This window comes from Marinobacter shengliensis (genome assembly GCF_030297115.1).
Classification (GTDB): domain Bacteria; phylum Pseudomonadota; class Gammaproteobacteria; order Pseudomonadales; family Oleiphilaceae; genus Marinobacter; species Marinobacter shengliensis.
In genome coordinates this window covers 3,900,255-3,956,909 of the sequence record NZ_AP028062.1, presented here as the reverse complement: position 1 = coordinate 3,956,909, position 56,655 = coordinate 3,900,255, and the positions used below count along the sequence as shown (strand labels likewise).

Genomic DNA, 56,655 nt, shown 5'->3' with positions numbered 1-56,655 from the left:
TGATGCCGGTGAAAACGATAACCTGATTGTTCAGCGTCTGTCCCGGGATACTGGCACTTATGGAATTTTTGGGTACAGCTTCCTTGCAGAGAATCGCAACGTTATTCAGGCCGTTACCGTTGACGGTGTAGAGCCGACCCAGGAAACCATCGGCAGCGATCAGTACCCGGTAGCGCGGTCACTGTTCTTTTACGTCAAGAAGGCGCACGTGGGTGTTGTTCCTGGTATCCAAGAATACATCGCCGAGTTTACCAGTGAAGGCGCTTGGGGCGACAACGGTTACATGGTGGACGTTGGTCTGATCCCGATGCCTCGCGCTGACCGGATGGAAGTAGCAAAGCGAGCCAAGGAACTGACTCCGATGACTGCGGCTGATTTCTAAGCAAGATAAGTTGCAGAGATGTAAAAGAAACGCGAGCCTAGGCGCTCGCGTTTCGCATGTCAGACTGAAACAGACATTATTCACGCCACGACGCAGAGAACGTTATGCAAACTGCTAATTTGTTGCCCTTGGTGTTGGTGCTGGCCGTGGTGGCCTATTTGCTCGCCTACTCGCGTTCCCGGGCTGTTGCGGAGCCTATCGGCGGCATTCGCAACCTGAAATCGCTTCCCTTTTATTACGCGGCAAGAGCCTCCTTATGGTGTGCCATTCCGGCACTACTGGTGCTTGCGGCATGGGCTGGCTTCGAAGCTAAGGTTATTCAGGCGATTGTTATTAGTTCTCTGCCTTCCGAGCTTGCACCTGATTCCGCCGGAAGAGCAAGTCTTCTGTTATCGCAAATCAGTAATATTGCATCCGGAAGGCTGTCACCCGAGTTTGCTCCGGATGGTGTTGTTGCGGCGGCCGAACTTCTGGAGTCGCTGCGCGCCCAAAGCAAAACATTCATGACGATACTCGTGTTGCTGATTGCGGTGCTCGGCGCCAGTTTCGCCTGGACTCGGGTAGCCCCTCATGTCAATGCGCGGGAAAAGGTTGAGAAGACCTTGCTGCGGATTTTCTTTGTATGTGCCGCAATTGCCATTCTGACCACGTTGGGCATTGTTTTTTCCGTAATCATGGAGACCTTCAGGTTCTTCCAGCATATACCGTTCTGGGACTTCATCACTGGAACCAGCTGGAGCCCGCAAATGGCATTGAGGGCAGACCAGGTGGGCGCTGAAGGCGCCTTTGGCGTTGTTCCCCTATTCACCGGTACATTATTGATTTCAGCTATAGCGCTTCTGGTGGCTGTACCAACCGGCCTGCTTTCAGCAATCTACCTGTCAGAGTATGCCAGCAAGCGGGTTCGTTCGGTGGCGAAGCCGTTACTTGAAATGCTGGCGGGTGTCCCAACCGTTGTTTACGGTTTTTTTGCCGCGCTGACTGTAGCTCCTTTCATTCGGGAGTTTGCCGAAATGATTGGTTTGACGGCCTCCTCCCAAAGTGCCCTGGCTGCTGGACTGGTCATGGGCATTATGATTATTCCGTTTATCTCATCGTTGTCTGACGATGTGATCAATGCCGTCCCGCAAACTATGCGCGACGGTTCACTCGCACTGGGTGCGACTCAGTCTGAAACCATGAAAAAGGTCATCTTTCCGGCAGCTCTGCCGGGTATTATGGGCGGCATACTGTTGGCGGCTTCCCGTGCGATCGGAGAAACCATGATTGTGGTCATGGCGGCGGGCCTGGCTGCAAACCTCACCTTTAATCCGCTCGATACCGTGACAACCGTAACCGTTCAGATCGTCACGTTGCTGGTAGGCGATCAGGAGTTTGACAGTCCGAAAACACTGTCCGCCTTCGCGCTGGGTATGCTGCTGTTTGTAGTGACCCTGTTGCTGAACGTGATCGCCCTGAAAATCGTGCGCAAGTATAGGGAACAATATGACTGACCAACGCTCTCAGGCGGACATTGTTCGTCGCTCGCTTAAAAAACGCTACCGAAGAGAAAAGCGATTCCGGGCATATGGAGTGCTCGCGATTTCGATTGCGCTGGGCGCTCTGGTTATCCTGTTCGCCGACATCATCGGCAAGGGGTGGACCGGTTTTATCAAGACCACCATCACTCTGGAGGTGATGCTGGACGGTGATTCCATGTACCTGGACGATCCTACCGATGCGAATCAGCGGGCAATGGCTGATTTTTCGGCTCCGATTATCGCCGCCTTACGGAAACAGCTGCCTGAGATTACGGAATCTGGGGATCTTCGCCAACTGCACCGGCTCGTGGGTACATACGGGAGAAATGACATCAGCGACCTGTTGCGAGCGCAGCCAGAGTTGCTCAACACCAGCCAGACCCTGACCTTTCTGGCCAGTGATGCAGTGTCGGTCTACGTGAAGCACAGAGACAACGCCAGATACAGTATCCGGTTGTCGGAGCAACAGCAGCAGTGGGTAGATCAGTTGGTAGCGGAAGGCGTCATTGAAACCAAATTCAATAACGTATTCTTCACCAGCGGGGATTCCCGAGAGCCGTCCAATGCAGGTATTTTGGGTGCGCTAGTGGGTTCTTTGCTGACACTGATTGTGACCTTGGCGATTGCCTTCCCGGTTGGTGTAGCGGCGGCAATCTATCTTGAGGAATTTGCCCCACAAAACAAATTCACCGACTTTATTGAGGTAAACATCAATAACCTTGCCGCCGTGCCGTCAATTATTTTCGGCCTGCTCGGTTTGGCGGTCATTATCAATGCCTTCGGGATGCCCAGGTCGGTTCCCGTGGTTGGTGGCCTGGTGTTGGCGCTGATGACCTTGCCGACCATTATCATATCCAGCCGCGCTGCAATTAAGAGCGTTCCCCCGTCAATTCGCGAAGCGGCAGAGGGGATCGGTGCGTCTAAAATGCAAGTTGTTTTGCATCACGTGTTGCCACTCGCGATGCCCGGCATGCTCACAGGGTCTATCATTGGTATGGCTCAGGCTCTGGGTGAAACCGCTCCATTGCTATTGATTGGTATGGTGGCGTTTATTGTGGATGTGCCGGATGGTTTTTTCAGCGCTGCGACCGTATTGCCGGTACAGATCTATCTCTGGGCGAGCAGTGCCGAGCAGGGATTCATTGAACTGGCATCTGCAGGCATTATGGTCCTTTTGACCTTTCTGATCAGCATGAATGCATTGGCTATCTGGCTGCGCAAGCGCCTTGAGCGCCGGTGGTAAGGAGAGTACTAATGAATACCATGAATCCGACAATCACGAGTGGGGCGGATATGCCGGAAGACACTATTATCCCGGTAAAAGACGAGCGGCCAGCGGAAACCGTCATTGAAGAAGGTACGACCGTTGGGGGTCCTCTGTCTGATGATCCCAAGTTCAAGCTGCGTAATGTAGAAGTGTTCTATGGTCAGGATCGGGCTATAAAGAACGTCAGCCTGGACATTGGCCGTAACGAAGTCATTGCCTTTATCGGGCCTTCCGGCTGCGGCAAATCGACCTTTCTGCGGTGCCTGAACCGGATGAACGACAGCATTGATATCTGCCGGGTCAAAGGTCAGTTGATGATCGACGAGCACGATATCTATGACCCGAAACGGGACGTCGTTGAGCTGAGAGCCCGGGTGGGCATGGTGTTCCAGAAGCCGAACCCGTTCCCCAAGTCGATCTACGACAACGTGGCCTACGGCCCACGAATTCATGGCCTTGCCAACCGTAAATCCGATCTTGATGAGATTGTTGAAAACAGCCTGCGCAAAGCCGGTCTTTGGGATGAGGTGAAAGATCGCCTGGATGCTACGGCCACCGGTATGTCCGGCGGCCAGCAGCAGCGTCTGTGTATCGCCCGTGCCATTGCTGTTAGTCCGGAAGTGATCCTGATGGACGAGCCATGCTCGGCCCTGGACCCGATCGCCACCGCGAAAGTGGAAGAACTGATTGCCGAGATGTCGGAGAGTTACACCATCGTGATCGTGACGCACTCCATGCAGCAAGCGGCACGAGTCTCCAACCGCACCGCGTATTTCCACCTGGGGCATCTGGTGGAGGTGAACGAGACTGACAAGGTATTCACCTCGCCGGAGCACGAGCTGACGGAATCCTACATTACTGGCCGCTTTGGTTAAGGGCACCGGGGAACACTGGAGATATCAGATATGCCGAATAAAAAGGACGAAGTATACGGGGATCACATTTCCCACAAGTTCAATGACGAGCTGACCGAGCTGAAAACCCAGTTTCTTAACATGGGTGGTCTGGTGGAAAGCCAGGTTGAGCGTGCGGTTCAGGCGCTGGTAGATGGCGACGGCCACCAGGCCGAAGACGTGCGTGCCGGTGACAAGAGGGTCGACCAAATGGAAGTGGACCTGGACGAGGAGGCAACGTTGATCATCGCCCGTCGCCAGCCCACGGCTCGGGATTTGCGGTTGGTGATTGCGGTGATCAAGATGGTGGCGGACCTGGAGCGGGTTGGCGATGAGGCCAAGAAGATCGCCAAGATGGCTATCAAACTGTCCGAAGAAGGCCAGGCGCCCCGCGGCTATGTCGAGATCCGCCATATTGCCAGCCATGTGTTGAGCATGCTGCACGATGCGCTGGATGCGTTTGCTCGGTTGGATTCGGAGCAGGCGCTGCGGGTGATGAAGGAAGACAAGCGGGTGGATGAGGAGTATCAGGCTGCTGCCCGTACGCTCTTGACCTTTATGATGGAAGATACCCGCAATATTTCACGGTGTATGTCGGTGATGTGGGTGCTTCGTGCGTTGGAGCGGGTGGGTGATCACGCCTGTAACATTGCCGAGAACGTCATTTTCATGGTCAAAGGCGAGGATGTTCGCCATACGCCCGTGGAAGAGGCTGAGAAGGTGGTTGGCCGGTAAATCTGCACAATCCCGTTCCCATGCGGGGGCGGGCTTTGGTGGAGGGCTGGCATGCGGGTTGGCTTTACGGGACACGCTCAAGCCGTCCGTGGGCGCTTAGCTTTCGCCATCCCTGGCGAAAGATAGTCCCGTAAAGCCAACCCGCACACCAGCCAGCCGGACCAAGGCATTGGTTTCCCCAAACCCAGACTCAATGCTCTGGAAGGCTTGGCACCAGGCCGGGTGCAGCCGGGCCGGTAGTGCTGTTCGGGAGTATCTTTGGCCATGGATGGCCAAAGCTAAGCGCGCATGGATGCCTTGAGCGTCTCCCGAACAGCACTACCGGCTCGGCTGCCCACTCCTAAGCCGCGTGCCGGAGAAAGAAGGTAGAGAATCAGGCCTGTTTCATTTTGTCAGTATAAGGCGGCCAGCCAAGTGGTTTGCCGGCAAGAACGTGCAGGTGGATATGGAACACTGTCTGCCCCGAATTTTCGCCGCAGTTCATGACAACCCGATAGCCATCGTCGGCAAATCCCTTCTCTTTGGCAATCTTCGCTGCCACCACATACAGATGCCCCACCAGTTCTCGATCATCTTCGGTAATGTCGTTGATCGTGGCGATGGCCTTCTTCGGAATAACCAGGAAATGCACCGGCGCCTGAGGGTTGATGTCGCTGAACGCCAGGGCAAGGTCATCCTCGTAGAGAATGTCGGCGGGGATTTCCCGGTTGATGATCTTGGTGAAAATCGTCTCTGACATGGTGGCTCCTTTTCGATTGTCTTTGGGATTGTTGTTCGGTGTTAAAGCTGATTCAGACCCGGAATCCGGGAAGTGATCTGCCTGACCACGGCCGGCAGCTCTTCATCCAGGCCCATGGCGTAGCGGGCTACACCGTTGCGGGCGAAGGGCAAAGCGCGGGCAGCGCCAAGCCCCAGGTTGCGGGCCAGGTGTACCGGCGGGATGGCGTTGCTGAACAGATGGTAGAACAGGTCCATGGCCAGCATCATGCGGCGGTTGGCGGGCCGGCGTTGCTGTTCGTATAGCGCCAGCCAGTGCTGGCTGGCCAGGTCATCGCTGCTGCGTCGGGCTTCTTTCAGCAGGCCCTGCAGGCATTGGGCGTCCTGAAAGCCCAGGTTCACCCCCTGGCCGGCCAGGGGGTTGATGGTGTGGGCGGAGTCGCCGGCCAGCACCACGCGGTTCTGGACATAGTGCTTGGCGTGCTGGCGGGCGATGGGGAAACTGGCTTTGGCGTCGATGTGGGTCAGCGGCGGCAGGCGTGCCGGGAAAGCCCTGTGAATTTCCGCCATGAGGGCGCCGTTGTCCATGGCCTTTAGCTCAGCGAGCCTTGCCGGGCTGTCGTACCACACCAGTGATCCCCAGGTTTCGCCGGGGTGTTGCTTACCTGCACTGTGTAACGGCAGGAAGGCTCTGGGGCCGCTGGGGTAAAAGCCCTGCCAGGTAATGTCCTCGGGCTGGCCCAGGTAGCGGACCGAAATCACCATGGCTTGTTGTTCGTACTGGTCGCGGGTCACGCCAATGCCGGCCAGTTCCCGCACTCTGGACATGGCGCCGTCCGCCCCGACAATCAGTTGGGCGCTCAGTTCTGTACCATCGTCCAGGGTTATCGTTGCACGCTCGGCATTCTGTGTCAGTGCCTTGAGCCCCTGGCCGGTAATCAGCGTGACGTCGGGTTCGTCCTGTAAGGTTTGCCACAGGGCGTTCTGGGTGATGCTGTTTTCGACGATATGGCCCAGATGGCCTGCGCCGAGATCGGTTGCGTTGAATTCCACTTCGGTCAACGAGCCGGGCAGCAGGCGGCTGAGTGGGTGCGGGGTCTCGTCCCACACGGCCAGGCGGCGATAGGGCGTGGCGCGCATGGCCTGAATGCGGGGCCAGGCGCCCAGGCTTTGCAGATAGCGCTCGCTGCCGGCACTGAGCGCTGATACCCGGATATCGGGGCTGGCATCCGCGTCAAAGTCCGAGGGCTCGGCCTTGTCAATCAGGCCGACCTTGATGCCCTGCTGGCCAAGGCCATTGGCAAGGGCGGCGCCGACCATGCCGGCGCCAACGATGATGATGTCAAATGCTTGGTTCATATCCGGTTCCTGTCTGATGGCATCAGTTTACGCGATGCCACGGGCCAGACAAGCGACCGGGATCAATCCGCCGGGTTTCAGTACCCCGCGAGTCTGGAGACGGTCTTTTCCTCAGTGGTTTCCGGCCGTTGACGGCCTTTCGTCAGCCAGGCCGGTTTCTGGGCGCCTGGTCGGGTGAAGCCCTGGTTGATCACCATGGGGTGAACCAGTTGCAGGAAGTCTGCGGTTTTCATGTGAATGGATTCGGTGTGGGTGCCGGCGGCGAAGGCCAGTTCCGGCTGCTCCGTCAGCACTTCGGCGCAATAGACCGTCATGCCGAACAGGTTGCCGAACGGTGGCATGGCGCCCACCTCGCACTCGGGAAACCGGTCCTGGAATTCCTGTTCGTCGGCAAGATCCACGAAATCGGTGTCCAGCACCCGGGAGAGCCGATCCCAGCGCACCCGCCAGGTAGCAGGCATCACCAGCATGGCCATTTTGCCATCGAGTTCGATGATGACGGTTTTAACAACCCGGTCGCCGGCGATCTTGACGTGGTGGGCCAGCTGCTGGGCCGTGAAGGCAGGGGGATGGGAGAGGCACATGTATTCCACACCTGCCTCGTCCAGGAACTCTGTTAACTGCTTCACCGGCATAGTCACAACCTCCTGACAGCATGGTCGGTGTTGTGGAGCCATCCGCCTTCCCGGGCCTGGCCCCGATGGCAAGAGGGGCGGGCGCCCCTTCTTACCGTCAGCTTAGCCCAGGTTGAGCTGTTTGCGAGTATCCATCTGTATTTGTGTGTAACCGTTCGCGTCATTCGGCCTTGTACATGTGTACATCGCGCTGAGGGAACGGAATGGTGATACCTTCTGCGTCAAAGGCCTTTTTCACTTTCTCCTGCATGTCCCAGTAGTATGGCCAGAGGTCGTCAGTGGCAACCCAGGCACGGAACATGAGGTCGACAGAGCTGTCACCGAGGGCGCCAACACAGATTCGCGGTGCCGGGTCTTTCAGTGAGCGCTCATCTTCGTCAAACAGGCGTTGAAGAATGGCTTTGGCCTTGTCGATGTCGTCGTCATAGTGAATGCCGAAGGTCATGTCGCAGCGGCGTTTGTTATAGATGCTGACGTTAACCAGCGTTGCGTTGGACAGGCTGCCATTAGGGATGACGATACGGCGGTTGTCGAAGGTGTTTACCACGGTGTAGAGAATCTGGATTTCCGCCACGGCGCCAAGGTAGCCTTGGGCTTCAATGGTGTCGCCCACCTTGAAGGGCTTGAAGATCAGGATCAGTACACCACCGGCAAAGTTGGCGAGACTGCCTTGCAGCGCCAGGCCGATGGCCAGGCCGGCGGCACCGATAACCGCGATGAACGACGTGGTGGCAATGCCGATCATGGAGGCGACCGAAATCAGCAGCATGATCTTGAGCACGGCGCCAATCAGGCCGCACAGGAATTTGTTCAGGGTGGGGTCTTTTTGGCCCAGTTTCTTGTCAAGAACCGAAACAAAACGGTTGATCAGCCACATACCCACGATCAGGGTTATGATGGCCAGCAACACCTTGGGGGCATAGGCCATGGTCAGGGCGACTGCCTGATCCATCCATTGGGTAGCCTGCCCGTCGGCACTGAAGAGGTCTTCCATAGGGGAGCTCCTTGTTCGTTAGTGTTTTTTGAGGTGTAACTGCCTGGACAATCGATTGCCGCAAGGGAATCTGACTCTACGCAGTATAGAGCACAAATGGATTAAACCTGCATTGCGCGGAGATGTTGTAATCGCTTTATTTCAGGAGCTTGTGGTGGTTTCTGGCGTAGTCGCGAATGGTTTCCGGATTGCCGCGTACAAGAATCCGCCCCTGTTTCTGGCTGAGCTGGTAGTCGTACATCGGGTCGTAGTAGTCGTTGAGCAGGGTTTCGATCCAGGCATGGTGGCGGTCCAGGGTGCCGGTCGCCTGTTGCTGGTCGAGGGCCTGGGTCATCAGGTCTCGGAGCTGCTGGTAGCGTTCACCACCCAGGCGCCTGCGTATCCGGTCCAGGGCGCTGAGCAGGTAATCCCGGAAGTTGAGCCAACCGGCCTCTTCACCGTCTCTTGAAATGTAGTCCTGCAGCATGGCCTCTACGTAGTCGGCGCGAATGATCGCAACCCGCTCTTCCATGGGTTGTTCCAGAATCATCAACGGCGATTCCGCCATTCGTGCCCGCAGGGACTCAGGCAGGGCGCAGCGGCCAATCAGTCGGCTTTCATCTTCCAGGTAGATCAAGCCGCCGGTCAGGTGATGCGCCTTCAGCATGGCAACCGCCACACGGTTCTCGAAGTCTATCTGGGAAGGTTGCGGCGTAACCTGTCGGCCAAAACTGGAGCCTCTGTGGTTGGCCAGTCCTTCAAGGTCGACCGGATTGGGCAGGTCAAGCAGGACGCGGGTTTTGCCAGTGCCGGTGCGGCCGCTGAGAATCCGGTAATCACCGTTGGCAATCAGTTGGTCCAGGCTGTCGATCAGGAAACGCCGAAGCGCCTTGTAGCCACCCTTCACCAGGGGGTAGTCAATGCCTGAGTCTTTGATCCATTGCTGGGTAAGCCGTGAGCGTAGCCCGCCACGAAAGCAGAAAAGGTATCCCTCGGGGTGTCTGGCGATGAAGCGGTTCCAGGCTTCTATACGCTGCGCCTTGATGTCGCCTGAGACCAGTTGATGGCCCAGTTTGATGGCTTCGTCCTGACCTTTCTCCTTGTAGCAGATACCCACCCGGTGCCGTTCTTCATCGTTCATTAGCGGTGCATTTTCAGCACAGGGAAAACTGCCTTTGGCAAACTCCACCGGTGCCCGCACATCCATTAACGGGATGTCGTTCAGGAACAGGTTGAGGTAGTCATCGGTGTCGGGTCTGCTGGCCATTTCCATGAATCGCTGTTACTCAGAGTGAGGCGGCAGTATACCGGACTGTTGATATCCCGGCCAAAGGGTACAATGCCGCCTCGGAAACGGCCTGAAAGGACCAGTGATGAATCCGGAAACACTCAATCTGCACCTGCGCAAAACCCTTAGTCGCGGCCGGGTGGCCCAATCGGCGCCGGCCGGCTGCCCGGAGATACCGCTCTACCTGTTTGACCCGTCTGTGCTTGAGGGGCCACTAAGTCATGACGAGGCCCAGGCCGTGGTGGCGGAGCCGGCCTATTGGTCGTTTTGCTGGGCCAGTGGCCAGGTGTTGGCCCAGTGGATTCTGGACCACCCGACGCTGGTGGCAGGCAAAACCGTGCTGGATTTTGGCTCCGGCTCCGGCGTGGTAGCGTTGGCTGCTGCACGGGCGGGTGCGGCCAGAGCCATTGCCTGCGATATTGATCCGGCAGCGCTGGATGCTGCTGCAGCCAACGCTGAGTTGAACGGCGTGCAGGTGGAGCTGTGTGCGGACTGGGCGCAGCGGCCCGGGCACTTGGACCTGATCACCGCGGCTGATGTGCTGTACGACCCGGAAAACCGGCCGCTGCTGGAGGCCTTTCGCGCGTCCGCTGAACAGGTGTTGCTGGCAGACTCCAGAATCAGGAATCTGGCCAATCCGGCCTATGACAAGCAGGCAGTGATTGAGGCTAGAACCTGGCCGGATCTGAATGAATTCGAGGAGTTCAACAAGGTGCGCATTTATCTTGCGCGGGGCAGGCTGTAGCAGCAAGCAGTGGGGCGTGATGGAAAAAATAAAGGGCAACCCTCGGGCTGCCCTTCGCAGGTACTGAACCGCCATCCTGAGCAGTTCAGATTCGGAACAGGTTGGCGCCTCCGTGCGCGGTGGGCAACTGCCTTGTTGCCAGTCCTTGCGTCCGTTCCCTGGTGCCGGCGTCCGAGCCAGCCATCCAATTCGTTATCCCTTAAGCGAGGCGTCCCTGTGTCCTTGCCTCTCCCCACAATCCATGCAGGGGTGCGTCCGGTGCGTCGTCCTTTTCCCTGTCATCCTTGACGTTGAACATCATACCAATCCCACCTTTACAGACGTGTGAACTGTGCACGATTTGTTGAACACGAAACTGCGGTCATCAATATTTTTTGTTAAAAATCATTAAGATATATTGAATTCCTGGGTGAGCGCTCGCGTCTGCGCACGCTACGCGGCTACATGTTCTTACATGCTTGTAGGAAATGTCTCACACAGAGTCGGGCGAATTTCTCAAATCCACTTCACCGGCATTGCGGATGCCCGGCCACGGCAGCATGCCGATCGCGATGCCCAGGGCATCCGCCAGAACATCGGCCATGGAAAAATCCCGATAGGGGAGGTTGGCCTGGACCGCTTCGAGCGCCAGGCCGAAGCCCAGCAGGGCAGGGGCGTACCAGAACGCACTCAAGCGAGGCCAGGCCAGCCGGGTGACAATGGTCAATTCGATAAACGCAATAATGTGGTTGACCTTGTCGTTGGCGGCTGCAGGGATGGGGTAGCTGGAGCTGGTTGTGGCCAGGTACAGGATGGCGGCCACCGAGATCAGCAAGACTGCCTGCCAGAGCCGGCGCATGCGCAGAAGGGTAGAGACGGTTTGCTGAAATGGGAGCATCAAGTCATCCGGGTGTGGTTGCAGGCTGTGGGAACGATCCTGACATGATATGCTTTGCGCCCCGTTTTTGTCATGGCAGCGGAGGATCATCAGCGATGCTCAAGGGTAACTTTTTCAGAGGACTGGGTTATCTGGGTGAAGGTTTCAGGCTGATCCGCCTGCCGGGCCTGCGCCTGTTTGTCATCATTCCCCTTGTGATCAACATCCTCCTGTTTGGTTTGATGTTCTATTTCATGGCGGAGCTGTTTTCGGTCTTGATCGCCGGGGCCATGGCCTGGCTGCCGGATTGGGCCTGGTTGCAGGCACTGGACTGGCTGTTCTGGTTACTTTACGGCGTGGTGATTCTGCTGATGCTGGCCTACGGTTTCGTGATTGTTGCCAATCTTATCGGCTCGCCGTTCTACGGTTATCTGGCCGAACTTACCGAAAAGCATCTGACCGGCCAGGAAGTCAATCCGGACGAAGGCTGGGCGGCGCTGCTGAAGGATACCCCACGAATTCTCTGGCGCGAGGTCCAAAAGATCGCCTATTACCTTCCCCGCGCCCTGGGCCTGTTCATCATAGGCCTGATTCCGGTCGTCAACCTGGTGGCGGCCTTACTCTGGTTCCTGTTCAACAGCTGGATGATGGCGTTGCAGTACGTGGATTATCCGGCGGACAACCATAAAGTCAGTTTTGCCCGTCTGCGCCGGGATCTTGCGGCCCAGCGGCTGTCAGCACTGGGTTTCGGCTTGCCGGTGGCCCTGGCGGCCATGGTGCCGGTGCTTAATCTGGTGGTGGTGCCGGCTGCGGTGTGCGGAGCAACCGCCTACTGGGTGCGGGAAAATACATCGAATCAACAGTAATTTGCTTGCGGAGGTTTCTTGGAAACATCGGAATTTGTCATCGGTCAGCGTTGGGTGAGCCACAGCGATACCGCTTTGGGTTTGGGTATCGTTACCGACATCTCGGGGCGCAGAGTTACCCTGGGGTTTCCGGCGGCCGATGAAGAGCGCACCTACGCCATCGATAATGCGCCTTTGTCGCGCATTGTCTATCAGCTGGGTGAGGAGATAGAGACCTACGACGGCGAGCGTTACATTGTTCGCGCCGTTGAGGATCTCCACGGTGTTCTGATGTACCACGCCGATGATGGCGAAAATATCCAGCAGATCTCCGAGGTAAAGCTGGCCGGTTCGGTCAATTTTTCGGCACCGCACCAGCGCCTGTTCGCCGGTCAGTTTGACCGTAACGGTGCCTTCCGGTTACGGGTCTCCACGCTCCAGCATCTCGATCGGCTCAGAGCTTCGCCGGCCCAGGGGTTGATTGGCGCCCGTACCCAGCATTTGCCTCACCAGCTATACATTGCCCACGAAGTGGCGCGCCGCCATGCCCCCAGAGTGTTACTGGCCGATGAGGTGGGTTTGGGCAAAACCATTGAGGCTGGCCTGATCCTGCACTATCAGCTGCACACCGGCCGGGCCCGAAGGGCACTGATTGTGGTGCCGGATTCACTGATTCACCAGTGGCTGGTGGAGATGCTGCGCCGCTTCAATCTGCGCTTCTCGATAGTGGACCAGAGCCGCTACGACGACATCAAAGCCCAGGAAGACGATGTAGACGCCCTGGTAAACCACATCTTCGGCGACGACGACAGCGTCAACCCGTTCGAGGCGGACCAGCTGGTGTTGTGCAGTCTCGATTTTCTGGTGCAGAGCGAACAGGCCCGTGACCATGCCCTGGCGGCGGGTTGGGACCTGATGGTGGTGGACGAAGCCCACCACCTGGCCTGGTCGCCGGAACAGGCCAGCCCGGAATATCAGCTGGTTGAAAGCCTGTCTGAGGCCAGCAAAGGCCTGTTGCTGCTGACCGCTACGCCGGAACAGGTGGGTGTGGCCAGTCATTTCGCCCGTTTGCGCTTGCTGGACCCGGCACGGTTCCACTCCCTGGACGCGTTCCGGGAGGAGGAACAGCAATACGAGGTCATCAACAAAGTGGTGCGCCGGCTGCTTGAAACTCCGGACCGAATTGATCCGGAAGATAAAATCGCCCTTGCTGGCTGGTTGGGTGATGAGCTGGAGGAACTTCTGGCCCGAGATGGCGCCCACCAGGCGGTGATTGATGCGTTGCTGGACCGCCATGGCACCGGCCGGGTGCTGTTCCGCAACACCCGGGCAGCGATTCAGGGCTTCCCGGAGCGCCAGCCGCTGCCGGAACCCCTGCCGTGTCCTGCTCTTTACGATGATTGTCGCTACGGTGATGTTGGCCTGGCGCCTGAACAGACGGCGCCGGAAGAGCAATGGCTGGCGGACGATCCGCGAGTGGCCTGGCTGGAGAAAAAACTTGCCAGCCTGCGCCCGGCCAAAGTGGTGGTGATCTGCGCCCGGGCTGATACGGCCATGGCGCTTGAGCATTACCTGCAGTTGCGGGCCGGCATTCGCAGTGCCGCCTTCCATGAGCACCTGAGCCTGCTGGAGCGGGATCGTGCCGCCGCCTATTTTGCCGACAGCGAGCAGGGCGCCCAGGCGCTGATCTGTTCGGAAATCGGCAGTGAGGGCCGTAACTTCCAGTTTGCCCACCACCTGGTGCTGTTTGATTTGCCCGCCAACGCGGACCTGCTGGAACAGCGGATTGGCCGGCTGGACCGCATCGGCCAGACCGAGGCCATCCGGATTCACATACCCTACCTGCAGGGCACCAGCCAGGAAGTACAGTACCGCTGGTTCCAGGAAGGGCTGAACGCCTTTGCCGAGAGTTGTGCCGTCGGTGTGGCGGTTCACGACCAGGTGGGTGACGAGTGGCAGAAGGCCCTGGACGGCGATGACGCCGCCCTTGAACCCATGCTGGCAAGCAGTGCCGAGGAAACTGCGCGGCTGAAAACCCTGCTGCACAACGGCCGGGATGCCCTGATTGAGCTCAACTCCTGCCGCCGGGATGAAGCCGAAGCCTTGATTGCCAGTATCGAGCAGGAGGAAAGCTCGGCCCAGGTCCGTGATTACATGGTGCAGGCGTTCGATATTCTGGGTGTGGATATAGAAGATCACAGCGAGCATGCCGATGTGCTCAAGCCTGGCGAACAATACCAGGCTGGCCATGTTGCCGAGCTGCCGGAGGACGGCCTGACCGTCACCTGGGAGCGTGAACAGGCCCTGCAGCGGGAAGATATGGCGTTCATGAGCTGGGAGCACCCGATGGTGACCGGCGTGATGGATTCTGTCACCAGCTCGGGCCTGGGCAAAGCGGCGCTGGCCAATCTGTCCGTGAAGGCACTGCCGCCCGGCACCCTGCTGCTGGAGGCCCTGTTTGCCGTACACTGCCCGGCGCCGGAGTCCTTACAGTTGACCCGCTATCTGCCGGTTTCGCCGCTGCGCCTGGTGGTGGATGTGAATGGCCGGGACCTGTCCAACGCGTTACCTCATGATCGCCTGAATGAGCTGTGCTCCAACATTCGCCGGCGCACGGCACAGGCCATCGTGCCAAAGATCCGGGCCGAGGTGGAAACCATGGTGGACCACGTTGAGCGACTGGCAGAGCCGCATCTGGCACGGCTGCAGGCGCAAGCCCTGGCGCAGGTTGAGGCGGGCTTTGTTCCCGAGGTGCGCCGGCTGGAAGCATTACAGCGGGTAAACCCGGCCATTCGCAGTGAAGAAATCGATTATCTGCGCGACCAGCTGGATGCTGCCCGGGAAGCGGTGGGCCACGCCAGTCTTGCGCTGGAAGGTATTCGGGTGATTGTTACCTCCTGAAGTGGACTAACTGGCTGAGTTGCGGGCGTTATCTGGCAACATGGCATCTGATAGAGTAAGTTGAACGTAACGAAGTGTTATAAGGCTTTGGTTATTGTCCAAAGACTCCAATCCACGGAAGACAGAGAGAACCTGTGATGACGTTGATACTGTTTCTGATCGCACTGGGCGGCCTGCTGTTTGTATTGCGCCGCGAATCCGGTGCAAAGCCTGCTATTGGTGTTATGGCGGTGGTGGGTGTGATCGCCCTTTTCTCGGGCTCTGGCTGGCTCGCGCTGGTGTTATTTGTCGGTGCGGCCATTACCGCGATGGCGGGGCTGCCGCAGTTCCGGATCAACTGGCTTACCCCGCGGGTGTTCGCCATGTTCAAGAAGGTGGCGCCCAAGGTCTCGGAAACAGAAAAGGTGGCGCTGGAAGCCGGCACCGTCGGCTGGGACGGCGAGCTGTTTACCGGCCGCCCGGACTGGCACAACCTGCTGATCAACCGTCATACCGGGTTGAGCGACGAAGAACAGGCATTCGTTGATAATCAATGTACCCAGGCGATTTCCATGTGCAACGCCTGGGATCTGGCGGTGGAACGGGCTGACCTGCCGAAAGAGTTGTGGGACTTCCTCAAGAAAGAGAAGTTCTTCGGCATGATCATTCCGAAGGAATACGGTGGCCTGGAGTTTTCGGCGAAAGCCCAAACCGCCGTGCTGCAGAAGCTGGCTGCCAACGAAATGCTGATGGTGACCGTAGGTGTTCCCAATTCCCTCGGCCCCGGCGAGTTGCTGGTCAAATACGGCACCGAAGAACAGAAAAACTACTATTTGCCGCGCCTTGCCGATGGCCGTGAAGTGCCTTGCTTTGGCCTCACCGGCCCGCGGGCAGGCTCGGATGCAACGTCGCTGCCGGATACCGGCATCGTCTGCAAACAGAAAGTGGATGGCAAGGAAGTGCTGGGCATCCGCCTGAACTTCGAGAAACGCTGGATTACCCTGGCGCCGGTGGCCACCGTGGTGGGTCTGGCGTTCCGAATGTTTGACCCGGACGGTCTGCTGGGTGACACCAAAGACTATGGCATTACCTGTGCGCTGATTCCCCGGGACACCGACGGCATGGAAATCGGTCGTCGCCACTGCCCCATTGGTACTCCGTTCATGAACGGACCGATCAAGGGCAAAGACGTGTTTATCCCGCTGGATTACATCATCGGTGGCCAGGAAATGGCCGGCCAGGGCTGGCGTATGCTGGTTGAGTGTCTGTCTGTCGGCCGTTGTATCACCCTGCCGTCTGGTGCGGCTGGTGCGGCCGCGTACTCCGTGGGCACGGCTGGCGGTTTCAGCCGCATTCGCCGTCAGTTCAATACGCCGGTGGCGGATATGGAAGGTGTGCAGGCGCCCCTGGCCCGTATCGCTGCGAAAACCTACATTGCCCAGTCGGCGGTGAACCACACCGCCAACATGATCGACCGGGGCGAAAAACCGGCGGTGCCGTCGGCGATCCTCAAGTACCACCTGACCGAGTTCCAGCGTGAAATCCTGACCGACGCCATGGATGTTCACGGTGGTAAAACGGTTACCCTCGGCCCCCGTAACTATCTGGGGATTGGTTTCAGCGGTGCGGCGGTATCAATCACCGTTGAGGGTGCCAACATTATGACCCGCAGCCTGATGATCTTCGGGCAGGGTGCGATCCGTTGCCATCCGTACGTTCTGAAAGAGCTGGCAGCCAAGGATAATGACGACATCAAGGCGTTCGATGAGGCGTTCTTTGGCCATGCCGGCCTGATCTTTGGTAACGCCGCCCGTGCGTTCACCCAGGCCCTGGGCGTCGGCAAGGCCGATGTGCCGTTTGACAGCGCTTCGCGCAAGTATGCTCAGGCCCTGGCACGGTTCAGCTCCGCCTTCGGGCTGTGTGCCGATGCCGCCATGACCACCCTGGGTGGTGAGCTGAAAATGCGTGAGTTGATCTCCGCCCGTCTCGGCGACATGCTGTCTAATCTCTACCTGGCATCCATGGTGCTGAAAAACTGGCATGAGACCCAGCCAGTGGAAGGCGAGAAAGAACTGATGCAGTACAGCCTGGCATTTTTGCTACACCGTACTGAACAGGCCCTGGATGAGTTCCTGCAGAACCTGCCGAATCGTCCGGTGGCCCTGGCCCTGCGGGCGGTAACCTTGCCGCTGGGATGTCGTTGGGATGCGCCTCATGATGATCTGGCACGCAAGCTGGCGCGGGCGATCTCTACCGATACGCCCATCCGCAACAAGCTGATGGCGGGTGCCTGGACCACCGACGGCGAAGGCACCGTGGAAAATCCGGTAGCCCGCTACAACGGTCTGCTCAAGGATTACGACAAGGCCGAGCAGCTGTACCGCAAAGCCACCAAGGCCTATGCCAAGGGTGAACTGCCGATGACGGCATTGCACCCGGAAGAGCGCTTTGAAGCGGCTCTGGAAGCGGGCATCTACACCAAGGAAGAAGCAGATTTCATGCGCCAGTATGAGCAGGTGGTGCTGGAGATGCTCACCGTGGACGATTTCCCGTTTGATGAGTTTGCCCGCAACAAGGACACCCTGATTGACCACAACCCGGCCTGACGGAGCAGGATGAGATGTGGCTCTCAGTGGTTGCAGTCAGCGTTGGCGCCGTGATCGGCGCCAACCTGCGTTGGGCACTCGGCTTATGGCTGAATGCCAGTTACCACGCGGTACCCTGGGGCACTCTGGTGGCCAATCTCAGTGGCGGCTGGCTGGTTGGCTTGTTGATTGGCTTTTTTACCCAGAGTAACGCCCTGGCGCCGGAATGGCGTTTGTTTGCCATCACCGGGTTGTGTGGTGCGCTGACCACCTTCTCGACCTTCTCGCTGGAAATGTTCGGTGCGCTGCAGGAAGGCAAGTGGGCCATGGCACTCACCGGCATTATCGCCCATGTGGTGGGGTCTATTCTTATGACTGCCCTGGGCTTTTATACCTTCAGTCTGATCAAGGGCTGAACGGTACGTGGGCGCCACCGGAACTGGGTATGACTACCTACATAAATTATTGAAAAGCCCCTTGGCAAGCCGGGAATTCCAGAGTAGAGTGGTTCGTGTAGGAAAGATTAGCCAAGCAGTTCATGAATAAGACGTACCTCCGCAGTTAGTAGTGACCGTCCTGTTTTTGATTCCGCGAGTTCAGTTTTTCCGTCAAACGCTGACCAATACCATGAAGGTGTGTGGCAGCAGATAATATGATTGATTTCAGGAAGTTTAAGTATGTCTACTACTACCGGTACTGTTAAGTTCTTCAACGAAGCAAAAGGCTTTGGCTTTATCACTCGTGAAGGCGGCCCGGACGTATTTGTTCACTACAGCGCCATTCAGGGCTCTGGTTTCAAGACCCTGGCCGAAGGCCAGCAGGTCGAGTTCACCGTAACTCAGGGCCAGAAAGGTCCTCAGGCGGAGAACGTTGTTGCTCTGTAATCCCCACGGGATTCAGCAATAACCAAGAAAAAGGCAGCCTCGGCTGCCTTTTTTGTTGGCATTTCGGGCCGTTAACCCGGCCCGACCGGGTCAGCGAGCGAAAATCTCACTGTAGAATTGCATGGTGCCGTTCCAGGACCGGGCAGCGGCCGTTTCATCGTAAGCGATGGGCATCCCGAACTGTTCGGCAACCTTGTCTGCGCCAGGGTTGGTGAAAGAGTGGGTAACCCCGGGGAAACTCACCAGCGTCAGGTCCACTTCGGCGTTCTGCATCTCCCGAACCAATCCTGCCACCTGCTCTGAAGGCACCATCGGGTCGGCGCCACCGGTGTAAACCTGCACTTTGGCTTTTACCTTGCCGGCCTCTGCCTGAATCGGGCTGGCCAGTGCCCCGTGGTAGCTGACCACCCCCGCCAGATCAACGCCAAGCCGAGCCATGTTCAATACTACGGCTCCGCCGAAACAGTAACCCTGGGCGGCGATACGGCCGGCATCCACGCTTTCGTGGTTCTGCAGCAGCTCTTTGGCCTTCATGAAACGGGCTTTCACCTGATCCATGTTTTTGGTGGCTTCCTGCATGAACTCCTGGGCGGTATCCGGGTGCTCAGCCAGCTTGCCGTCACCGTACATGTCCAGGGCAAAGGCTGTGTAGCCTGCCGCGGCCAGTTTTTCTGCCTGCTCACGGGCGAAGGCATTATGGCCCCACCATTCGTGAACCACCAGAACGCCGGGCCGTTTGCCCTCGTCCTCATCATCCCAGGCCATGTAGCCGCTAAAGGTCTGGCCATCCACTTCATAGGTGACCGTTTCGGTGCGAAGTTCCGCGTTGGCACTGGCGCCGGCAATGGCCAGGGCGAGCGCAGTGAGGTGTGTTGTTTTTCTGATTCCAGGCATCTGAGTCATCTCCTTGTGTGATTTCGGATTCCTTGTCATACGAGTGTTCAGACATACCCGATGAATACTGCTTACAGAACCAAATGATCTGAGAGCACCGGATTCGCGAACAAAATGGCATCAGGTGCTGCTTTCAACCTGACCGTTCTTGACTATAGTTAAGAACAGGAACGGTGATAAGTCTGAACTCGTTCAGGCACCGTATCCACCCATACCAATAACATCAATAACGAGGGGGTGGTCTATGCTCCTGTCACACGCGTTTGGTCTGTTTACCCACCCGGACCAAGAGTGGGCATCCATAAAGAAAGAACACGAACATCCAACCCGGCTGTATGTTGCCTATGTGGTTATTCTGGCAGCCATCGCGCCGATCTGTGCTTACATCTCAACCGCGCATTTTGGCTGGTCCGTCGGCAACGAGCGATTGATCAAGCTAACGGAAATCAGTGCGTTGCAGCTGAGCGTCCTGACATACATTGCGATGCTGGTGGGCGTCTTTGCCCTGGGCTACGCCATTAACTGGATGGCAAAAACCTACGGTGCCAAAGAGGAACACGTACCTTCCAACGGTATTGCCCTTGCGGCTTATTCCTGCACTCCGCTGTTCCTGGCTGGCTTTGCGTTGTTGTACCCGGTGCCATGGTTCAACGCGGCCGTGTTTCTGGCGGCAGCCTGTTACGGTGCCTGGCTGATGTATGACGGCCTGCCCATCGTGATGGGGATCGAGAAAGAGCGTGCGGTCATGTACGGCGGGGCCCTGCTGACCGTTGCCCTGGTGATTCTCGTTTCTACTCGTGTCGGCTCGGTCATTCTCTGGAACTTCGGTGTCGGCCCGGTGTTTGTCAGCGGGTAGCCACAACCTGCCAATCATCAGCTATCAAAGGGGAGTCTCGGCTCCCTTTTTTTGTGACCTGGTGCCTGCCTTTCCCCAGTTGTCGGCATTTGCCACAGGGATGTCGCAATCCGGCAACGCGGTTTTCATCTGAGCAGTCTAGCGTTTGATCTGCGGTCGCAAGTCGTGCGGCTGCCAACAACAGGACAAGCTCAGAATGAATAATAAGGGGAACAGAATGGCACGGTTAACACGCAGGGATTTTCTGAAAGCCTCGGCCTTGGGGATGGGGGCAGTAGCTGTCTCAACCGGATTGGCGGGTTGTGTGTTCGACAGCAGCGATAAGCGCAGTGTTGAATTTACCCATGGTGTCGCCAGTGGCGACCCGTTGCAGGATAGCGTCATACTCTGGACGCGTGCGGTGCCGGATCGGGGTACCTCCGTAGACGTGGGCTGGGAAATTGCCCGGGATGCCGAGTTTGATGAGATCGTACACTCCGGCACTGCCGAGGCCAGCGCGGAGCATGATTACACGGTGAAGGTGGATGCCCGGGGCTTATCCGATGGCCAGCGCTACTTCTACCGTTTCCGCTCCGCCAACAGCACATCGCCTGTTGGTACTACCCGAACCCTCCCCGAGGGCAGCATTGATCAAGTGAAGCTGGCTGTTGTCTCGTGCTCCAACTATCCGGCGGGCTATTTCAATGTGTATCGGGAGATTGCCACCCGACAGGATCTGGATGCCCTGGTTCATTTGGGAGACTATATCTACGAATACAGCAGTGAGGCCGACAGCTACGCAGCAGCTGACGCCGAGGCATTGGGGCGCACCTTCCCGGAGGCCAATAATCGGGAGTTGATTACTCTGCAGGATTACCGCCAACGCTACGGCATTTATCGTAAGGACGATGACCTTCAGGAACTGCACCGCGTTATGCCGTTCATCGTGGTATGGGATGACCATGAGGTCACCAACGACACCTGGCGCGAGGGTGCAGAGAATCACAATCCGGAGCTCGGCGAAGGTGATTTCGGGGAACGCAAAATGGCGGCCTTGCGGGCCTTCTTTGAGTGGATGCCGATCCGCCCGGTGATTCAGGGCAGTAACGAAACCATCTATCGGAGTTTCCGGTTTGGCGACCTGGTTGATCTGCATATGCTGGATACCCGCATTATTGGCCGTGACCAGCAGCTGGATTACATGAACTACCTCGGGGAGGGTGGCCTGGATGTGGATGCTTTCCGGTTGGCCGTGGGAGATCCGAACCGCACCCTTCTGGGCGCCGAACAGCTTTTGTGGTTGCAGTCGGCACTCGCGCAGGGGACGGGTACCTGGCAAGTCCTTGGCCAGCAGGTGCTGATGGGGCGCATGAACCTGCCCGCCGAGCTGCTGATGGCCATTGCGACACAGAATCTGGAAAACCTGCCGGCATCACTGGCCGAACTGGCGACGCTGAAAGCCCGGGCGCTGCAGGGTGATCCCACGCTTACCGAGCAGGAACTGGCACGGCTTGAACTGGCAGCACCCTATAACCTGGATGCCTGGGACGGCTACCAGTACGAACGGGAAGTGGTTCTCGCCACCGCCCGGCAGCTGGACAGGAACCTGGTGGTGCTGGCCGGTGACACCCACAACGCGTGGGCCAACAACCTCCGGGATATTGAAGGGCGACAGATTGGCGTGGAGTTCGCCACGGCCTCGGTGACCTCGCCTGGGCTTGAGGGGTATCTGGGGCTGCCGGCAGAGATGATTCCGCAAGCTGAGCAGGGCATCGCGTTACTGGTTGATGATCTGGAGAGCCTCAATATCAGCCAAAGAGGCTATATGTTGGTGACGTTTACCCCGACCGAGGCGCGTTCAGAATGGCGTTTTCTGGATACCGTGAAAAGCCGGAGCTATGAGAGCCTCAGTCAGGCCACGATTTCTCTGCGCACACTGCCTGGTTCCGAGGGGCGCCGCCTGGAGCAATCTGCAGGGTGATATCACGATGGGCCCGGGCATTGCCCGGGTCAGTTCAATCACGGTTGTCGCTCGCGCCCGTGGAAAGGCGGGCGATAATCCACTTCTCCAGCTCTACCACCAAGAGCAGAAAAAACCCGAACGTCAGGCTCAGTAACAGGTTCGTTGCACCGGGCCCCGTGGTGCCAAACAGCAACTGTAAGGGCGGCGCATAGGCAAAGGCGGCTTGCAAAATCACCAGAATGCCAATGGCGATCCAGATAGGAGGACTGCCAAACAGGCCGCGCCAGTTGAGCACCGAGGAATACAGGTGGCGCACATTGAAGAGGTAGAAAATCTGCCCGGCTACAAGTGTCATGATGGCTGCCGTGCGGGCCAGTTCAAGATCCGCTCCCTGGCTGGTGAGCCAGTAGAAATGACCGAAAGTGCCCGCCCACAGCAGTAGCCCGACAAACGGTATGCGCCATAGAAACCCACCGGACATCAGGGCCTGGCGAGAACTGCGGGGAGGGCGCGCCATGGTGCCTGGTTCGGTGGGTTCAAAGGCCAGAGCCATGGCCAGCGTGACAGCCGTCACCATATTGACCCAGAGTACCTGAACCGGTGTCAGTGGTAATGGCATCGCCAGCAGGACCGCCATGAAAATGGTCAGACCCTGGCCCGCGTTGGTCGGCAACAGGTAAAGAATGGCTTTGCGAATATTGTCGTAAACCGTTCTGCCTTGTTCCACGGCGCGGGCGATGGTGGCGAAGTTGTCATCGGCAAGCACCATCTCGGAGGCCTCTTTGGCAGCTTCGGTGCCTTTCTTGCCCATCGCTACACCGACATCGGCCTGTTTCAGCGCTGGTGCGTCGTTTACGCCATCACCGGTCATGGCCACGACGTCTCCATGGGCCTGGAGCGCACGGACCAGCCGCAGTTTGTGTTCCGGGCTGGTGCGGGCAAAAATGGTTACCCGGGAAACGGCTTCGACCAGTTCTTGCTCCGATAGGGCCTCAAGCTGCTGCCCCGTCATTGCCGGTTCCTCCCCGGCAATTCCGAGTTGGCGGCCGATAGCCTGAGCGGTGCCGCTGTGGTCGCCGGTGATCATCACGACCCGGATTCCCGCTGCCTGACACTGTGACACCGCCTCAATGGCCTCCTGCCTTGGGGGATCCATGATGCCGTACAAGCCCAACAGTACAAGGTCAGACTCGACTTCGTGCCATTCCAGATGAGTCAGGTCGCCTGGCACTTTTCGGCAGGCCACCGCCAGAACTCGCTGGCCTTCGTCGGTGATAGCCTGCATCCGATCATGCCAATAATCATTGTCCAGTGGCTCCGGTTCAGTTGTGCCCATTTGTGTGGAGCATCTTTCCAGAACTCGTTCGGGTGCGCCCTTGAGAAAGATCCAGTTTCCGGTTCCATGTTCGTCGTCCCTGTTCAGGGTGGCCATGAACTTATGTTCGGAGGCAAACGGTATGCGATCCAGTTGGTGCCAACGATGGTTCAGGTCGTCAGGGTTCAGCCCCGCCTTGCGCGCGACTGCCACCAGAGCGCCTTCTGTCGGCTCTCCATTGAGTATCCAATCGCCGGCCTTTTCTGCAATTTCGGCATCATTACAAAGAAGTCCTGCCCGTAACATCTGGATCACGGCCGGGTCGTCGTTTGGATCGAACGGCTTGCCGGATTCCTCAAACTCCCCGACGGGTTCGTAACCGACACCGCTGACGGTCAGGCTCCGGTGAGCCATTTCTACCGTCTCGACTTTCATCTCATTTCGGGTCAGGGTGCCGGTTTTGTCCGAGCAGATTGTGGTTACGGCACCTAGGGTTTCGACCGCGGGCAATCGTCGGATGATCGCGTTTCGGCGCGCCATTTCCTGCACGCCAATGGCAAGCGTGATGGTGAGGATAGCTGGCATCCCCTCGGGAATGGCCGCAACGGCCAGGCTGGCCGCCGCAAGAAACATCTCTGCGAGCTCGGTTTGGCGAACCCAGTAGCCGATAGCAAACGTCAGGGCTGATACCATCACGATCACAGCACTCAACCATCGTCCGAAGATGGCGACCTGGCGCAGTAAGGGTGTTGTGACAGCTTCTACCGACTCCATCAGCTCACTTATGCGGCCAATCTCTGTTTGCTGGCCGGTGCCCACCACAACGCCGTAGCCATTGCCAAAGGTGACCAGTGTGCTGGAGTAAGCCATATTCGCCCGATCCCCGAGGGGCAGTTTTTCCTCCAGTTCAGCTTCCTCTTTATCTGACGCTTCGGATTCACCGGTCAGGGCTGCTTCTTCGATTCTCAGGTCGGCACTTTCGATCAGTCGAATGTCCGCCGGTACACGATCGCCGGCCTTGAGTCTGACAATGTCGCCAGGCACAAGCATTTCGGCGGCAACCTCCTGGCGCTTGCCGTCACGAATGACCTGGGCGGTCGGTGATAACATGTTGCGAATGGCGCCGAGGGCGCGCTCGGCTTTGCCTTCCTGGAAGAAGCCGACCAGGGCATTGATTAGAACGACACCGAGAATGACACCGGTATCCACCCAGTGCCCAAGCAAGGCTGTGCCGAGCGCAGCCAGAACCAGGATGTAGATCAGAATGTTGTGAAACTGACGCAAGAAGCGAATGAGTGGGCCAGGGCCATCGACCGCAGGCAGCCGGTTATAGCCATAACTGGCAAGGCGTTGGCTGGCCTCGGACTCCGCAAGGCCGCGATGATCGGTTTCAAGGGCGATCAGGGCCTCTTCAGACCCGATGCTATGCCAGGGACGATTCAAGTCAGTGGTGTGGCCTGGTGCTCCTGCCGATGATGGCTGAGTCGGAACTTCGCTCATGTGGGGTCCCTCCGGCGAGATTTTCTTGATTATGCCAAACTCTGCACTGCATCAAATGGGAAATCAGCGCCTCTTGTGGGATTTTGCGCCAGGGATCTCGCCCCCCGGGGTGCTCAGGGCAAGCCCCGGGTTATCACCGAAGGATCTCCGCGACCTTCCACGGCTGCCAGTTCTGCGCTGGACAGCCACTCGCCCGGTGGTTTGTCCATAACGTCGGCACAGGCCGCCAGAGCGTGGCCCCAGGAACACTGGTTGGCGAACAGCATGCCGGCTTCGTTCAGGGTGCCGCCGCGGTTGATGTATCCCAATACCCGTGAATGGGCGGGCTGGGGGAACAGAGTGTGCAGGTGTCCCCGGAATACTTCCGGGCGCATGTGGGTTAGCGCCACTCGCCGCTGCATCCGGTGCGGGAACAGTCGTTCCCGCTCGAACTCGGTCAGGCAGGCTGCCGCTTCGAGGGGATCCCGGGGCTGGCGGAACCGGCCCGGTTCCTGTAAGTAGACCAGACGGAACGGCGTTCCGGTTTCCCGCAAACGTTCGCAGGCGCGAATGGCCTCTGATAGTTGATAGGCACCATTGGCAATCAGCAGCAGGGGCTCCTCACCGGCGGAGGTGTCTTCGTCGACCACCAGGGCGCCGTGCCTGGCCAGGCGTTCAGCCTCGTTAGCATTGAACACACAGGGCCGGTCGCGCTTCGGGATAACCATGCAGCTGATTCTTCCGCGCTCGGTGAATACCGACGGCAGAACCGCCAGGGCGCTGTTGTAGTCAGCAGGGAAAAGCACCCGGGATACATCGCTCATTTCACCCAGCATGGCCTCGCAGAACGTGGTGTCCTGATGGGACTGCTCGTTCTTGCCGTTTTCCCAGGTGTGGGAGGTGGCTATGATCGGGAAGCCAAGCCAGCGGGCGGGCCTGCCCACCTCTTTCTGGTGCCTGGCAAAGATCAGCTCCTGCCGCACCGCACCGAGCATTTTTACGCAGAAGGCCTCATAACTGGCGACCAGATTCAGGCCTGCCTTGTTCCCCAGACAGGCAGAGACCACCGCTTCCTCGTTGAGGGCAGTGATGATATGGCCGTGAATGGATTCGTCATCGCTTTCCGGATCGTTTACCCGATGCCTGAGGTCCTTGAGAACACCCGTCAGCCGATTGCTTGCCAGTTCATCCGGATTGCCTACTCTGGGCCGAAGATCCGGATTGCTCTTGGTCAGTGCCCGGAAGAAGGCGTCCACTGCCGTCATCGGTGATGACTTGTCCTGGCTGTAAGGCAATACCGGAACCTGGGGTTCACGTGGGTTGCGCAGTGCCAGGGAGTGATCCCGCTCAAGGGGGCGCTGTTGCTGACGGTGCTCATTAAGCGCAGCGACGGCCCATTCAAGTTCTTCCGGACGTACCCACAGGGGCTGGATGTGCTCGTTGAACAGGTCCCGGGCCCGGGTATCCAGCCGTGGGTTGCCCGGCAGGGGCAGGTTGTGGGCGGAATTCTGGCCGGCACCGTAGAACCCGAAACCCTTTGTGGTTTCGGCGATACCGTAGGGGATACGGACAGGGTAGCTGGCTTCACCCCGGCTGGCGGCGTCGCCGTGGGCCGCCAGTGTCCGTTCCATATCAAGCAGGGTGCAGACAAACGCCGCCGGGTCTTTGCCATCGAAACGTACCGGCTCAAATCCATGTGCCTCAAGCAGCTCGGCGAAGCGTTCCAGCCCTTCCCTGGTGCCCAGCTCGGTGCGCTGTTCAATTCTTCGGCCATTGGCAATCATGATCGGCAGAACTTGCCCGCAATCGTCTGCCCGCCACCAGCGCGGAATCCAGTCGCTGCCTCTCTGTTCCTCGGCGGCGCCGTCCGAGAGGAAGGCCACCAGCGATTCGCCCGGCAGCGGCATGTGGGCGTACTGCAGTTCGGCAAAGCCCAGGTAGCCGCCCTCCAGGATGCCCCCGGCGGTATGCGGATTGACGTGGCTGCCGAGGGGAGAGGCCATGGCACCGTCGGGCTTCTGGCGGTAGCTGTAGAAGTCAGCGGCGAGCCGCGACAAACCTTCAGGTGCCAGGTAGCGCGCCCGCTGTTCCGGATGCAGGTTGCCCGTCAACACGTTGAGGGCGTCGACGGCGGCAACGCAATGGCCCTGGCCCATCAGCCAGCTCCGGGTTTGCCCGGTCAGGTTGTTCAAGGCCAGATAAGCTGCGTAGGCAGGCACCATATTGAGGGCGCCACCGGTATGGCCTTCAGGTGATGCCTTGAAATCCTGGGCAGCCAGAGGCGCCCCGGAAATGTCCACCCGGTTGCAGTAGGTCATGTGCACCACCAGCCAGAGCCCTGCGCTGGTTAGCCGGTCGAGGTACGCCAGTTTCTGGTAGACGGTATCGGTATCGGGCTGCAGGCCATCCGCCACCAGTTTTCGGGCCAGGGCCTGAACCCTGGCTTCGGTGTCTTCCGAGTGGCGGATAACACCATAGCCCTGCTGCCAGCGTTGGTAGGCTGCACTGTTGTATGCAGCAGCCGGCGATGGAGCTTGTACGTTGGGCGATGGCATGGTGCGGCCTCCATGGCTTTCGAGCTTGAGAGTGTGAAAGAAGTGTAAAACGCCCGGCCCGGGGAGCCCTTGATTCAGGTCAGTCGTAATTGCATCTTTTCGGAAGCGTCACAAAGCCACGAGCGATGGGTTGGGTTATCGGTAGAAACGTTATAGGATGTTTCTTTCAAACTTGTCCTGAAAGGAATCAGACAATGAGCAAAGCTATCGTGCTGTTGGGAGATCTTGGTTCAGACCATCAGGGTTTCCCGCCCACCCCGGTTCTCGCCGGTTCTCCCGATGTACTCGTGGATGGCAAGCCGGTTGCCCGTCTGGGCGACCCCCTGGCACCCCATTCCAAGCCCAAGCACTCCAGCCACCCCAGAGTGATCGCAGAAGGGTCATCTTCGGTAATGATCAATGGCAAGCCGGCTGCCATCACTGGTAGCGCTGTATCCTGCGGCGGGGTGACGATCGGCAGCGGCTCAGTGATTATCGGGGGCTGACCAGCGCTGCTCTGACCCTTTCAGGGCGTGCCCAGTAGTAACCCTGGCCGTGCAGGCCGGGGAACTGCTGCAGCCACAGGGCGATGGCTTCATCCTCTACCCCTTCAACAACCACATCAAGGTCCAACGCCTCGCCTAACTCCAGGGCTGCTCGCAGAATTTTCTGGCGGACCGGGTAAAGCAGTACGTCTTGCAGGAAACTGCGGTCAATCTTCAGTTCATCCAGCGGGAAGCTGGCCAGGTTGCCCAGGGATGAGTGCCCGGAACCGAAGTCGTCAAGGGCAATGCGGAACCCCATGCTGCTCAGGGTGCGGATGGCGCGCCGGGCCACTTCCGGGTCGGCCATGGCGGCGGTTTCGGTAATCTCAAGAATGACTTGGTCGGGGCTGACCCCGTGCCGGCGGGTGATGGCGCCGGCTTCCTCATGGAACAATGGATGGGCAACGTCTTTGGCAGAGATGTTAACCGCAACACCGATGCTATCTCCGTAACGCTGTTGCAAGGCTGTAAAATCCTGGCAGGCCTGGTCCAGTACCCACAAGGTCACGGAATGAATGATACCCACCTGTTCGGCCAGGGGAATCCAGTGATCCGGGGGAATCCGGCCAAATTCCGGATGTTGCCAGCGAATCAGCGCCTCGGTTGAGCGCACCTTGCCATCCCGAATGCTCACCTTGGGCTGGTATTCCAGCCACATGTCGCCGCAGCGCAGGGCATCTTCAACATCCAGCATCAGGATTTGCTGTTGGTACTGCCAGTCGGCAATGGCCGGGTCGTAGATCGCCATCGGGCGGGTTTCATCCAGTGATGCAAAACCGGCGGAGGAGAGCACACTGGCGGCATCGGTACCGTGCTCAGGCGCATAGGCGACCCCCATCGATGCCGCCCAGGAGAACGAAAACCGCCCCTCACGGAAGTTCTCTGACAGCCAGTGACTGATGGTTTCCAGTAATTCGCGATCCTGTGCCGGATCACTGCCGCGATCCATGGCGAAGGCGTGGTTGACGGTGTCGAGTGTGGCAATGCCGTAGCCATTGATCATGATGAGCCGATCACCGAGAGTGCGTTTGAGGTAGCGGTTCAATAGACGCAGGTATTGTTTGAGCAGGTCTTCGGCTGTCCGGTAGCCCAGGGCCTGCTCCAGTTCGTTGAACCGCGCCAGGCGGATCAGGCACAACGTGTAGGGGGTTTGCTGACAGTCGATGTTGCCCAGGGCTTCTTCCAGCATCGGCCGGTTCGGTTTGCCGGTAACCCGATGGGTTTTCAGTACCCGGTCATAATCCCGCTCGATGCGGGCTCGCAGTTTCTGTTCCTCCTGCACCCGAATGTCTGAGCTCAGGCGACGCTTACGCTCTTCCAGCAGCAGACGGCCAACACCGCTGGTCAGTATCAGCGATCCGGCGGCTGCCCCCAGAAAGAAGGCGGAGTCGGTCAGCGGTGTGACCGGGAACCAGCCGATGGTCCTCAGGGAACTAATGACGGCACCCAGGACAATGGCAAGCACCGACAGTGCGTAATAGCGGGCGTAAACGTGTTTGCGAAGCTGGCTGAGGACCAGGGCCAGGATGAAGGCGCCACCGGCGGCGCTGATGATCAGAAAAACGTCTTGTCCGAGTAATGGCAGTGGTAACGGGGCGGCCAGCAAATGCAGCCCGGCAGCCATGCTGAAGCCCCGGAGAATTCTGCGGCCCGTGCGGTGGATGACCATGAAATGGGGGGTGAATTCGCACAGCGCGATCAGGCACAGCGACAGGCTGACCGAGAGCAGTGAGTTGAGCTCTGGCATGCCCGGCCAGAATAACCATAGCCCGAGGCCATCCATAACCAGCTGGCTGTAAATGACGCCGATCATCAGCACACTGAGCCAGGCAAGCCCGGGGCGTTTCAGCTTGGCGACGATGCTCAGGTTGAGCAAAAGGGCGAACACCAGCAATCCGGTAACAAACGATTTCCACGCGGTGCTGAAGGTACCTTCGCTGACGACCTCATTGCCTCCTGCAACAGACAGCGGCAACATCACCGGGCCGCTGTTCCTCACCTCCATCAGCAACACGGTTTCGCCGGGCTGAAGAGTGACGGGCCAGATCCACTGGGGCAGGGCCACATAGCGGTTATCAAACGGGTATTGGTCACCCATCACCGGGAGCGTCTCGATGGTACCGTCCGGATGAATCAGAGCCGGCTGGAGGTGATCCAGATAGGGGGCCGGTACAACCAGTTGGCTGTCGACCGGTTCCTGTCCCTCGGTTGTCAGAGTCATCCGGAAAGTGGCGGGCATTCTCGGATAGCCGATGCCGGCACGGTCCTTTGACAGTGGTTCCCAGTTCCCGGAATGCCAGCGTTGCTGCTCAAGTACCTCGGCCAGTGGCGCGAGCAGGTAGTGGGACTGCGGGTGCAACCTGACTGGAGAAGCGCTGCCTATGGTTGCCGTCAGGGTCTGGTCGGGGGCGGCGGAAGGCGCACTGAGGAGCGCAGTGGTTAGGCCGTAGCCGGCGGCCAAAAACAGGATGAGGAAGGGGAGCCAGCGATTCAGTGATTGCAAAAAAGGCAGCCTGGTCAGCGGGGGGCGGCTGGTCTGGTTTGCGGGTTCGGAATCCATTCGGTGAACATCCTGGCAACGTGGTCGGCTGAAGATTACCTAAAATTACAACCGTTAACGCGTTGTAACAATATGAATTTCAACAAATTTTAATGTATTTGATCGTATTTTGCATTTGCTGTTTAAAACGCATGATTAAAATGAGACCTGCGCAACAGATGGTTGGCGCTGGTATAGTAGGCGTTTCGGCGAGGCGACAGGATAAGGTTCGGGAGTGCAACGCAGTATGATTTTCATCAAGCGGTTATTCATCATGCCGGTGCTGCTGGCGGTCACGTTGTTGTCGGCAAACCCGGTACTGGCGGGGAGTCAGGGAATGCCGGCACTGGCATCGGTCAATGCCGCCGCCGCGGTTGCCGGAGAAGGCGCGCTGCTGTTTGGCAAGAATGCCGATCGGCCGGTTCCGATTGCGTCAATCACCAAGCTGATGACCGCCCTGGTGGTTGTGGAATCCGGCCAGGACATGAATGAATGGCTGACCTTCGAAGAGCGCCACGTGCCCGCAGCGGCAAACGCCTGGACCCGTATTCGCGTGGGCTCTCGATTGAAGCGGAGTGACGTGCTGAGAATTGCCCTGATGTCGTCGGAGAATTTTGCCGCCTACACCCTGGCGAGATCCCATCCCGATGGTTTCGATGGCTTTGTCGCGGCGATGAACGCCAAGGCTGCCGAACTGGGTATGGATAACACCCGGTTTGTTGATCCTACCGGGCTGTCTGTCGAGAATGTCTCCAGCGCCTCTGATCTGGTACGTCTTGCCAATGCGGCACTGGCGTATCCGCTGATTGGCGAATACTCGACCACTGGCTATTACCGTGCTGAATTCAGGGGTCCCAGGTACAGCCTGTCGTTTGGTAACACCAATGCCTTGGTGCATCGTCAAAGCTGGGGAGTAGGGCTGAGCAAGACGGGCTACCTGACGGAGGCTGGCCGTTGCCTGATCATGGTGTCCGAAATGGACAGCAAGCCGGTGATTACGGTGCTGCTGGATTCGTTGGGCACCCGATCGCCGATGGGCGATGCCGGCCGAATCAAACGTTGGCTGGCGAGTGGCGACGCCGGGTCGGTGGCGGCTGCGGCAAAACGCTACGAGCAGGAGAAAAACGCGGCCTGGGCGGCGACCGAGGGAAGCCAGACAGCGCGTATCAACCAATAACAGGTTTCAGCTGATGATGATCCAGATACTGACGACCGGCGGCACCATCGACAAGGTGTACTTTGATGCCAACAGCAAGTTTGAAATTGGTGAGAGCCTGCTCCCGGAGTTGCTCCGGGAGTCCAATATCCACGATGGCTACATCATCCGCGAGCTGATGCGCAAGGACAGCCTGGAGCTCACTGACGATGACCGGGCGACCATTCTGGAGGCTGTTCGTACCTCGGACTGCTCCAGAATCCTGATTACCCATGGTACCGATACCATGGCCCAAACCGCCCAGGTTCTGAAGCCGTTGGCTGATCGCACCATTGTGCTGACCGGTGCGATGCAGCCCGCCCGTATGCGCCGCACCGATGCCATCTTCAACATCGGTTTTGCCTGGGCGGCGGCGCAGCTTCTGCCACCGGGTGTCTATATCGCCATGAATGGTGAAGTCTTTGAGGCGGGCGCGGTGCGAAAAAACCTGGAAGCCCAGAAGTTCGAGCGTATTGCCACTGACTAATCGGGCTCTGCCACGGACTGGATTTCCTGCGCGGTCAATGAGCGGTAGTGTCCGGGTACCAGGGCCGGGTCGAGAATGATATCGCCAATGCTCTGTCGGTGCAGTGCCACAACGTGGTTGCCCACCGCGGCCAGCATGCGCTTTACCTGATGGTACTTGCCTTCCCGGATGGTCAGTTCGATCTCGGTTGCCGAGTGTTGCAGCACCTGGGCGGGTAGCGTCGGTTTTTGCTCGCCCTTCAGTTCGATACCTTGCTCAAGTGCCTGGCAGGCATGTTCGTCCAGCGGTTCGGCCAGGGTGACCCGGTAGGTTTTCGGGCAAGCCCGGCGTGGTGACGTTACCTGATGAGACCACTGGCCGTCGCTGGTCAGTAGTAGCAGTCCGGTGGTGTCTTTGTCGAGCCGGCCAGCGATATGAACCTGTCGGGCCAGTTCAGGGGGCAGAAGATCAACAGCGGTAGGCTGGCTGCTGTCGTTGGTGGCACTGATAACGCCAGCCGGTTTGTTCATCATCAGGTACAGGCCCCCGGGCAGAGTCAGCGCCTGGTTGTCCAATGTCACCTTTGCGTGCTCCGGCACCCGACTGTTGGCACTCTTGGTCATTTTCCCATCCACCCGGACCCGCCCGGCCGAAATCGCTCGCTTGCTGTCCTTGCGGGAAAGCCCGCTGCTGTTACTGACAAACTGATCCAGTCGCATCAGCAGCTGTGCCCTTGCGGAGGCGCAGACAAGGTTGCCAGGCAGAGCACCGGCGTTCGCCCCGTCAGTCTTGACCAGAGCAGTGGCAGGGCGTCTCGGTTAACCGAAGGCCGCGGCATCCGGCCGCTGGGGATGGGGGTTACGCCGGATTCGGAGTTTTCCGCCAGAATGAAGGTAAACGGGTGAGCGCCGGGAATGCCCAGGCGAATGTCTGTGGCGGTGATCTGGTTGCCGGCTAGCCGGTAGTCCAGAAAGCCTCGGGTAAACCATTCAAGACGGCGGGCTTCCGGCAAGGAGGCAACCGATTGCGCCAGTTCGGGCCGGCGGGGGAAGTGCTCCAGGGTCAGTTCATCGCTGCCATCAAGAAACCCGGTGACTATTTCAACCCTATGTTCGTCCGTGATGGCGGTTACCCGCCATAAAATCGTGTTGAATGGCATCGGCTGAACCAGCAAGGACGCCTCCTTCATACCAACCTCCGCCAACGCCGGCTGAACCCTGTCGGTGATCCACTGCTGGGCAACCAGGGTCCAGCCGAGGTACAGGGTCGACAGCACCAGGCCCGCGGTAACGGCGTTTGTTGCCGGGGGGCGAATCAGGAAGGCCAGGCAGCCTGCCAGTAGGGGCAGGGTATACAAAGGGTCGATAATAAAAATGCTGTGGAGGGCTACCGGGTCCCCCAGGGGCCAGAACAGTTGGGTGCCATAGGTGGTAAAGGCATCCAGCAGGGGGTGGGTGACGAGGATCAAGCCCACCAAGGCCAGCCACCGTTGATAGGAAAGCTGGGGTTTCCAGCGCCACAAGCCCCAGGCAATCAGAAACGACAGCGGGATCAGGATAAACAGGGAATGGCTGAAGCCCCGGTGTTGGGTGAAATTGGCCACGGCACTGCCGTAATCGATGACCACGTCGAGGTCAGGCAGGGTGCCCAGCAGTGCGCCGGTGAGCAGAACAGAGCGCCCGAGTGTTTTGCCGGCAACCGCACCGGCAATGGAAGCGCCGAGAGCGGCTTGGGTAATGGAATCCATGAATCTCCGCGACAATATCGTGAGGGATATGCCAGATATTATGCGCTGATTCCGGAATCAGATCACTGGTTGGGAGGAAAGACACCGGCGGGCGGGCCGCCGGTGTGGGAGAATCAGACTTTACGGCGACGGGCCAGACCAAGACCAGCCAGGCCAAGGCCTAGTAGGGCCAGAGTGCCGGGCTCTGGCACGGAGCGAACGTTCAGTTTTGCCAGCAGGTTAACCGAGGTAGCCTTGCCTTCCGCGGTATAAATCTCATCAACGCCACCCTCAAAGCCCAGCAGGGTCAGCGAGTAGATGCTGGAGCCGAACTGGAACTCTGAGCTCTCAATCATGTTGTCCAGGCGCACAATGTCATCAACGTCTTTGGTTGAACAACCGAAGATAAAGGACAGTGGGCCACAATAGACATTTGGCGTCTCGTTATGGGAAAACTGGAACGTATAGGGGCCAGTGACAGTGCCGTTGTCCGGGGTTGTCGAGAAGGTTGCATAAACGTCCAGATCTACGGCAGTGATGCTGTCGCCGGTAATCCGGTTGTTGAAGTGGGTGAAGCTGCCAAGAACAAACGGGTCGCTGGAAGTAATGGTTTCAGGCAGGTTGCTGGCACCCTCAAACCCATACCCGCTTTGCGGCCCTTGTGAACATTCTTTCCACCAAAGTTTGCCGGAACAGGTAACCAGACCTTCTCCCCAGCGCAAATTATCAGTTCCCACGCCCTGGATATTGCTGCCGCCAGTGGGGCTTCCCCAGGCACCGGATACGCTTTCCAGGTCAACCGGGAATGCTGCTGCTGTCGCCGCAAAGCCCATGGCTGCAGTTGCAACGAGTCCTTTCATCAATGTGTTCATGATCTTCACCTTGTTACCAGCTAGTCAGTTTTTCCCGTTACCTTCGGGAATCGTTGGAACAATTAGCTAGATCCGTGCCAGATAGCTAACCCTTTGTTAATTAGGGGTTAGCTGTCTGGCTGGCTGGCAAGGTGTAAAAATAGCTGACGGTCAGGAAGGGTCAGCTTCCACTGATCACGTTCAGTGTCTCGAGCAGGGCTTCCGAAGGCATGCCGTCGGCAATCAGGCCCTGGGATTTCTGGAACTCGCGAATGGCCTTACGGGTGTTTGAACCGAGGATGCCATCAGGGTTGCCGCTCGCAAAGCCCTTGGTGTTGAGGCTCTCCTGAAGCTGGATGATCTGGTCACGGGACAGGGTGGGCTGATCTTCCGGCGGTGGATTCTGAAGCCCGCCGGCGCCAGCAATTCGATCGGCCAGGTGGCCAACGGAAACGGCATAGAACTCCGAACGGTTCCAGCCCATGATGACCCGGAAGTTGCTGTAAACCAGGAACGCCGGGCCCCGATGGCCGCTGGGCACCACCAGTGCCGCCTCAATGGGTTCGTTCGCCAGGGCATTGCCAAAGGCGTCTGTGATGCCCATGCCACGCCATTCAGCCAATGGCAAACGGCGGCCATCGGACAGGCTGAAGTCAAAGTTGGCTGGCAGAAGGACCTCCCGGCCCCAGCGATACTCGCCGTCCCAGCCCATGGATTGGAGGAACTTACCCGCAGACATCATGGCATCCGGCAGGCTGTTCCAAAGGTCCCGGCGGCCGTCGCCATCGGCATCGACCGCATGTTGCAGGAACACGGTGGGCATGAACTGGACGTGGCCCATGGCGCCAGCCCAGGAGCCTTCCATCTGTTCCGCGGGAATGGCCCCTTCGTCAATGATTTTCAGGGCCGCAACGAACTGCTCGGTAAAAAAAGTGCTGCGGCGCTGGTCGCAGGCCAGGGTTGCCAGCGAGCTGGGCACCGGCATCTTGCCGAAGTAGCTGCCATAGTTGGTCTCAAGGCCCCAGAACGCCAGCAGGTAGGGCGCCGGAACTCCGGTTTCCCGGGTAACCCGGTTGAGCAGATCCCGATGCGTTTCGAGTAACTCCCGGCCTTTGGTAATTCGGGACTCATTCACGCGGCGGTTGAAGTAATCGGCAAATGTGGTGGTGAACTCCGGTTGCCGACGGTCGAGCTCAATCACGCGTTCAATATAGTTAACGTTGGCCAGAACGTCCCGGGCGGTAGCCTCGCTGACGCCGGCACCCACAGCCCTGGCCTCGAGGGTTTGTTTGCACTCGGCAAATTGCTCGTCGGTCATGACCGGTATGCTCTGGCCCTGAGCACCAAAGGCCAGGGCCGACAGCGACAGGGAAGCCAGGGTACGGCGGATGTTCGGCCGTGTAATCAGATGAGCCACAGTAAACCTCTCGGGACGAAGGTAAGCGATCGATGTCGCCATGTTAGCCTGTTTTCCAGCCGGGAAAACACTGCCTGAAGGCCAGGTGTGTGACAATTCTTTAATGCCTGATGGCATCTGTCGTGTTTGTCGTCTTTTTGTTGCGGGTGGGTCACGCTGAGCCCGCGATGTTCTATAGTTTACGGATGCACGCAAGCCCGGAGTGGATGGTTTTATGGCAACACTGAAAGCGCTGGTGGTGGACGACGCCAGTTTTGTAAGGGATCTGGTAAAACGCACCGTACGCCAGCGATTCCCGGTGATCGAGACTACCGATGCCCAGAATGGTCGCCGGGCCCAGTCGCTGATGTCCCGGAGCAATTTTGATCTGGTTTTGTGTGACTGGGAAATGCCCGAGATGTCCGGTCTGGAACTGCTGCAGTGGATGCGCCAGCAGCCTCAGTACGAGAAAGTGCCATTCATCATGATTACCAGCCGGGGCGATAAGGACCATGTGATTGAGGCGGTCAAGGAAGGGGTGTCCGAGTACCTGGGCAAGCCATTCAGTCCTGAGGGGTTGAGCAAGAAAATTATCAAGGTTATGGGGCGGCGCCTGAAAGACGCTATGGAGAAAGGCGGCAAATCCATGGAGGGGCCGGCGGATGCCTTCAAGGAATCCGCGGCGCTGCTAACCCAGAAGCGGGATGCTCCGGAGCCTCGAAAAGAACCGGCCGCTGCTGCCGCGGAACAGGACAATCCGCTGTTGGCGGGGGGGCGGCGAGAAGCCTCGTCCAGACCGGCTGCTCGCGGGCCCATGAGCCTGGCCTCGGTCAGGTTTTCCGACAGCACTCTGAAATCTGTGGTGAAAGATGTCAACTTGACGGAAGTTCGGGTGATTGCCAAGCGGGACCAGGAGTTTCCCGGCATTCTGGATCAGGCGGTGGTGGATATTGATATTGGCGACGGGCAGATGGCTCGGCTGAATGGTTATGTACACCAGTTGCAGGCAGTCGATAAACGCCAGGATACCGACTTTGTCAGCGTCACCATCCGGTTTGTCGATGAGGACCCGAAAAAACTGGAAGATCTGTCACGGTTTGTGGCGCGGTTCCGCGCCGGTAGGTAGTCGCTCGCGCATCCTGGTGCCTGGCGAGTCAGCTGTCGTTGGTTTCCGGAACCCGCTCCACCAGACGTTCCCGGGGGAAATGACAAATGAATTCGCTGCCTTCGCCAACCTTACTGCGAATTTCGAGATTGCCGTCGTGATTGATCAGTACATGCTTGACGATGGCCAGCCCCAGGCCAGTACCGCCAGTATCTTTGTGTCGGCTCGGGTCTGCCCGGTAAAAGCGCTCGGTCAGTCGGGGAATATGAACCGGGTCAATGCCGATACCTGTGTCCTTTACCCGCAGGTGCGCGCCGTCCCGGTTGGCACTCCAGGAGACTTCAATGCTGCCGTTGGCCGGGGTGTATTTCACCGCATTGAAAATCAGGTTTGAAAAGGCACTTCTGAGCTGACTCTCATCGCCCCGTAACAGCCGGTGGTCTGTGACCTCTACCAGAATTTTGTGATTTCTGTCGCCACTGAGCGCCCTGGCGTCGTGGCAGATTTGATTGATTAGATGTTCGACATCGGTCAGGGCATCGTCGCCGGTGTGTTCTCCGGTCTCAATCTTTGACAGCAGGATCAAGTCGGTTATCAGGGCTTCCATTCGTGAGGACTGCGCCGCCATGGTGTTGATGGCCCGTCGCCACTTCGGGGGCAGTTCGTCACCGTGATCAACCAGGGTTTCCAGATAACCGCTGATGACGGTCAGCGGGGTGCGCATTTCATGGGAAACGTTGCCGACAAAATCCCTGCGCATCTGTTCCAGTTGATAAAGTCGGGTGACGTCCTTGGCGACGATCAGCCGGTCGTCATCGCCAAACAGGCTGATCTGTATCTGCAGGTGGATGTGGGGCCGGGCAGGAGAGTGAATTTCCAGCGGTTCCCGGTAATCCCGAGCGTCGAAGTAGGCTTTGAAGGCCGGTGTGCGAATCAGGTTGTGGATGTATTGCCCCTGGTCGGTGCTGCGCCTGAAACCGAGGAGGTATTCCGCTGAGCCATTCCACCACTCCATGGCGCCCCGGGCGTCGGTCATGATGACCCCGTCGCGCATGGCGTTGGTGGATTCCTGCACCCGGTTGATCCGGGCACGCAGGCGGTCCTGGGTTAGCAGGTGACCCTGGTGAAGTTTGTGCAGGTTGTCAAAGATGTCACCCCACAGGCCGATACTTTTTGGGGGCTCGCCGGTGGCGCTGGGGTTGGCCAGCCATTGGTAGAGGTGGCGTGCCTGGCCCAGTGTCCACCAGAGGTAGGCCATCAGTCCCGCAAGCAGGCCATACAATGGGTAGCCGAAATACCAGCCCACCAGGGTGGTGCCAGCAAGGCCGGCGATGATCAGACGCAGATATCTTGACCAGTTGTGTTGCATCAAAGTCTGCCTTGTTGTGTGTCCGGCGCTGATGCGTGACGGCCGGTGTGGATCAGGCGGCCCGTGTTGAGAAACGGTAACCGGTGCCCCGTACCGTCTGAATCAGGTGATCGTACTTGTCGCCGAGCGCCTTGCGCAAGCGCCGTATGTGCACGTCAACGGTGCGTTCCTCAACATACACATTGCCGCCCCAGACCTGGTCCAGTAATTGGGAGCGGGTGTAAACCCTTTCCTGGTGAGTCATGAAAAACTGCAACAGCCGGTATTCGGTGGGTCCCATGGTCAGTGCGCCCTCGGGGGAAGTGACCCGATGGCCGACCGGGTCCAGGGTCAGGCCCTCCACTTCAATAGGGCTGTCGACGCCGGCCGGCGTTGCGCGGCGAAGTACGGCCTTCAGACGTGCCACCAGTTCCCTTGGGCTGAAAGGCTTGGTGATGTAATCGTCGGCACCCACTTCAAGGCCCTGGATCTTGTTGTCTTCCTCAACCTTGGCGGTCAGCATAATGATCGGAATGTCCGCCGTGGCCTCTTCTTTTTTCAGCCTTCGAGCCAGCTCAACGCCACTGGTGCCAGGCAGCATCCAGTCCAGCAGAATCAGGTCGGGCTGTTTATCAACGATCAGGGCATGCGCTTCGCGGGCATCCGCTGCCTCTAGGTAGTCATAATCCGCCATTTCGAGCGCGACCGCGATCATCTCGCGGATAGGTGCTTCGTCATCGACGATCAGGACAGTTTTTCCAGTCATGAGCATTAACCTGTGTCAGACCCCGGGAGCAAAATGGCTCCCCAGTAATGTTGCTGGGTCATTACAACGCGTCTTTGTTACAAGTATATGACATGGCTGGATGGTCAGAGCATCAAATCCAGGGCCAGGCCGGCGAACACCGCAAAGCCGGCCCAGTTGTTGTTGAGAAAGGCCCTGAAGCAGCCGTCCCGGGAGCGTTCCCGTGCCAGGTACTGGTGGTAGACAAACAGGCTGGCCATAGCGGCAACGCCAAGGTAGTAGAAGCTGCCGAGTTCGGCCTGGTTGCCCACCATGATCAGGATGACAATCACCATTGCCTGCAAGGCGCCGATAATGGCCCGGTCGGCCTCACCAAACAGGATGGCGGTCGATTTGATGCCTACTTTGACGTCATCATCCCGGTCAACCATGGCGTAGAGGGTGTCGTAGGCGACGGTCCAGAGCACGTTGGCGGTGAACAGCAGCCAGGTGAGCTGACTCAGCTCGTTGGCTTCTGCGGCCCAGGCCATGGGGATGGCCCAGGAGAAAGCGGCGCCCAGGAACAGCTGGGGCAGGTGGGTATAGCGTTTCATGAACGGGTAGATGAATGCCAGCAGAGCGCCACCGAACGACAGGTACAGGGTCAGCGAGTTGGTAAACAGCACGACCATCAGGAACGACACCAGGCACAGGCCGGCAAACAGGGCGACGGCTTCCCAGGCCCGGATGCGACCGGTAGTCAGGGGGCGGTCTTTGGTGCGTTTGACATGGCGGTCCCAGTCCCGGTCAGCGAAGTCGTTAATGGCACAGCCTGCCGCCCGCATGAAGAACACGCCCAGGGTGAAGATCACAATGTTGGCCAGGGACGGCATTCCGCCCGCGGCAAGCCAGAGAGCCCACCAGGTGGGCCAGAGTAACAGCAGGCTGCCAATAGGTCGGTCGATTCGCAGCAGCTTCGCGTAGTCGGCCAGACGGCTCTGGACGTGTTCTGGCAGGGCGTTCTGCAGCATGGCAAGGATCTTCCATCGGTCGGGTGCGTGGGCAGTGGCTGATTATAGCCAGCCTGGCGGCGCCGGTTAAACCCGCGTTTACCGTTGGTAGAGTGTTGGCAGCAGGTACTCGCCCACCATCAGGGCCTCGTTGCCTCGGTGAAACAGGGAGCGCCGGGCCAATTGTGGTTGCTGGTCATCGGTGTTCTGGCATAGTCCGGTTTCCAGTGGGCCGCGCAGCCATTCAGGACGGCTGAAGAGATAGGCACCAAGAGGCTTGTTGCCAAGGTTGCGAAGGCGTCGGCCCTTGCCTTCGAGGCAGGCCAGGGGAATGACGGTGCGGGCAAGAACCCAGGGTTGGCTATCGCCGCACAGGCGTACTTCCCTGATCCAGGCCCGCTGCCGGGGCGCGAGGCCGAGGCGCCGTGCTTCCTCAAGTGTTGGCACGGCGAAGCCCTCGTTGCAGACTTCCACGTGAAAGCGGTAACGGCACTGTTGTTGGAGCGCCCGGGTAAACGAGCCCTCCACCTGGAGCCAGTGCCGGGCCGGGCCGTGCACCGCCGGATTGTGAAGCCCGGCGGCAGCAAGAGAACGGTACCAGCGCGTGGGGGGAATGATCGGCCCGTTGCGGTGGTCAGAGTCCTTTGACGGCATAGATTCCGGGCGCGTTGCGCCAGTATCCCTTGTAGTCCATGCCATAACCGAACAGGAATCGGTCTTCGACATACAGGCCGGTGAAGTCTGCTTTCAGGCCAGGGCGGGCCTTGCGATCGTGCTCCTTGTCGACCAGAACTGCGGTCAGGACTTCTTGGGCACCATGAGCCAGGCAGTAATCCGCAATGGCGCAGAGGGTCGTACCCTCGTCGAGGATATCGTCGACAATCAATACCGTGCGGCCTTTCATGTCGGCCTCAGGCTGGAGCTTCCATTCCAGGATGCCGCCAGTGGTTTCCTGGCGGTAGCGGGTTGCGTGCAGGTACTCCGCCTGGACCGGGAACAGAAGCCTGGGCAGCAGTTGCCCGGTCAGTATAAGACCGCCGTTCATCACACAGAACAGCAGTGGGTTGCTGTCTTTAAGGCGCTCGGTAATGGCAGTGGCCATTGTGTCGATGGCGGCACTCACCTGCTGCTCATTCACCAGGCAGTCGGCTTCGGCCATGACCTGGTTCATGTCGGCGACGGTATCGGTCATAACGGTCGGATCCTGTCGTAAAACCGGCGATTATACCGAAGTGGGGCCATTGAAGGGAGGGGGTGGCGCCCGGTAGCTATCTGTAGTTACTGCTATTGGCACAAATATACCGGGATGAGCGTCCGTGCTGGCATTGGTCATCGGCAATGGTACGAGTATTATGGCCCTTTGCGGTTGTCTGGCCTGTCCGGACAAATCTTTAAAGTGATGCTTGATTGTTGCATTGTCAGACAATAATATTCCGCCAACATTGATGGGAGAGATAGCATGAAGAAGTGGCAGTGTGTGGTTTGTGGCCTGATCTACGATGAGGCCGAGGGTTGGCCGGAAGATGGAATCGAGCCGGGTACAAAATGGGAAGACGTGCCCGAGGATTGGGTTTGCCCGGATTGCGGCGTTGGCAAAGAAGACTTCGAGATGATCGAAATCGGCTGATAAACGGAGCAGATGAATGACCAACCAGGCACCGATTGTGATTGTAGGCACCGGGTTGTCGGGCTACTCGCTGGTACGCGAATTCCGCAAGCTGGACAAAGACACCCCGATCGTTATGGTCACCGCCGATGATGGCGTCAGCTATTCCAAGCCGATGCTGTCTACCGGGTTTACCAAAGATAAAGACGCCCAGGGGCTGGCCCAGGCCGACACCGAAGCCATGGCTGAGCAGCTTGGGGTGGAAGTACGCACCTACACCACGGTGACCGGTATAGACACCGGCAAGCACGAGTTGATCCTGGGTGATGAACGGCTAGGTTACAGCAAGCTGGTGCTGGCCTGGGGGGCTGACGTGATCCGCCTTGGTCTGGCTGGTAATGGCCTGGACCGTGTGTACTCCATTAACGACCTGCTGGACTACCGGGCATTCCGCAAAGCGCTGGAAGGCGGTAAGCGGGTAGCGATCATGGGGGCCGGGCTGATTGGTTGTGAGTTTGCCAACGATCTTCGCAATGGTGGTTATGAGGTCGACGTGATTGCACCGGACGCCACGGTGATGCCCAGCCTGTTGCCGGAGCCCGCCGCTGAGGCTGTTCGCCATGAGCTGACGGAGCTTGGGGTTCGTTTCCACCTGGGAACCGTTGTCGAGCGGGTTGATGAGGACGGAGACGGCGTCCGGCTGACGCTGGGTAACGGTGAAACACTGCAGGCCGACCTGGTGATTTCAGCGGTTGGTTTGCGGCCGCGAACCGAGCTGGCGAAAGCCGCGGGGCTGGACACCGGGCGGGGCATACAGGTGAACCGTGCGCTGGAAACCTCGGCAGAGGATGTCTATGCCCTGGGCGACTGCGCTGAAGTGGACGGCCAGGTGCTGCTGTATGTACTGCCGTTGATGGCCTGCGCCCGTGCTCTGGCGAAAACCCTTACGGGCGAACGCACCGAGGTCCGCTATGGCACCATGCCAATCATGGTCAAGACACCTTGCTGCCCGACAGCCGTGTGCCCGCCACCGATCGGCGCCGAAGGGAACTGGCAGATTGAACAGGAAGCATCAGACGTGAAAGCGTTGTTCAAGTCGCCTGCCGGTGAAACACTCGGTTTTGCGGTGACCGGACGGTTTGCCGTTGAAAAACAGGCGCTGGCGCGGGAAGTGCCGCCTCTTCACCAGGATTGACCAGCCTGCCATCGGGGCCATCCGGCCCCGATATTCTTCCTTGCCTTGTTGTTGTCGTTGCGAAATTTTGCTGTCTGGGGTAGAAAACCCGTTCGTGAGCTAACAAAACACAGGAGCAGGCATGCTAGAGGTAACCCGTAAGCTGGTGGAGCTGTTGGACTTGTCCCCCATCGGTGATGATCATTTTCAGGGTGAAAGCGAAGACCTGGGATTCCCCCATGTGTTTGGTGGTCAGGTGCTGGGGCAGGCCCTGATGGCAGCCAGTCGCACCGTCGAGGACCGGCTGTGCCATTCGTTGCATGCCTATTTTCTGCGCCCGGGCAACCACAGCATGCCGATTGATTATGAGGTGCAGAGGGTGCGTGATGGCGGCACCTTCTCGGTGCGTCGTGTGATTGCCCGCCAGGATGGCAAGGAAATTCTGACCGGCTCCATGTCGTTCCAGGTGACCGAACCGGGGCTGGATCACCAGTTGGAGATGCCTGAGGCACCAGAACCTGAGTCACTGCGTTCCGAGCAGGACTGGGGCAAGATGATCGCAGAAAAGTTACCGGAAAAACTGCGGGATGTGATGACCAAGGATCGTCCGATTGAAATCCGCCCGGTCAATCCAATGAATCCGTTCAAGCCAGAGAAACGCCCGCCCCATCGGCAGAACTGGTTCCGGGCGGCTGGGCCCCTTCCGGACGATCCGGTGTTGCACCGGTGCCTGTTGACCTACGCCTCCGATTTCACCTTTCTCGGTACGTCGCTGAACCCCCATGGCCGAACGTTTATGAGCAAGGGGATGCAGGTGGCCAGCCTGGACCACGCTATCTGGTTCCACCGGGATTTTCGCATGGACGACTGGCTGCTGTATGACAAGGACAGCCCCAGCGCGTCCGGTGCGCGGGGGTTTAATCGGGGCAACTTCTTTACCCGGGACGGCGTGCTGGTGGCGTCAACGACTCAGGAAGCGCTGATTCGCGAGCGCCTGGGCTGACCAGACATCCAGTCAATCATCCCGTCAAAGGGCAGCGGCCTGGTCAGAATGTACCCCTGAATCAGGTCGCAGCCCATGTCTTCCAGCAGGCGCAGCGTTTCGTCATCCTCAACCCCCTCCGCAACCACCGTGTAGCCCAGGCTGTGACACATATCGATGGTGGTCCGCACGATCACCCGGTCTTCCTCCCGATGCGACAGTTCGGTAATCAGTGACCGGTCGATTTTGATCTCACTGGCCGGCAGCTGTTTGATGTACGACAGTGAAGAGTACCCGGAGCCGAAGTCGTCGATGGACAGGGGTATACCTGCCGCGTTCAGGGCATTGAGTGCTTTCAGAGAGTTCACAGGGTCTTGCATCATCGAGGTTTCCGTTACCTCAAAGGTAATGGCACCCATATGGGAGTGAAAGCTCTGCATCAGGCGCTGAACGAATACCGCGAAATCCGGCTCCCGGAGGTTGTTGGGCGAGATATTAACCGCTATGCCTGCGTCGAAGCCCAGCTCCAGTAACCGGCTGCGCATGTGCAGGGCTTCCTGCAGTACCCAGCGGGTCAGGGGCTTGATCAGCCCGCTTTGCTCCGCCAGGGCAATGAGCTGGTCCGGTGCGACCGGTTGTTCGCGGTCTGGCCAGCGGATCAGGGCTTCATATCCGACGATCTGGCCGGACTTGAGCGACAACTTGGGTTGTAGATACAGCGCCAGCGTGTTGTTGTCGATGGCGTGTCGGAGCTCAGATACCAGAGTCAGTCGTTCTGCACTGTAGGAATCCCGGGACGGCTTATAGTAGGCAATCCCCCGGTCCCGGGCACGGTCAGAGCCTTCGGCAATCACCGCGCGCCGAATAAGAGTGTTGGCGTCTGTGCCGTGTTCGGGATAAATCGCCACCCCGAGTTGCGGCGCTAGTGGCACCTGCATACCCAGGAAATCAACCGGGTAACGGACTTCCTCAATGCTTCGCAGCACCGCCCGGGTGGCAGCTTCGGCTTCGCTGGCATCAACCAGGAAGGCAAAGGTTTGCGGGTCCAGGCTGGCCACGTAAAAGTTTCGGACGTCGCTCTGCTCAATGGCAATGGCGCCCGGTACATCCCGAATCACCGCATTGTAATGCTTGGACGCGAGCTCCAGGATGCGATCGCTGTTGCGATGGCCCAGGGTCTTGGTCACCGAGTTCAGGTTGTTGAGGTGAATAATCACCACGCCATAGCGTTTGCGGTCATTCGAGTGGGTGAGCTCACTCAGTTTCATTTCGAAGCTGCTGCGATTGGGGAGGCCTGTCAGTGGGTGGTGCAGGGCCTGGTCCATCAGCCGCAGCTCGGCTGAACGCCGGGCTTCCAGTGCCCTCAACTCGGCTTCCCGGGCCAGAACCTTGTCCTGGCGTTCCCGGTAAATACGTACCGCCAGTGCCAGGCTTAGCAGAATGGCCTCCAGTGCGGAGCCTATTTGCATGCCGTAGGCGGTGATGAAGTTGGTGGGGATCAGGCCATACTTGTTGGCTGCGGTAATAGCACTGCCCAGGGTTAGAGCGCCCCAGGCCAGGGTGTAGTAGACCGCCTGGGGATTGCCGCGAACCCATTGGAGCGGTCCCACCACCGTCAACAGCAGGCAGCTGGGAATGGCGAGTGCAACCGTCAGGCGGCTGCCGGTGCTGTAATCGGTGAAGAAGGTGATGACCGCCATCAGAACATTGAGGGTAATGGTTAGCAGAATCAGCCGGTCAAGCCCTGGGCTGGACCGTTTCAGTCTCAGGAACGAGCGTGAGAACAGGAGGGTGAAGACCATAGCAAACGGCACGGTCAGCAGCATGGCCCGGTTCTGTATGGCTGGGAGGTTTGGCCACAGTAACTGATAGGTGATGCCGTTCAGGCTGCCTACAAGGATCAGGTAACCGAGGGTGGATAACACATAAAGTAGGTAGACCGGTTCCCTCAGTGCCAGAAACACAAACAGATTGAAGCAGATAACGGTAATCAGAATGCCGTAGTAACCGGCGTGCAGCTGGCTTGCGACAGAGGCTTTCTCGAAATAACTGCGGCTGTTCCAGAGCTTCAGGGGAATCTGCATGGCGCCCTGGGTTTCTACACGTAGCAGGATCTGGTAGGCGCTCTCCGGTTGCAGCTGGAACGGGAACAGGAAGTGAGGGTGCTGAACTGGCCGCTCCCGGAACGGTTTCTGATCGCCGGTGCTGTCATGGCGGACGATATCGCCGTCTTGGATCAGGTAAAAATCAATGTGATCAAGCTGTGGGTAGCTGATTTCCAGCAGGGTGATGAGTTCCGGATTGCTGACTGGAAAGCGAAGCCAGATGTGGTCTCGGATGTAGCCGAAATTGGGGGTTTTCTCCGGCAATACCTGCCAATCGTCCGAGGCCAGGGCCTGTTGGGGGGACAGACTGGTGTCTGGCGTCAGCCGCAGGTATTCCATGTCTGGGATGTACGAGGGCTCGGCCGGCTGGGCGTTCAGCGGCAGCGTTACCAACAGAAACAGCAGGGCCAGAAGCTTAGCCGGGTTCATCAGAGTCACAGGTTACCGTTATTGTCGTTATGCTGACGAGTATGGCCTGTCGCCGGAGGCGGCTCAAGCATCACGGTTCGTAGATTTGGTAACTTGTGTAAAGATTGGTCAAATCCCGTTAACCCAGTTTTTTGCCCAGGGCACGGCCTCGGATTCCGGGTCCATGGTTTCCAGGGCATCCACTCTCAGGGAATCGCCTACCTTGCGGGCGCCGGTTTCGTAAAACGCTTCTTCGATCAAATCGCCGGCACCGCAGAAAGTGTCTCCGTAGGAACTGTCGCCCAGCACAATGATACCGAACGGCCGGCCGGGCTGCTGAGGCAGTTGTTCCCTCAGGTCCAGGTAAAAAGGCAGCAGGTTGGCCGGTATCTCGCCTTGCCCGGTGGTGGAGGTGCAAACCAGAAGGGCGTCGTCATTGGTGGTGATGTCATCAAGCTGAGGGCTTTCCAACACGACCACCTGGTGCCCGTCGGTTTCCAGTTCCTCGCGAATCTTGCGGGCCGTCAGCAGGGCGCCACCATAAACACTGCCCACCAGAACTCGAATTGCTGCCATGTCACCACCTATATTTGTCAGGACTTCGGCCCCCTGGCCAACCGGGGCTGATCATAGCGATGGTGTCCCGCAGGCTCAAGCCCGGGTTTCTGTTGACTCCGTGATGCCCTGGCTTCTTACCCGGGGCGCGATACGGTTCCTGCCCGCATCTTTGGCGTTGTACAACTGGATATCAGCCTGTTTGAGTAATTCATTCACCGAACCCGCCTTGGAAATGGAACAGACTCCGGCACTGATGGTGACTGGCAGCGTCTCGCCCTGATATTGAAACTGTGTGCTGGCTACCTCTGCCCGAAGCCGCTCGGCCAATGCCAGGGCTTGCAGCAGGCTGGTGTCTGGAAGTAGCAGGAGAAATTCTTCCCCGCCCCAGCGGGCGGCCAGGTCGGATTGTCGCACCACGGTATTGGTAAGGTCGGCGAACTGACGGAGCACCGCGTCGCCAGCGTTGTGGCCATGGTCGTCGTTGATGCGTTTGAACAGGTCCAGGTCAATCAGCACCACAGAGAAATGGTGGCCAGCGCGTTTGAAACGGGAGAACTCGGTATCCAGCCGGTTCTGCATTTCCCGACGGTTGGCCAGTCCGGTCAGCTCGTCGGTGCGGGCTGCACGTTCATGGGTTTTGGCCAGCGCCAGGAGCCTGTTCCGGGCCCGCAGGCGCCCCGCTTCCAGTACAAAGCAGAAAATGGATTCAAAGGTCAGGGTGGCAAAGAAGCGAATTTTGAAGTCGGTGGAGTATTCCGCGGTCACCAGGGGTAGCCCCGGAAACTGGAAGACGATGATCGCCAAGAGATAGCAGAACAGCAGAATAGCAGTCCCGCCTTTCAGACTGGTCAGGTAAAAAAGCAGCGGAGGGAATACATAGAACCACAAAGGCCCGGTGTTGCCCTCGCCGCCTGACGCCAGGAGGTAGGCGAACAGGAGCCCAACGGTGGTCAGCAGGCCGGCCTTCTGAACAACCCGATCCCGCGTCCAGGCGTACCAGATCATGTTGAACGCAACAGGAACAATGAACAGCCAGAGCACCCAGGCATGAACCGGGTGCTCCGCATACCAGGCCTTGGTGCCAATACCCGCCAGAAACACGACGGCCATCACGGACAGGCCATTGAGCAAGCGGGAGATTTGCCGCTCTTCCTGTTCCCGGGAGCTGGCGTGGTCGGCTAGGGTGTCGTGGGTCATGGGCGTTTTTATCGTTTTTTGACGCTCTTTCCGGAAGTATGCGCCAAATTATGTAGCATTTGCAGTCCCTCTTTACGGGAATGTGACGCCTGCCTTGCGTGTCAGTTTTGTTTCAATTTTATGGCAAAAATTTTATAGTTTGCCCCCCGTGGCATGACTGCCCGATGTTCATTCAGCTCACAAGAGATGACATTGATTATGGCCCGCTCCAGCAACTTTCTGGATACCCTCCTCACCAGCCCCGCCACGGAACGGTATCGGGTCGGCCTGAGTGTTCTGTTCCTGCTTATCGTCTGGCTTGTGGTTGGCTCCTTTAGCCAGGGCCTGCCCAATAATATGCTGTTGATGGCGGCGGCTGTTATTGGCGGTTACATGGCCATCAACATCGGCGCCAATGACGTCGCCAACAACGTCGGCCCGGCGGTCGGTTCGGGTGCCCTGTCGCTCGGCGGCGCTGTTTTGCTTGCGGCGGTGTTTGAAGCCGGTGGCGCGATCATTGCCGGGGGCGATGTGGTTTCAACCATTAAGGGCGGCATTATTGATCCCACCAACCTAGATGACCCGAGAGCCTTTGTCTGGCTGATGACCGCAGCCTTGCTGGCTGGCGCCCTGTGGCTGAACCTGGCCACCTGGATGGGCGCGCCCGTGTCCACCACCCACTCGATAGTTGGAGGCGTTCTGGGGGCCGGTATTGCCGCTGGCGGCTGGGCCATCGCCGATTGGTCGGTGATGAGCAAGATCGTTGCCAGTTGGGTTATTTCCCCGGTACTGGGTGGCGCCCTGGCGGCCTTGTTCCTGTTTGTGATTAAAAAGACGGTGCTGTACCAGAAGAACCTGGTGTCAGCGGCCCGTACCTTTGTGCCCTGGCTGGTGGCCATCATGGCGTGGGCCTTCGGCACTTACCTGATGATCAAAGGTATGAGCAAGCTGGTGAAACTGGACTTCACTCAGTCGGCCTTGATTGGCCTGGCCGTGGCGACGGTAGTGTTTTTCATCATGCGAACGCTGGTCGGTCGCAAGGCGGCGACCATGGAAAACAGCACCGACGGCGTGAACGCACTGTTCACCTGGCCGTTGATCTTTGCCGCTGCGCTGCTGAGTTTCGCGCACGGCGCCAACGACGTGGCCAATGCCATTGGTCCGCTGGCGGCCATTAATGATGCCATCCAGGCCGGTGGCGGTGTGGTCACCTCGGCCAGCATCCCGCTTTGGGTGATGTTGGTCGGTGCTCTGGGTCTTGCGGTGGGCCTGATGCTGTTTGGCCCACGCCTGATCAAGACGGTCGGCAGCGAAATCACCGAGCTGGATAAAACCCGTGCGTTCTGTATTGCCTTGTCTGCAGCACTCACCGTTATCCTTGCTTCCCAGTTGGGGCTGCCGGTCAGCTCCACCCATATTGCCATTGGTGGCGTATTCGGGGTTGGTTTCCTGCGGGAATACCTGAAATCCAACTATGCCACCCAGTTGCACAAGATCATGGAGCACCATGATCCGGCGGAGCAGGAGCGACTGAAGCCGTTCCTGGATGATTTCCGCAATGCCTCTGTCGAGGAAATGGAGAATCTGCTGAAGCAGGCCAAGAAAAAGAAGGATCAGGTGCCGCTGTCCAAGTCTGAACGCAAGCGCCTGAAGAAGATCTACAAGGAAGAAATGGTTAAGCGCTCGCACCTGTTCCGGATTGCTGCAGCGTGGATCATCACTGTGCCGGCGTCTGCCCTGATGGCGGCGTTCCTGTTCTTCGCCCTGCGTGGTTTGATGATCTGACGGCTTATGCGGGGCTGGTTACCGCCCCGCGGATTGGCCATACTATGGGCATCAGGCCCTGAACGGGCCGCTTTGCTTTAACGCTATCCATAATCGGGGAGTCAGGAATGAGTTCATCTTCCGAGAGCCGTCAGGCCAAGATGATTGAAGAGTTGCGGGTGTTCATCAAGAAAGTGATGAGCGAGCCGACGATTGCGGTCAAATCCATGGATATTGCCCGCAAATACAAGGGGCAGCCCAACTCCGATGAGTTGATCGCCCGCGAGATCAGTGCCAATACCACCATCCGGATTCCGGAGAACTGGAGTGAGGCGGATAAGATGTTTCTGGAGATCCTGCACGAGGTGCTGGATGACGAAGAGGCGCTTTACTGATCAATCCCCGGTGTTGAATGACGAACTCTGAGCAAGGGGATGGGGAGCTTCTCCCAAAACCTTGCGGAGCCATGGATGGCGGAGCAGAGCGTACAGGGACGTATTCACAGCGTGTTTTGGGAGAAGCTCCCCATCCCCTTGCGGGGCGCCGACTGGCTCCGCAAGGTTTTGGAAAGGGCTCCCGCAAGCCCCGCCCCACACTGCGGGGTTGTATTCAGGAAGCGCTAGGCCTGTCGGACTTCTTTCCTGTTCTGTTTTAATACTGCCTCGGCCATCTGATGCAGGATTTCAATCTCATCGGCAATGCCGTCTTCCTTCGACAGCTCCCTCTGCTCCCTGAGAATATCTTCCAGAATGTCCGGTGTTGTTAACGGGTTGGCCAGGACCACTCGGAAGACGATGCACGGGAAGTGGTAGTAGCGGGCAGGCTCCAGTCGGGTTCGGGAGACGAATGCCTTGCCCCGCTCCCGCTGGGTTTTCTGGATGAATTTGGTGATTCGGTTCAGGCAGGTGTTCATTTTCTCTGCCTGTAGTTCGTCGGCCATGGCCAGTGCCTGGCGTACGTCTTCCGGGCAATAGCGGTAGGTCAGGATGTTCAGTTCCGGCCGGGTGACCAGTTCGAAATCCGGTTGTTCATCGATCATGTTGGCAAAGGTTTTGGCTTTGTCTATGCCCTGGTCGATGAGGATTTCGTAGCCTTCTCTTGCGAGGATTTTCAGGCCGGAGTGAATCAGCATGGCCATGCCCGGGCGGGAGCCTTCCAGGGTGGTGCTGCCGAGATCCCGGGAGCCTTTCCGGATGATGTACTGGGCGTGGTGTTCTACCGCGCTGGCGAGGCTGGGGTCTTTGAAGACCACCAGGCCGGCGCCCATGGGTACGTAGAGTTGTTTGTGGGCGTCGAAGGTGACCGAGTCGGCTTTCTCGATGCCGCGCAGCAGGTGTTTGTGGGTGCGGGAGAACAGGGTTGGCCCGCCCCAGGCGGCGTCGACGTGGAAGTGGGCGCCGAATTCCCGGGCGATGTCGGCCATGGCGTCCAGCGGGTCGACGTTGCCGGTTTCGGTGGTGCCGGCCACGCCGCAGATGGCCATGACTTTGATTTTCTGTTTCTGCAGTTCCAGGCATTTGTCCCGCAGGGCATCGGGCTGGATGCGGTTGAATTCGTCGGTTTCCACCGGCACCAGGGCGTCGCGGCCCAGGCCGAGTACGTCGGCGGCTTTGCGCAGGGAATAGTGGCCGCGCTTGGAGACAACGATGGCGGCGCCTTCGCAGCCGTAATACCTCAGTGCCCGGAACAGGCCTTCTTCGTGCAGACCGCGGAAGCTGCCTTCGGCGGGGAAGGCGCGGTTGCGGGCGACCCACAGGGCGGTGAGGTTGGCAACGGTGCCGCCGGAGCACATGGCGCCCAGGGCGTGCCGGGGATCGTGCATCCATTTGCGGTAGAAGGAGCCGTCCTGCTGGTATACCAGCCGGTGAATCATGCCCAGTACCTGGCGCTCCAGCGGGGTGAAGGCTTTGGAGGTTTCGGTTTTTACCAGGTTCTGGTTCAGGGCAATCATGATTTTGGACAGCGGCAGCATGAAGTAGGGCAGTGCCGAGGTCATGTGGCCGATGAATGCCGGTGAGGCGGTGTGCACCGAGTTGGCCACCAGTTTGTCGAGCAGGAATTGGGCCTGTTCGGAGACGAATACCGGCTTTTCCGGAATCACGGAGTCGGCGAAGTTCTTTTCGACATCGCTCAGGTCGCGTTCAACGGCGACGATGTGTTCCTGGAGGAAGCCCGCCAGGTTCCGGGAGATGTTCTGGTCGATGCGGCTCAGGGTGGATTCCGGCGCCTCGGGCACCGTGAATACGCGATACATGGCCTCAACGGAGGCCTGGGCGGATTTTTTCTTTCCGGTCATAGAGCCACACACTTCTTTCAGTGGTTATCCGCAAGGTCGGTTCCGGAAACCCGGCGGACGAAGCCGGGCGTTGCCCGACACTCGTAGTATAGCCTGCGTGCTTGCAGGTCATGTATTCCCTGAGGGGCGGTAGTATAAGGCCTGAACAGGAATGACGCTATGCCTCGAGGGCCATGGGGATTTTGGCCTCTGTTGGGGTCAGAGGATTTCCCGGTGGACGTCGAGGATGGCGGCGTCGATGCGGTCCTGGATGTCTTTTTCAATCTGGTCGAGGCGCTGGGTGATTTGCTGGGCGCTGGCGCCGAGGGCGGCGATGGTCCAGGTGGCGCAGTCGAGGGCGTCGTGGTCGGCGGTTTCGGCGACGGCGAGGTCGGGCTCTTTGCCCCAGATGGCTTTCATGGCGGTGAAGGCTTTGCGTTTGGCTTTGAGGTCTTCGCAGGCGTAGAGCTGGAAGTGTAGGGTGAGGACGCCTACGTGGGGGGTGATGTCCTGGTGCTGTTGTGGGTTTTTGCCTTCTTTGAGCAGTTTTCTCAGGGCTTCTGACATGTTTGGTCTGGCTCGTTTGGTGCAGGAACCGGTGAGGGTGGGCTGTTCAAAACACGCTGTGGATACGTCCTTGTACGCTCTGCTCCGCCATCCATGGCTCCGCAAGGTTTTGAACAGCCCACCCTCACCGCTTCCCGGACTTTCTACGGGGAGTCTTTGCTCGTCCGCCTCTGTGGGGTGAAATGGCGAGCTGACGAATTCTTCCCCTAGCCTACTACAGGCGTCGCCCGTTTGATAATCGCCGCCGGGTTGGTGCCGGAGGGCAGGTTGCCGTAGTTCATGCCGCCGCCGGATTGCAGGCGGGAGGCGCAGAAGGCGTCGGCGACGTGTTTGTCACCGAAGCGCAGCAGCAGGGAGCCTTGCATGGTCAGGGCCATGCGGTCGACGAGGTTGCGGGCCCGGTACTGGAAGTCGCTGATGTCGGCGAAGTCGTGCTGGAGCTGGGCCAGGAACTGGTCGAAGCGGCGGTCGGTGCCACGGGCTTCGGCGGCTTCTTTGAAGAAGGCGTCCAGGGTTTCGGGTTCTTTCTGCAGGGCGCGGAGGGTGTCGAGGCATTGGACGTTGCCGCTGCCTTCCCAGATGGCGTTAACCGGGGATTCCCGGAACAGTCTTGGCATGATGCAGTCTTCCATCACGCCGCTGCCGCCGATGCATTCCATGGCTTCGTAGGCGTGATTGGGGGTGCGTTTGCAGATCCAGTATTTACCCACGGGGGTGGCCAGGCGGGCCAGCAGGCGTTCGTGTTCGTTGTTCTGGTTGTCCATCGCCCGGGCTATGCGCATGGTGTAGGCGAGGGCGGCTTCGTTTTCGATGATCAGGTCGGCCAGGACGTTCTGCATCAGCGGCTGGTCGCTGAGGGTTGCGCCGAAGGCGCTGCGGTTGTGGCAGTGGTGGCTGGCCTGGGCGACGGCCTGGCGCATGCCGGCGGCGCTGCCGATCATGCAGTCGAAGCGGGTCATGGCGACCATTTCGATGATGGTTCTTACGCCGCGGCCTTCTTCACCGACCATCCACGCCAGGGCACCGCGGATTTCCACTTCGCTGGAGGCGTTGGCGACGTTGCCCATTTTGTTTTTCAGCTGCTGTACCTGCCAGGGGTTCTTTGTGCCGTCCGGGCGCCATCTGGGCATCAGGAAGCAGGACAGGCCACTGGTGGTCTGGGCCAGGACCAGGAAGGCGTCGCACATGGGGGCAGAGACAAACCATTTGTGGCCGACCAGTTCGTAGGGCTGGCCCGGGCCTTCCTGGCCTGTCGGGTAGGCCACGGTGGTGTTGGCACGTACGTCACTGCCGCCCTGTTTCTCGGTCATGGCCATGCCGATGGTCACGGAGGTTTTGTCGGTGTCTGGTACGTTGCGGCTGTCGTATTCGTTGGCCAGGATTTTCGGGGCCCAGAGTTTGGCCAGGTCTGGCTGGTTCTGGATCGACGGGATGGCCGCGAAAGTCATGGTGATCGGGCAGCAGTGCGCCGCTTCTACCTGGGAGTGCAGGTAGTATTTGGCGGCGCGGGCGACGTGGGCGCCCTTGCCGGGGTTGGTCCAGGGTGAGCTGTGCAGGCCGTTCTCCAGGGCCACTCGCATGAGTTCGTGGTAGGCCGGGTGGAACGTAACTTCGTCTACCCGGTGGCCGTAGCGATCGTGGGTGCGGAAGGAGGGTTTGTTGGCGTTGGCCTGGTTGCCCAGGTCAATGGTATCCGCCTGGCCGGCCCAGGCGCCAAACTGACTCAGGTCGTCGTTGGCGAAGCCGGCGCCCTCTCGCAGTACCGCCTCCCGCAGCGCGGTGTCCTGTTCGTAGAGGTTGTAGTTCTCCAGCGGTCGTGGCTGGTTGATCACCTCGTGGGTGGCCGACAGGTAGCGGTTGTCGGCGGTGGACTCGGTCTTGCGCTGCGGGCTGTTCATGGTTAGCTCCTGGTGCCGGTCAACCCCCGTATGCAGAAGCAGACGATGGTGTTGACCAGCTCATCTTCGTTGTTGTCTTGCCCCGGCGGTATGTCTGTCTGGGTTGGTGACAGGGGCCCCACCAGGGATTCTGATATCGCGCCCACCAGGCAGGTACTGGCGAGCCGTGCGTTCTGGTTCGGTATGCAGCCTTCGGCTATGCCATCCCGGATCGCTTGTTCAAACAGGCTGGCGTAAGCCTTTCGGTAAACCAGTCGCTCTTCTTCTACCTTCGGATCCACCGGTTCGGCGATCAGGGCCCAGGCTTTCATGGGGCCTTTGAGGGCCCTCTGGGCAAATTTCCTCAAGGCGTTGTCGAGGCGTTCAACGGCGTTCCCGGATACGTTGAGCGCTTCGGCCACCTTGTCGACTTCCCGCTGGGTGGCCAACCGGAAGATTTCGGCAAAAAGGTCCTCGCGGGACTCGAAATGCCGATAGATGGTGCCAGTGGCGACGCCGGCCAGGCCGGCAATCCGGGTGATGCGGGCGCTTCGGAAGCCACCTTCAGCGACACATTCCCAGGTGCGCTCGATGATGTTCTGGCGTGCCCGGGCTTTCCGTTCGCGCATCTTTTCGGTTTCACGATAGGCCATGCCGGCTCCTTACAAGTAGTGAATCATGGTTCATTCTTTGTGTCAATTTGCAGTTGTTTGTTTTGTCATACAAGACATCTTTAAAATCATGGGCTTGAGATTGGATACAAAAAGTTACAAAAAAGTGGTTGTCAGGAAATAGCGTCGTCACCAAAACCGGATTATAAAGACGCCAAGACGGGGCCGCAGGCGGCCGGCGGTCGAGACGGGGTGCTGTCAGGCGTAGAGCCAACAGTACTTGTAGTTCTGTTTTCGTTGATGGAGAAAATACCATGAGTGAATTCGACGAAAGCAATCTGGAGCAGTCCGGTAACTGGACCAGCGACAGTGACGATAACCATTCCATTGCCGGCAGGGCACGGGTCAGGGCCCAGTTGCAGGCTGATATCGAAGCATTCCTGCAAAGTGGCGGTCGGATACAGGAGGTGGACACCACCTTCCGTGCGGACTCCCCACGCAAGGTGGAAGTAGGGTTTAACAACCGATCCATCTGATTCCCTTCGTTGGCGGGCGGCGACTGTCATCCTGAGGCAGGGCCGTCCGTTTTTTGTCACTGGATTGTCATCGGTCAACGGCACACTGGGCTCAAACCTGCAATGCGTGGCCTCTGGGGTGTATGATGTCATCACTTTCCAAGGCCATCCATATTCAGGAGGTTATCCGTGTCCAAACAGCGCCCGCCGATCTCAAGCCGAGCCTATCCGTCGACCCGTTTGCGTCGTAACCGCGCCAGTGATTTTTCCCGCCGACTGGTTCGGGAAAGTCAGCTGTCGCCTGATAACCTGATCTACCCGGTGTTTGTGCTTGAAGGCGAGAACCAGCGTGAGGCGGTGCCGTCCATGCCGGGGGTGGAGCGCCTGAGCGTCGATCTTCTGGTGGAGCAGGCTGCGGAACTGGTGGAGCTGGGCATTCCGGCGGTGGCGCTGTTTCCGGTCGTCCCTGCTGAGAGGAAGAATCTGTCTGGCTCGGGTGCCTGGGATTCGGACGGTCTGGCTCAGCGGGCGGTTCGTGCCCTGAAGAA

The 56,655-nt window shown here is 58.7% G+C and carries 50 protein-coding genes (2 of these 50 running past the window's edge); 24 read left to right on the top strand and 26 right to left on the bottom strand.

What is annotated here, in order from left to right:
* From QUE75_RS18175 to phoU, 5 genes are all read left to right on the top strand, one after another.
* Positions 1–382, top strand: partial view of a substrate-binding domain-containing protein gene (locus tag QUE75_RS18175; RefSeq protein WP_396631672.1) — the end only. Its footprint begins 665 nt before the window's first position; the window shows 382 of its 1,047 coding nt (coding positions 666–1,047); the start codon falls outside the window, past its left edge; the stop codon is at positions 380–382.
* 104 nt (positions 383–486) lie between these two features.
* Positions 487–1,875: a phosphate ABC transporter permease subunit PstC gene (pstC, locus tag QUE75_RS18170; protein WP_286252281.1), complete on the top strand. Its 1,389-nt coding sequence runs from the start codon at positions 487–489 to the stop codon at positions 1,873–1,875.
* Positions 1,868–3,145, top strand: coding sequence for a phosphate ABC transporter permease PstA (gene pstA, locus QUE75_RS18165; RefSeq protein WP_286252280.1), 1,278 nt, complete (start codon positions 1,868–1,870; stop codon positions 3,143–3,145). The genes pstC and pstA overlap by 8 nt, the downstream gene beginning before the upstream one ends.
* A gap of 11 nt (positions 3,146–3,156) precedes the next feature.
* Positions 3,157–4,044, top strand: a complete 888-nt coding sequence (gene pstB, locus QUE75_RS18160) for a phosphate ABC transporter ATP-binding protein PstB (protein WP_286252278.1) — start codon at positions 3,157–3,159, stop codon at positions 4,042–4,044.
* 30 nt (positions 4,045–4,074) lie between these two features.
* Entirely contained in the window at positions 4,075–4,797 is a 723-nt protein-coding gene (gene phoU / locus QUE75_RS18155) for a phosphate signaling complex protein PhoU (RefSeq protein ID WP_286252274.1), read from the top strand.
* Positions 4,798–5,170: 373 nt separating this feature from the next.
* On the opposite strand, the gene QUE75_RS18150 is transcribed toward phoU, so the two are convergent.
* From QUE75_RS18150 to mnmH, 5 genes are all read right to left on the bottom strand, one after another.
* Positions 5,171–5,536 carry a histidine triad nucleotide-binding protein gene (locus tag QUE75_RS18150; protein ID WP_061330868.1) on the bottom strand — a complete coding sequence of 122 codons (366 nt, stop codon included), beginning with the start codon at positions 5,534–5,536 and terminating at the stop codon, positions 5,171–5,173.
* Positions 5,537–5,577: 41 nt separating this feature from the next.
* Positions 5,578–6,873, bottom strand: a complete 1,296-nt coding sequence (locus QUE75_RS18145) for an FAD-dependent monooxygenase (protein WP_286252272.1) — start codon at positions 6,871–6,873, stop codon at positions 5,578–5,580.
* 77 nt (positions 6,874–6,950) lie between these two features.
* Positions 6,951–7,508, bottom strand: coding sequence for an aminoacyl-tRNA deacylase (locus QUE75_RS18140; protein WP_072676099.1), 558 nt, complete (start codon positions 7,506–7,508; stop codon positions 6,951–6,953).
* Between the two features lie 160 nt (positions 7,509–7,668).
* Positions 7,669–8,502, bottom strand: coding sequence for a mechanosensitive ion channel family protein (locus tag QUE75_RS18135; protein ID WP_286252270.1), 834 nt, complete (start codon positions 8,500–8,502; stop codon positions 7,669–7,671).
* 136 nt (positions 8,503–8,638) lie between these two features.
* The gene (gene mnmH / locus QUE75_RS18130; RefSeq protein ID WP_061330949.1) at positions 8,639–9,748 is read right to left on the bottom strand and encodes a tRNA 2-selenouridine(34) synthase MnmH; all 1,110 of its coding nucleotides are present in this window, start codon (positions 9,746–9,748) and stop codon (positions 8,639–8,641) included.
* A gap of 106 nt (positions 9,749–9,854) precedes the next feature.
* On the opposite strand from mnmH, the gene QUE75_RS18125 reads away from it, so the two are divergent.
* Positions 9,855–10,514, top strand: coding sequence for a class I SAM-dependent methyltransferase (locus QUE75_RS18125; protein ID WP_286252268.1), 660 nt, complete (start codon positions 9,855–9,857; stop codon positions 10,512–10,514).
* A 472-nt stretch (positions 10,515–10,986) separates the two neighbouring features.
* On the opposite strand, the gene QUE75_RS18120 is transcribed toward QUE75_RS18125, so the two are convergent.
* Complete coding sequence (locus QUE75_RS18120) at positions 10,987–11,391, bottom strand: VanZ family protein (protein ID WP_152439286.1); 405 nt, start codon at positions 11,389–11,391, stop codon at positions 10,987–10,989.
* A 95-nt stretch (positions 11,392–11,486) separates the two neighbouring features.
* Between QUE75_RS18120 and cysZ the strand changes: the two genes are divergently transcribed.
* The 5 genes from cysZ to QUE75_RS18095 all read left to right on the top strand — a co-directional run bounded on the left by cysZ (position 11,487) and on the right by QUE75_RS18095 (position 18,564).
* The gene (cysZ, locus tag QUE75_RS18115) at positions 11,487–12,236 is read left to right on the top strand and encodes a sulfate transporter CysZ (RefSeq protein WP_106694004.1); all 750 of its coding nucleotides are present in this window, start codon (positions 11,487–11,489) and stop codon (positions 12,234–12,236) included.
* Positions 12,237–12,254: 18 nt separating this feature from the next.
* Positions 12,255–15,116, top strand: a complete 2,862-nt coding sequence (gene rapA, locus QUE75_RS18110) for an RNA polymerase-associated protein RapA (RefSeq protein WP_286252267.1) — start codon at positions 12,255–12,257, stop codon at positions 15,114–15,116.
* A gap of 137 nt (positions 15,117–15,253) precedes the next feature.
* Positions 15,254–17,701, top strand: coding sequence for an acyl-CoA dehydrogenase (locus QUE75_RS18105; protein ID WP_286252266.1), 2,448 nt, complete (start codon positions 15,254–15,256; stop codon positions 17,699–17,701).
* A gap of 14 nt (positions 17,702–17,715) precedes the next feature.
* Positions 17,716–18,096: a fluoride efflux transporter CrcB gene (gene crcB / locus QUE75_RS18100; protein WP_061330859.1), complete on the top strand. Its 381-nt coding sequence runs from the start codon at positions 17,716–17,718 to the stop codon at positions 18,094–18,096.
* 261 nt (positions 18,097–18,357) lie between these two features.
* The gene (locus QUE75_RS18095) at positions 18,358–18,564 is read left to right on the top strand and encodes a cold-shock protein (RefSeq protein WP_008172950.1); all 207 of its coding nucleotides are present in this window, start codon (positions 18,358–18,360) and stop codon (positions 18,562–18,564) included.
* 90 nt (positions 18,565–18,654) lie between these two features.
* Here QUE75_RS18095 and QUE75_RS18090 read toward each other — a convergent pair whose 3' ends face one another.
* Positions 18,655–19,458 carry a dienelactone hydrolase family protein gene (locus QUE75_RS18090; protein WP_286252256.1) on the bottom strand — a complete coding sequence of 268 codons (804 nt, stop codon included), beginning with the start codon at positions 19,456–19,458 and terminating at the stop codon, positions 18,655–18,657.
* 244 nt (positions 19,459–19,702) lie between these two features.
* On the opposite strand from QUE75_RS18090, the gene QUE75_RS18085 reads away from it, so the two are divergent.
* Both QUE75_RS18085 and QUE75_RS18080 read left to right on the top strand, forming a co-directional pair.
* Positions 19,703–20,314 carry a Yip1 family protein gene (locus QUE75_RS18085; RefSeq protein ID WP_072676108.1) on the top strand — a complete coding sequence of 204 codons (612 nt, stop codon included), beginning with the start codon at positions 19,703–19,705 and terminating at the stop codon, positions 20,312–20,314.
* Positions 20,315–20,531: 217 nt separating this feature from the next.
* Positions 20,532–22,274 carry an alkaline phosphatase D family protein gene (locus QUE75_RS18080; protein ID WP_286252254.1) on the top strand — a complete coding sequence of 581 codons (1,743 nt, stop codon included), beginning with the start codon at positions 20,532–20,534 and terminating at the stop codon, positions 22,272–22,274.
* A 34-nt stretch (positions 22,275–22,308) separates the two neighbouring features.
* Here QUE75_RS18080 and QUE75_RS18075 read toward each other — a convergent pair whose 3' ends face one another.
* Together QUE75_RS18075 and QUE75_RS18070 are read right to left on the bottom strand one after the other, a co-directional pair.
* Positions 22,309–25,071 (bottom strand): cation-transporting P-type ATPase, encoded by a 2,763-nt coding sequence (locus tag QUE75_RS18075; protein WP_286252252.1) that lies wholly within the window; start codon positions 25,069–25,071, stop codon positions 22,309–22,311.
* Positions 25,072–25,184: 113 nt separating this feature from the next.
* A complete protein-coding gene (locus QUE75_RS18070) occupies positions 25,185–27,605 on the bottom strand; it encodes a phosphoketolase family protein (protein WP_286252251.1) in 2,421 nt (806 codons plus the stop codon).
* Between the two features lie 194 nt (positions 27,606–27,799).
* Here QUE75_RS18070 and QUE75_RS18065 point away from each other — a divergent pair, with 194 nt between their 5' ends.
* Positions 27,800–28,090, top strand: coding sequence for a type VI secretion system PAAR protein (locus QUE75_RS18065; RefSeq protein ID WP_061330853.1), 291 nt, complete (start codon positions 27,800–27,802; stop codon positions 28,088–28,090).
* Here QUE75_RS18065 and QUE75_RS18060 read toward each other — a convergent pair.
* Positions 28,077–30,689 (bottom strand): EAL domain-containing protein, encoded by a 2,613-nt coding sequence (locus tag QUE75_RS18060; RefSeq protein ID WP_286252250.1) that lies wholly within the window; start codon positions 30,687–30,689, stop codon positions 28,077–28,079. The two genes, QUE75_RS18065 and QUE75_RS18060, sit on opposite strands and share 14 nt — an antisense overlap.
* A gap of 226 nt (positions 30,690–30,915) precedes the next feature.
* Between QUE75_RS18060 and pbpG the strand changes: the two genes are divergently transcribed.
* Together pbpG and QUE75_RS18050 are read left to right on the top strand one after the other, a co-directional pair.
* Complete coding sequence (pbpG, locus tag QUE75_RS18055) at positions 30,916–31,845, top strand: D-alanyl-D-alanine endopeptidase (RefSeq protein WP_286252249.1); 930 nt, start codon at positions 30,916–30,918, stop codon at positions 31,843–31,845.
* Between the two features lie 16 nt (positions 31,846–31,861).
* Positions 31,862–32,350 (top strand): asparaginase domain-containing protein, encoded by a 489-nt coding sequence (locus tag QUE75_RS18050; protein WP_286920553.1) that lies wholly within the window; start codon positions 31,862–31,864, stop codon positions 32,348–32,350.
* Here the strand turns inward: QUE75_RS18050 and QUE75_RS18045 are convergent.
* From QUE75_RS18045 to QUE75_RS18030, 4 genes are all read right to left on the bottom strand, one after another.
* On the bottom strand, positions 32,347–33,048 hold the full coding sequence (locus QUE75_RS18045; RefSeq protein WP_286252246.1) for a pseudouridine synthase: 702 nt from the start codon (positions 33,046–33,048) through the stop codon (positions 32,347–32,349). The two genes, QUE75_RS18050 and QUE75_RS18045, sit on opposite strands and share 4 nt — an antisense overlap.
* Positions 33,048–34,076: a metal-dependent hydrolase gene (locus tag QUE75_RS18040; RefSeq protein WP_286252244.1), complete on the bottom strand. Its 1,029-nt coding sequence runs from the start codon at positions 34,074–34,076 to the stop codon at positions 33,048–33,050. Before QUE75_RS18040 ends, QUE75_RS18045 begins: the two co-directional genes overlap by 1 nt.
* A 113-nt stretch (positions 34,077–34,189) precedes the next feature.
* Entirely contained in the window at positions 34,190–34,927 is a 738-nt protein-coding gene (locus QUE75_RS18035) for a THxN family PEP-CTERM protein (protein ID WP_061330849.1), read from the bottom strand.
* A gap of 160 nt (positions 34,928–35,087) precedes the next feature.
* A complete protein-coding gene (locus QUE75_RS18030; RefSeq protein ID WP_396631717.1) occupies positions 35,088–36,323 on the bottom strand; it encodes a lytic murein transglycosylase in 1,236 nt (411 codons plus the stop codon).
* Between the two features lie 214 nt (positions 36,324–36,537).
* Between QUE75_RS18030 and QUE75_RS18025 the strand changes: the two genes are divergently transcribed.
* Positions 36,538–37,428, top strand: a complete 891-nt coding sequence (locus QUE75_RS18025; protein WP_286252239.1) for a response regulator — start codon at positions 36,538–36,540, stop codon at positions 37,426–37,428.
* A 28-nt stretch (positions 37,429–37,456) separates the two neighbouring features.
* Here the strand turns inward: QUE75_RS18025 and phoR are convergent, their stop codons facing one another.
* The 5 genes from phoR to QUE75_RS18000 form a co-directional block, all read right to left on the bottom strand.
* Positions 37,457–38,776: a phosphate regulon sensor histidine kinase PhoR gene (gene phoR / locus QUE75_RS18020; RefSeq protein WP_286252236.1), complete on the bottom strand. Its 1,320-nt coding sequence runs from the start codon at positions 38,774–38,776 to the stop codon at positions 37,457–37,459.
* 52 nt (positions 38,777–38,828) lie between these two features.
* A complete protein-coding gene (phoB, locus tag QUE75_RS18015; protein ID WP_058091532.1) occupies positions 38,829–39,521 on the bottom strand; it encodes a phosphate regulon transcriptional regulator PhoB in 693 nt (230 codons plus the stop codon).
* Between the two features lie 104 nt (positions 39,522–39,625).
* The gene (gene ubiA / locus QUE75_RS18010) at positions 39,626–40,510 is read right to left on the bottom strand and encodes a 4-hydroxybenzoate octaprenyltransferase (RefSeq protein ID WP_286252233.1); all 885 of its coding nucleotides are present in this window, start codon (positions 40,508–40,510) and stop codon (positions 39,626–39,628) included.
* Positions 40,511–40,588: 78 nt separating this feature from the next.
* Complete coding sequence (locus QUE75_RS18005; protein WP_061330844.1) at positions 40,589–41,143, bottom strand: chorismate--pyruvate lyase family protein; 555 nt, start codon at positions 41,141–41,143, stop codon at positions 40,589–40,591.
* Positions 41,124–41,681: a hypoxanthine-guanine phosphoribosyltransferase gene (locus tag QUE75_RS18000; protein WP_061330843.1), complete on the bottom strand. Its 558-nt coding sequence runs from the start codon at positions 41,679–41,681 to the stop codon at positions 41,124–41,126. The genes QUE75_RS18005 and QUE75_RS18000 overlap by 20 nt, the downstream gene beginning before the upstream one ends.
* A gap of 267 nt (positions 41,682–41,948) precedes the next feature.
* Here QUE75_RS18000 and QUE75_RS17995 point away from each other — a divergent pair, with 267 nt between their 5' ends.
* From QUE75_RS17995 to tesB, 3 genes are all read left to right on the top strand, one after another.
* On the top strand, positions 41,949–42,116 hold the full coding sequence (locus QUE75_RS17995; RefSeq protein ID WP_008173532.1) for a rubredoxin: 168 nt from the start codon (positions 41,949–41,951) through the stop codon (positions 42,114–42,116).
* Between the two features lie 16 nt (positions 42,117–42,132).
* The gene (locus QUE75_RS17990; protein ID WP_061330842.1) at positions 42,133–43,290 is read left to right on the top strand and encodes an NAD(P)/FAD-dependent oxidoreductase; all 1,158 of its coding nucleotides are present in this window, start codon (positions 42,133–42,135) and stop codon (positions 43,288–43,290) included.
* 121 nt (positions 43,291–43,411) lie between these two features.
* A complete protein-coding gene (gene tesB, locus QUE75_RS17985) occupies positions 43,412–44,272 on the top strand; it encodes an acyl-CoA thioesterase II (RefSeq protein WP_061330841.1) in 861 nt (286 codons plus the stop codon).
* Here the strand turns inward: tesB and QUE75_RS17980 are convergent.
* From QUE75_RS17980 to QUE75_RS17970, 3 genes are all read right to left on the bottom strand, one after another.
* Positions 44,239–46,785 carry an EAL domain-containing protein gene (locus tag QUE75_RS17980; protein ID WP_286252215.1) on the bottom strand — a complete coding sequence of 849 codons (2,547 nt, stop codon included), beginning with the start codon at positions 46,783–46,785 and terminating at the stop codon, positions 44,239–44,241. The two genes, tesB and QUE75_RS17980, sit on opposite strands and share 34 nt — an antisense overlap.
* A gap of 108 nt (positions 46,786–46,893) precedes the next feature.
* Positions 46,894–47,340 carry a flavodoxin gene (locus QUE75_RS17975; RefSeq protein ID WP_286252214.1) on the bottom strand — a complete coding sequence of 149 codons (447 nt, stop codon included), beginning with the start codon at positions 47,338–47,340 and terminating at the stop codon, positions 46,894–46,896.
* 75 nt (positions 47,341–47,415) lie between these two features.
* Complete coding sequence (locus tag QUE75_RS17970) at positions 47,416–48,519, bottom strand: GGDEF domain-containing protein (RefSeq protein WP_286252213.1); 1,104 nt, start codon at positions 48,517–48,519, stop codon at positions 47,416–47,418.
* A 198-nt stretch (positions 48,520–48,717) separates the two neighbouring features.
* Here QUE75_RS17970 and QUE75_RS17965 point away from each other — a divergent pair, with 198 nt between their 5' ends.
* Both QUE75_RS17965 and QUE75_RS17960 read left to right on the top strand, forming a co-directional pair.
* On the top strand, positions 48,718–50,283 hold the full coding sequence (locus QUE75_RS17965; protein ID WP_286252211.1) for an inorganic phosphate transporter: 1,566 nt from the start codon (positions 48,718–48,720) through the stop codon (positions 50,281–50,283).
* Positions 50,284–50,390: 107 nt separating this feature from the next.
* Positions 50,391–50,657, top strand: a complete 267-nt coding sequence (locus QUE75_RS17960; protein ID WP_058091522.1) for a hypothetical protein — start codon at positions 50,391–50,393, stop codon at positions 50,655–50,657.
* Positions 50,658–50,881: 224 nt separating this feature from the next.
* On the opposite strand, the gene panP is transcribed toward QUE75_RS17960, so the two are convergent.
* The 4 genes from panP to QUE75_RS17940 form a co-directional block, all read right to left on the bottom strand.
* The gene (gene panP / locus QUE75_RS17955; protein ID WP_286252208.1) at positions 50,882–52,558 is read right to left on the bottom strand and encodes a pyridoxal-dependent aspartate 1-decarboxylase PanP; all 1,677 of its coding nucleotides are present in this window, start codon (positions 52,556–52,558) and stop codon (positions 50,882–50,884) included.
* A gap of 198 nt (positions 52,559–52,756) precedes the next feature.
* Positions 52,757–53,104 carry a DUF503 domain-containing protein gene (locus tag QUE75_RS17950; protein WP_061330836.1) on the bottom strand — a complete coding sequence of 116 codons (348 nt, stop codon included), beginning with the start codon at positions 53,102–53,104 and terminating at the stop codon, positions 52,757–52,759.
* A 206-nt stretch (positions 53,105–53,310) separates the two neighbouring features.
* Entirely contained in the window at positions 53,311–55,002 is a 1,692-nt protein-coding gene (locus QUE75_RS17945; RefSeq protein ID WP_286252204.1) for an isovaleryl-CoA dehydrogenase, read from the bottom strand.
* A gap of 2 nt (positions 55,003–55,004) precedes the next feature.
* Complete coding sequence (locus QUE75_RS17940) at positions 55,005–55,634, bottom strand: TetR/AcrR family transcriptional regulator (protein ID WP_061330834.1); 630 nt, start codon at positions 55,632–55,634, stop codon at positions 55,005–55,007.
* A gap of 272 nt (positions 55,635–55,906) precedes the next feature.
* Between QUE75_RS17940 and QUE75_RS17935 the strand changes: the two genes are divergently transcribed.
* Entirely contained in the window at positions 55,907–56,128 is a 222-nt protein-coding gene (locus QUE75_RS17935) for a hypothetical protein (RefSeq protein WP_061330833.1), read from the top strand.
* Positions 56,129–56,296: 168 nt separating this feature from the next.
* Positions 56,297–56,655 carry the 5' portion of a porphobilinogen synthase gene (hemB, locus tag QUE75_RS17930; protein ID WP_171039992.1) on the top strand. 673 nt of this gene lie beyond the right edge of the window, so 359 of the gene's 1,032 nt are visible here — the first part of the coding sequence; it begins with the start codon at positions 56,297–56,299; its stop codon lies beyond the right edge, outside the window.

What these genes read in the sequence shown, in the direction of transcription:
- QUE75_RS18120 (WP_152439286.1), bottom strand. Translation starts at nt 11,391, where the DNA reads ATGCTCCCATTTCAGCAAACCGTCTCTACCCTTCTGCGCATGCGCCGG.
- pbpG (WP_286252249.1), top strand. Translation starts at nt 30,916, where the DNA reads ATGATTTTCATCAAGCGGTTATTCATCATGCCGGTGCTGCTGGCGGTC.
- QUE75_RS18105 (WP_286252266.1), top strand. Translation starts at nt 15,254, where the DNA reads ATGACGTTGATACTGTTTCTGATCGCACTGGGCGGCCTGCTGTTTGTA.
- QUE75_RS17950 (WP_061330836.1), bottom strand. Translation starts at nt 53,104, where the DNA reads ATGTCAGAAGCCCTGAGAAAACTGCTCAAAGAAGGCAAAAACCCACAA.
- QUE75_RS17960 (WP_058091522.1), top strand. Translation starts at nt 50,391, where the DNA reads ATGAGTTCATCTTCCGAGAGCCGTCAGGCCAAGATGATTGAAGAGTTG.
- QUE75_RS18040 (WP_286252244.1), bottom strand. Translation starts at nt 34,076, where the DNA reads ATGGATTCCATTACCCAAGCCGCTCTCGGCGCTTCCATTGCCGGTGCG.
- QUE75_RS18025 (WP_286252239.1), top strand. Translation starts at nt 36,538, where the DNA reads ATGGCAACACTGAAAGCGCTGGTGGTGGACGACGCCAGTTTTGTAAGG.
- QUE75_RS18150 (WP_061330868.1), bottom strand. Translation starts at nt 5,536, where the DNA reads ATGTCAGAGACGATTTTCACCAAGATCATCAACCGGGAAATCCCCGCC.
- QUE75_RS18050 (WP_286920553.1), top strand. Translation starts at nt 31,862, where the DNA reads ATGATCCAGATACTGACGACCGGCGGCACCATCGACAAGGTGTACTTT.
- mnmH (WP_061330949.1), bottom strand. Translation starts at nt 9,748, where the DNA reads ATGGCCAGCAGACCCGACACCGATGACTACCTCAACCTGTTCCTGAAC.
- QUE75_RS17970 (WP_286252213.1), bottom strand. Translation starts at nt 48,519, where the DNA reads ATGACCCACGACACCCTAGCCGACCACGCCAGCTCCCGGGAACAGGAA.
- phoU (WP_286252274.1), top strand. Translation starts at nt 4,075, where the DNA reads ATGCCGAATAAAAAGGACGAAGTATACGGGGATCACATTTCCCACAAG.
- QUE75_RS18125 (WP_286252268.1), top strand. Translation starts at nt 9,855, where the DNA reads ATGAATCCGGAAACACTCAATCTGCACCTGCGCAAAACCCTTAGTCGC.
- QUE75_RS17935 (WP_061330833.1), top strand. Translation starts at nt 55,907, where the DNA reads ATGAGTGAATTCGACGAAAGCAATCTGGAGCAGTCCGGTAACTGGACC.
- QUE75_RS18060 (WP_286252250.1), bottom strand. Translation starts at nt 30,689, where the DNA reads ATGGATTCCGAACCCGCAAACCAGACCAGCCGCCCCCCGCTGACCAGG.
- QUE75_RS17990 (WP_061330842.1), top strand. Translation starts at nt 42,133, where the DNA reads ATGACCAACCAGGCACCGATTGTGATTGTAGGCACCGGGTTGTCGGGC.
- QUE75_RS17940 (WP_061330834.1), bottom strand. Translation starts at nt 55,634, where the DNA reads ATGGCCTATCGTGAAACCGAAAAGATGCGCGAACGGAAAGCCCGGGCA.
- QUE75_RS17980 (WP_286252215.1), bottom strand. Translation starts at nt 46,785, where the DNA reads ATGAACCCGGCTAAGCTTCTGGCCCTGCTGTTTCTGTTGGTAACGCTG.
- ubiA (WP_286252233.1), bottom strand. Translation starts at nt 40,510, where the DNA reads ATGCTGCAGAACGCCCTGCCAGAACACGTCCAGAGCCGTCTGGCCGAC.
- QUE75_RS18145 (WP_286252272.1), bottom strand. Translation starts at nt 6,873, where the DNA reads ATGAACCAAGCATTTGACATCATCATCGTTGGCGCCGGCATGGTCGGC.
- crcB (WP_061330859.1), top strand. Translation starts at nt 17,716, where the DNA reads ATGTGGCTCTCAGTGGTTGCAGTCAGCGTTGGCGCCGTGATCGGCGCC.
- QUE75_RS18045 (WP_286252246.1), bottom strand. Translation starts at nt 33,048, where the DNA reads ATGCGACTGGATCAGTTTGTCAGTAACAGCAGCGGGCTTTCCCGCAAG.
- phoR (WP_286252236.1), bottom strand. Translation starts at nt 38,776, where the DNA reads ATGCAACACAACTGGTCAAGATATCTGCGTCTGATCATCGCCGGCCTT.
- pstA (WP_286252280.1), top strand. Translation starts at nt 1,868, where the DNA reads ATGACTGACCAACGCTCTCAGGCGGACATTGTTCGTCGCTCGCTTAAA.
- QUE75_RS17995 (WP_008173532.1), top strand. Translation starts at nt 41,949, where the DNA reads ATGAAGAAGTGGCAGTGTGTGGTTTGTGGCCTGATCTACGATGAGGCC.
- cysZ (WP_106694004.1), top strand. Translation starts at nt 11,487, where the DNA reads ATGCTCAAGGGTAACTTTTTCAGAGGACTGGGTTATCTGGGTGAAGGT.
- QUE75_RS18000 (WP_061330843.1), bottom strand. Translation starts at nt 41,681, where the DNA reads ATGACCGATACCGTCGCCGACATGAACCAGGTCATGGCCGAAGCCGAC.
- QUE75_RS18035 (WP_061330849.1), bottom strand. Translation starts at nt 34,927, where the DNA reads ATGAACACATTGATGAAAGGACTCGTTGCAACTGCAGCCATGGGCTTT.
- QUE75_RS18070 (WP_286252251.1), bottom strand. Translation starts at nt 27,605, where the DNA reads ATGCCATCGCCCAACGTACAAGCTCCATCGCCGGCTGCTGCATACAAC.
- QUE75_RS18140 (WP_072676099.1), bottom strand. Translation starts at nt 7,508, where the DNA reads ATGCCGGTGAAGCAGTTAACAGAGTTCCTGGACGAGGCAGGTGTGGAA.
- panP (WP_286252208.1), bottom strand. Translation starts at nt 52,558, where the DNA reads ATGACCGGAAAGAAAAAATCCGCCCAGGCCTCCGTTGAGGCCATGTAT.
- pstC (WP_286252281.1), top strand. Translation starts at nt 487, where the DNA reads ATGCAAACTGCTAATTTGTTGCCCTTGGTGTTGGTGCTGGCCGTGGTG.
- QUE75_RS18135 (WP_286252270.1), bottom strand. Translation starts at nt 8,502, where the DNA reads ATGGAAGACCTCTTCAGTGCCGACGGGCAGGCTACCCAATGGATGGAT.
- QUE75_RS18005 (WP_061330844.1), bottom strand. Translation starts at nt 41,143, where the DNA reads ATGCCGTCAAAGGACTCTGACCACCGCAACGGGCCGATCATTCCCCCC.
- QUE75_RS18085 (WP_072676108.1), top strand. Translation starts at nt 19,703, where the DNA reads ATGCTCCTGTCACACGCGTTTGGTCTGTTTACCCACCCGGACCAAGAG.
- QUE75_RS17945 (WP_286252204.1), bottom strand. Translation starts at nt 55,002, where the DNA reads ATGAACAGCCCGCAGCGCAAGACCGAGTCCACCGCCGACAACCGCTAC.
- QUE75_RS18075 (WP_286252252.1), bottom strand. Translation starts at nt 25,071, where the DNA reads ATGAGCGAAGTTCCGACTCAGCCATCATCGGCAGGAGCACCAGGCCAC.
- QUE75_RS17965 (WP_286252211.1), top strand. Translation starts at nt 48,718, where the DNA reads ATGGCCCGCTCCAGCAACTTTCTGGATACCCTCCTCACCAGCCCCGCC.
- tesB (WP_061330841.1), top strand. Translation starts at nt 43,412, where the DNA reads ATGCTAGAGGTAACCCGTAAGCTGGTGGAGCTGTTGGACTTGTCCCCC.
- QUE75_RS18090 (WP_286252256.1), bottom strand. Translation starts at nt 19,458, where the DNA reads ATGCCTGGAATCAGAAAAACAACACACCTCACTGCGCTCGCCCTGGCC.
- phoB (WP_058091532.1), bottom strand. Translation starts at nt 39,521, where the DNA reads ATGACTGGAAAAACTGTCCTGATCGTCGATGACGAAGCACCTATCCGC.
- QUE75_RS18095 (WP_008172950.1), top strand. Translation starts at nt 18,358, where the DNA reads ATGTCTACTACTACCGGTACTGTTAAGTTCTTCAACGAAGCAAAAGGC.
- QUE75_RS17975 (WP_286252214.1), bottom strand. Translation starts at nt 47,340, where the DNA reads ATGGCAGCAATTCGAGTTCTGGTGGGCAGTGTTTATGGTGGCGCCCTG.
- QUE75_RS18065 (WP_061330853.1), top strand. Translation starts at nt 27,800, where the DNA reads ATGAGCAAAGCTATCGTGCTGTTGGGAGATCTTGGTTCAGACCATCAG.
- QUE75_RS18080 (WP_286252254.1), top strand. Translation starts at nt 20,532, where the DNA reads ATGGCACGGTTAACACGCAGGGATTTTCTGAAAGCCTCGGCCTTGGGG.
- pstB (WP_286252278.1), top strand. Translation starts at nt 3,157, where the DNA reads ATGAATACCATGAATCCGACAATCACGAGTGGGGCGGATATGCCGGAA.